The 57671-nt window shown below is 51.3% G+C and carries 52 protein-coding genes (1 of these 52 cut by a window edge); 27 read left to right on the forward strand and 25 right to left on the reverse strand.

Translation table 11 applies throughout. The annotated features are described in order from the left end of the window. From AC286M_RS17300 to AC286M_RS17335, 8 genes are all read right to left on the reverse strand, one after another. A protein-coding gene (locus tag AC286M_RS17300; RefSeq protein ID WP_488205576.1) for a DUF8508 domain-containing protein crosses the window boundary here: on the reverse strand, positions 1-1352 show its start. 1885 nt of this gene lie to the left of the window's left edge; the window shows 1352 of its 3237 coding nt (coding positions 1-1352); it begins with the start codon at positions 1350-1352; its stop codon lies beyond the left edge, outside the window. A gap of 283 nt (positions 1353-1635) precedes the next feature. Further along, the gene (locus AC286M_RS17305; protein ID WP_488205577.1) at positions 1636-5664 is read right to left on the reverse strand and encodes a choice-of-anchor I family protein; all 4029 of its coding nucleotides are present in this window, start codon (positions 5662-5664) and stop codon (positions 1636-1638) included. Between the two features lie 617 nt (positions 5665-6281). Beyond that, entirely contained in the window at positions 6282-7166 is an 885-nt protein-coding gene (locus tag AC286M_RS17310) for a universal stress protein (protein ID WP_488205578.1), read from the reverse strand. 196 nt (positions 7167-7362) lie between these two features. After that, the gene (gene tsaB, locus AC286M_RS17315) at positions 7363-8094 is read right to left on the reverse strand and encodes a tRNA (adenosine(37)-N6)-threonylcarbamoyltransferase complex dimerization subunit type 1 TsaB (protein WP_488205579.1); all 732 of its coding nucleotides are present in this window, start codon (positions 8092-8094) and stop codon (positions 7363-7365) included. Between the two features lie 100 nt (positions 8095-8194). Next, the gene (locus AC286M_RS17320) at positions 8195-8515 is read right to left on the reverse strand and encodes a hypothetical protein (protein ID WP_488205580.1); all 321 of its coding nucleotides are present in this window, start codon (positions 8513-8515) and stop codon (positions 8195-8197) included. Between the two features lie 231 nt (positions 8516-8746). Then, positions 8747-9745: a succinylglutamate desuccinylase/aspartoacylase family protein gene (locus AC286M_RS17325; RefSeq protein ID WP_488205581.1), complete on the reverse strand. Its 999-nt coding sequence runs from the start codon at positions 9743-9745 to the stop codon at positions 8747-8749. A gap of 85 nt (positions 9746-9830) precedes the next feature. Then, the gene (gene rimK / locus AC286M_RS17330; protein WP_488205582.1) at positions 9831-10736 is read right to left on the reverse strand and encodes a 30S ribosomal protein S6--L-glutamate ligase; all 906 of its coding nucleotides are present in this window, start codon (positions 10734-10736) and stop codon (positions 9831-9833) included. A 190-nt stretch (positions 10737-10926) separates the two neighbouring features. Next, positions 10927-11409 carry an ATP-dependent zinc protease family protein gene (locus tag AC286M_RS17335; protein WP_488205583.1) on the reverse strand — a complete coding sequence of 161 codons (483 nt, stop codon included), beginning with the start codon at positions 11407-11409 and terminating at the stop codon, positions 10927-10929. Positions 11410-11513: 104 nt separating this feature from the next. Between AC286M_RS17335 and AC286M_RS17340 the strand changes: the two genes are divergently transcribed. Beyond that, complete coding sequence (locus tag AC286M_RS17340; RefSeq protein ID WP_488205584.1) at positions 11514-13796, forward strand: Tex family protein; 2283 nt, start codon at positions 11514-11516, stop codon at positions 13794-13796. Positions 13797-13931: 135 nt separating this feature from the next. On the opposite strand, the gene psb28 is transcribed toward AC286M_RS17340, so the two are convergent. Then, positions 13932-14303, reverse strand: coding sequence for a photosystem II reaction center protein Psb28 (gene psb28, locus AC286M_RS17345; protein ID WP_488205585.1), 372 nt, complete (start codon positions 14301-14303; stop codon positions 13932-13934). Positions 14304-14483: 180 nt separating this feature from the next. Next, on the reverse strand, positions 14484-14762 hold the full coding sequence (locus tag AC286M_RS17350; RefSeq protein ID WP_488205586.1) for a CopG family ribbon-helix-helix protein: 279 nt from the start codon (positions 14760-14762) through the stop codon (positions 14484-14486). A 466-nt stretch (positions 14763-15228) separates the two neighbouring features. On the opposite strand from AC286M_RS17350, the gene rpaB reads away from it, so the two are divergent. The 3 genes from rpaB (at position 15229) to AC286M_RS17365 (ending at position 17952) form a co-directional block, all read left to right on the forward strand. After that, a complete protein-coding gene (gene rpaB / locus AC286M_RS17355; protein ID WP_488205587.1) occupies positions 15229-15966 on the forward strand; it encodes a response regulator transcription factor RpaB in 738 nt (245 codons plus the stop codon). Positions 15967-16297: 331 nt separating this feature from the next. Next, on the forward strand, positions 16298-16501 hold the full coding sequence (locus AC286M_RS17360; protein WP_488205588.1) for a hypothetical protein: 204 nt from the start codon (positions 16298-16300) through the stop codon (positions 16499-16501). Positions 16502-16653: 152 nt separating this feature from the next. Beyond that, on the forward strand, positions 16654-17952 hold the full coding sequence (locus AC286M_RS17365; protein ID WP_488205589.1) for an ABC transporter substrate-binding protein: 1299 nt from the start codon (positions 16654-16656) through the stop codon (positions 17950-17952). 39 nt (positions 17953-17991) lie between these two features. On the opposite strand, the gene AC286M_RS17370 is transcribed toward AC286M_RS17365, so the two are convergent. After that, positions 17992-19077, reverse strand: coding sequence for a serine/threonine protein kinase (locus AC286M_RS17370; protein ID WP_488205590.1), 1086 nt, complete (start codon positions 19075-19077; stop codon positions 17992-17994). Beyond that, on the reverse strand, positions 19074-20408 hold the full coding sequence (locus AC286M_RS17375) for an AAA family ATPase (RefSeq protein ID WP_488205591.1): 1335 nt from the start codon (positions 20406-20408) through the stop codon (positions 19074-19076). The genes AC286M_RS17370 and AC286M_RS17375 overlap by 4 nt, the downstream gene beginning before the upstream one ends. A 353-nt stretch (positions 20409-20761) precedes the next feature. Between AC286M_RS17375 and AC286M_RS17380 the strand changes: the two genes are divergently transcribed. The 7 genes from AC286M_RS17380 (at position 20762) to AC286M_RS17410 (ending at position 27190) form a co-directional block, all read left to right on the forward strand. Beyond that, positions 20762-21406, forward strand: coding sequence for a DUF2207 domain-containing protein (locus tag AC286M_RS17380; protein WP_488205592.1), 645 nt, complete (start codon positions 20762-20764; stop codon positions 21404-21406). Beyond that, positions 21399-21842: an IS200/IS605 family transposase gene (gene tnpA / locus AC286M_RS17385; protein WP_488202591.1), complete on the forward strand. Its 444-nt coding sequence runs from the start codon at positions 21399-21401 to the stop codon at positions 21840-21842. Before AC286M_RS17380 ends, tnpA (AC286M_RS17385) begins: the two co-directional genes overlap by 8 nt. A gap of 18 nt (positions 21843-21860) precedes the next feature. Beyond that, a complete protein-coding gene (locus AC286M_RS17390) occupies positions 21861-22472 on the forward strand; it encodes a hypothetical protein (protein ID WP_488205593.1) in 612 nt (203 codons plus the stop codon). A 420-nt stretch (positions 22473-22892) separates the two neighbouring features. After that, the gene (locus AC286M_RS17395) at positions 22893-23159 is read left to right on the forward strand and encodes an NfeD family protein (RefSeq protein ID WP_488205594.1); all 267 of its coding nucleotides are present in this window, start codon (positions 22893-22895) and stop codon (positions 23157-23159) included. Positions 23160-23287: 128 nt separating this feature from the next. After that, the gene (locus tag AC286M_RS17400) at positions 23288-24187 is read left to right on the forward strand and encodes an MBL fold metallo-hydrolase (protein ID WP_488205595.1); all 900 of its coding nucleotides are present in this window, start codon (positions 23288-23290) and stop codon (positions 24185-24187) included. A gap of 492 nt (positions 24188-24679) precedes the next feature. Next, entirely contained in the window at positions 24680-26680 is a 2001-nt protein-coding gene (htpG, locus tag AC286M_RS17405) for a molecular chaperone HtpG (RefSeq protein ID WP_488205596.1), read from the forward strand. Positions 26681-26941: 261 nt separating this feature from the next. Then, entirely contained in the window at positions 26942-27190 is a 249-nt protein-coding gene (locus AC286M_RS17410) for a Uma2 family endonuclease (protein ID WP_488205597.1), read from the forward strand. Here AC286M_RS17410 and tnpA (AC286M_RS17415) read toward each other — a convergent pair. After that, a complete protein-coding gene (gene tnpA / locus AC286M_RS17415) occupies positions 27172-27615 on the reverse strand; it encodes an IS200/IS605 family transposase (protein ID WP_488202591.1) in 444 nt (147 codons plus the stop codon). The two genes, AC286M_RS17410 and tnpA (AC286M_RS17415), sit on opposite strands and share 19 nt — an antisense overlap. A gap of 51 nt (positions 27616-27666) precedes the next feature. Between tnpA (AC286M_RS17415) and AC286M_RS17420 the strand changes: the two genes are divergently transcribed. The 5 genes from AC286M_RS17420 to AC286M_RS17440 all read left to right on the forward strand — a co-directional run bounded on the left by AC286M_RS17420 (position 27667) and on the right by AC286M_RS17440 (position 32629). Further along, positions 27667-28038 (forward strand): Uma2 family endonuclease, encoded by a 372-nt coding sequence (locus AC286M_RS17420; RefSeq protein ID WP_488208846.1) that lies wholly within the window; start codon positions 27667-27669, stop codon positions 28036-28038. A gap of 89 nt (positions 28039-28127) precedes the next feature. Further along, positions 28128-28334 carry a hypothetical protein gene (locus AC286M_RS17425; protein WP_488205598.1) on the forward strand — a complete coding sequence of 69 codons (207 nt, stop codon included), beginning with the start codon at positions 28128-28130 and terminating at the stop codon, positions 28332-28334. A gap of 228 nt (positions 28335-28562) precedes the next feature. Further along, positions 28563-30716 (forward strand): polyphosphate kinase 1, encoded by a 2154-nt coding sequence (gene ppk1, locus AC286M_RS17430; RefSeq protein WP_488205599.1) that lies wholly within the window; start codon positions 28563-28565, stop codon positions 30714-30716. A gap of 94 nt (positions 30717-30810) precedes the next feature. After that, entirely contained in the window at positions 30811-31632 is an 822-nt protein-coding gene (locus tag AC286M_RS17435; protein WP_488205600.1) for a DUF7847 domain-containing protein, read from the forward strand. A 796-nt stretch (positions 31633-32428) separates the two neighbouring features. Continuing rightward, positions 32429-32629 carry an NblA/ycf18 family protein gene (locus AC286M_RS17440; RefSeq protein ID WP_488205601.1) on the forward strand — a complete coding sequence of 67 codons (201 nt, stop codon included), beginning with the start codon at positions 32429-32431 and terminating at the stop codon, positions 32627-32629. 487 nt (positions 32630-33116) lie between these two features. Here AC286M_RS17440 and AC286M_RS17445 read toward each other — a convergent pair whose 3' ends face one another. Continuing rightward, positions 33117-34247, reverse strand: coding sequence for a tetratricopeptide repeat protein (locus AC286M_RS17445; protein ID WP_488205602.1), 1131 nt, complete (start codon positions 34245-34247; stop codon positions 33117-33119). Positions 34248-34388: 141 nt separating this feature from the next. Beyond that, positions 34389-35111, reverse strand: coding sequence for an RNA polymerase sigma factor (locus AC286M_RS17450; protein ID WP_488205603.1), 723 nt, complete (start codon positions 35109-35111; stop codon positions 34389-34391). 547 nt (positions 35112-35658) lie between these two features. Between AC286M_RS17450 and AC286M_RS17455 the strand changes: the two genes are divergently transcribed. Together AC286M_RS17455 and AC286M_RS17460 are read left to right on the forward strand one after the other, a co-directional pair. Next, positions 35659-36258 (forward strand): superoxide dismutase, encoded by a 600-nt coding sequence (locus AC286M_RS17455; protein ID WP_488205604.1) that lies wholly within the window; start codon positions 35659-35661, stop codon positions 36256-36258. 61 nt (positions 36259-36319) lie between these two features. Beyond that, a complete protein-coding gene (locus AC286M_RS17460; protein WP_488205605.1) occupies positions 36320-36574 on the forward strand; it encodes a hypothetical protein in 255 nt (84 codons plus the stop codon). Positions 36575-36774: 200 nt separating this feature from the next. Here AC286M_RS17460 and AC286M_RS17465 read toward each other — a convergent pair whose 3' ends face one another. The 5 genes from AC286M_RS17465 to AC286M_RS17485 all read right to left on the reverse strand — a co-directional run bounded on the left by AC286M_RS17465 (position 36775) and on the right by AC286M_RS17485 (position 43982). Continuing rightward, positions 36775-37845, reverse strand: a complete 1071-nt coding sequence (locus tag AC286M_RS17465) for a T6SS phospholipase effector Tle1-like catalytic domain-containing protein (protein ID WP_488205606.1) — start codon at positions 37843-37845, stop codon at positions 36775-36777. A 223-nt stretch (positions 37846-38068) separates the two neighbouring features. After that, positions 38069-38923: a hypothetical protein gene (locus tag AC286M_RS17470; RefSeq protein ID WP_488205607.1), complete on the reverse strand. Its 855-nt coding sequence runs from the start codon at positions 38921-38923 to the stop codon at positions 38069-38071. A 3-nt stretch (positions 38924-38926) separates the two neighbouring features. Beyond that, the gene (locus tag AC286M_RS17475) at positions 38927-40960 is read right to left on the reverse strand and encodes a DUF3685 domain-containing protein (protein ID WP_488205608.1); all 2034 of its coding nucleotides are present in this window, start codon (positions 40958-40960) and stop codon (positions 38927-38929) included. Positions 40961-41024: 64 nt separating this feature from the next. Further along, entirely contained in the window at positions 41025-43223 is a 2199-nt protein-coding gene (locus AC286M_RS17480; RefSeq protein WP_488205609.1) for an AAA family ATPase, read from the reverse strand. Positions 43224-43535: 312 nt separating this feature from the next. Beyond that, entirely contained in the window at positions 43536-43982 is a 447-nt protein-coding gene (locus AC286M_RS17485) for a Fur family transcriptional regulator (RefSeq protein ID WP_488205610.1), read from the reverse strand. Between the two features lie 802 nt (positions 43983-44784). Here AC286M_RS17485 and AC286M_RS17490 point away from each other — a divergent pair. The 3 genes from AC286M_RS17490 to thyD all read left to right on the forward strand — a co-directional run bounded on the left by AC286M_RS17490 (position 44785) and on the right by thyD (position 47133). Beyond that, complete coding sequence (locus AC286M_RS17490) at positions 44785-45264, forward strand: CRR6 family NdhI maturation factor (RefSeq protein ID WP_488205611.1); 480 nt, start codon at positions 44785-44787, stop codon at positions 45262-45264. A 203-nt stretch (positions 45265-45467) separates the two neighbouring features. Beyond that, entirely contained in the window at positions 45468-45932 is a 465-nt protein-coding gene (locus AC286M_RS17495) for a hypothetical protein (RefSeq protein WP_488205612.1), read from the forward strand. Between the two features lie 274 nt (positions 45933-46206). After that, positions 46207-47133, forward strand: coding sequence for a thylakoid membrane protein ThyD (gene thyD, locus AC286M_RS17500; RefSeq protein ID WP_488205613.1), 927 nt, complete (start codon positions 46207-46209; stop codon positions 47131-47133). Between the two features lie 76 nt (positions 47134-47209). On the opposite strand, the gene tpiA is transcribed toward thyD, so the two are convergent. Then, positions 47210-47935, reverse strand: coding sequence for a triose-phosphate isomerase (gene tpiA, locus AC286M_RS17505; protein WP_488205614.1), 726 nt, complete (start codon positions 47933-47935; stop codon positions 47210-47212). A 302-nt stretch (positions 47936-48237) separates the two neighbouring features. On the opposite strand from tpiA, the gene lepB reads away from it, so the two are divergent. Next, entirely contained in the window at positions 48238-48870 is a 633-nt protein-coding gene (gene lepB / locus AC286M_RS17510; RefSeq protein WP_488205615.1) for a signal peptidase I, read from the forward strand. A gap of 35 nt (positions 48871-48905) precedes the next feature. Next, positions 48906-49271, forward strand: coding sequence for a DUF1823 family protein (locus AC286M_RS17515; RefSeq protein WP_488205616.1), 366 nt, complete (start codon positions 48906-48908; stop codon positions 49269-49271). A gap of 48 nt (positions 49272-49319) precedes the next feature. Here AC286M_RS17515 and AC286M_RS17520 read toward each other — a convergent pair whose 3' ends face one another. The 3 genes from AC286M_RS17520 to AC286M_RS17530 form a co-directional block, all read right to left on the reverse strand. Beyond that, positions 49320-49736 (reverse strand): sensor histidine kinase, encoded by a 417-nt coding sequence (locus AC286M_RS17520; protein ID WP_488208847.1) that lies wholly within the window; start codon positions 49734-49736, stop codon positions 49320-49322. Further along, positions 49660-51204: a sensor histidine kinase gene (locus AC286M_RS17525; RefSeq protein WP_488205617.1), complete on the reverse strand. Its 1545-nt coding sequence runs from the start codon at positions 51202-51204 to the stop codon at positions 49660-49662. The genes AC286M_RS17520 and AC286M_RS17525 overlap by 77 nt, the downstream gene beginning before the upstream one ends. Positions 51205-51268: 64 nt before the next feature. Beyond that, positions 51269-52552, reverse strand: coding sequence for a glycoside hydrolase family 19 protein (locus AC286M_RS17530; RefSeq protein WP_488205618.1), 1284 nt, complete (start codon positions 52550-52552; stop codon positions 51269-51271). Between the two features lie 281 nt (positions 52553-52833). Here AC286M_RS17530 and AC286M_RS17535 point away from each other — a divergent pair, with 281 nt between their 5' ends. After that, entirely contained in the window at positions 52834-53403 is a 570-nt protein-coding gene (locus tag AC286M_RS17535; protein WP_488205619.1) for a TFIIB-type zinc ribbon-containing protein, read from the forward strand. Between the two features lie 54 nt (positions 53404-53457). Continuing rightward, entirely contained in the window at positions 53458-55131 is a 1674-nt protein-coding gene (locus AC286M_RS17540) for a dipeptide ABC transporter ATP-binding protein (protein WP_488205620.1), read from the forward strand. Between the two features lie 69 nt (positions 55132-55200). Here the strand turns inward: AC286M_RS17540 and AC286M_RS17545 are convergent, their stop codons facing one another. After that, a complete protein-coding gene (locus AC286M_RS17545) occupies positions 55201-55395 on the reverse strand; it encodes a replication restart DNA helicase PriA (protein WP_488205621.1) in 195 nt (64 codons plus the stop codon). A 908-nt stretch (positions 55396-56303) separates the two neighbouring features. Between AC286M_RS17545 and AC286M_RS17550 the strand changes: the two genes are divergently transcribed. Further along, the gene (locus AC286M_RS17550) at positions 56304-57218 is read left to right on the forward strand and encodes an ion transporter (protein WP_488205622.1); all 915 of its coding nucleotides are present in this window, start codon (positions 56304-56306) and stop codon (positions 57216-57218) included. Between the two features lie 121 nt (positions 57219-57339). After that, positions 57340-57633, forward strand: coding sequence for a hypothetical protein (locus tag AC286M_RS17555; protein WP_488205623.1), 294 nt, complete (start codon positions 57340-57342; stop codon positions 57631-57633). Positions 57634-57671 lie beyond the last annotated feature (38 nt).

Raw genomic sequence — 57671 nt, forward strand, 5'->3', positions numbered from 1 at the left:
CGGGTTGCAGCGCCGCCTGGCGTAAACTCCGAGACTGTCCCTTCGACCTGAAGCTCATCGCCAATGCTTACGCCCGGATTACCACCTGTAAACACAAAAATGGCATCGGACGTGGCAATATTCCCGTCTCCAGTTGGGTCTTGCAGATAGAATCCGTTAGAATCTACTGCCGTTACGATACCTGTGGTAGTGACGGTTTGACCCTCCAGCGGCGAGGTATGCGCTGCACCTTGAATCTCATAGATGGCAACTAACTCGCCGTCACCACCTCCATTGCCGCCGTCGCTGTCTCCGGCAGTGGGCGTGTAGGCAGAGGGATCAGAAAAACTGTGCTGAACAAAAGCGCCCGTGCCTTCTGGATTGCGAAAGCCACCAGGCGCTAAAAATGATCCATCGGGGCCAACGACATTTGAGTTGTAGATGATGGGATTGTCATCATCGATAAACGCCACATCATCGAGCAGTTCATCCCAGGGCAAAACGTCAATTGTGCCGTCATCGTCTAAATCGAGGTCATCACCGCTTGCGCCCGTGAAGTTTCGCACCAGCAGGTAGGTCTGCGACGCATTGGTAAAGGTGTTATTGGCAATGGATATGTCACCCGTTACACCGAGTACGGCTTCCGCTTCTGGACTAGTGGCCAGAAAATAACCGTTTGTGCCCAGCGACTGGCCTGAAAAATCAAGCACGGTATCAATTTCGCCACCCGACTCAACCTCAAGCAAGAACACGCCATCCAGCGATGCAGAGGGTAAGCCGAGCAGTTCAACAAACTCGCGATCGGTGCCAACAGTCGAGACGACCATTTCGTTGATCACCAGGCTAGAACTACCATCAGCCGCATACGAACCCAGTGGAAACGGCGTAGCTGCACCGTCATTTGTGGTTGAACCATCAAGCGCATTGGGACTAGTAAACGTCCACTCTGATGAGTTGAACGTTCCATCTGGTAAAGACCCAGGAACTCGGTAAGCCCAACCGTCCATGTAGTCCCAAGGCTGTCCCGTTCCGCTCAGGTTGATATCACCAAAGACATCAACAACCATGCCATTCATAAATAGTTCAATGGCATCATCGCCGTTGATTGACGCGGCGAAACTGGTGTCAGTTGGCGCAAAACCGAAGAAGCTGGTGAATCCGGTTGTTTCAGTCGCAATGTAAATGTAGTCTCCAGCAGCGGCAGAGCCGGAAAAGGTATATTCTTGCCCATCGCTGCCGCCGCCGTTGTTAGCCGAGCCAAAACCGTAAATGCTCAGGTCGGGAATGTCGGATAGGACATAGAACTCAATCGCTTTGGGAATTCCACCCGTTAACGGCCCATCGATAATCCCGGTGATCATCAAATCGCTCATGTTTCCTCGATTGCTCCAGGTCGTAAATTTTTCAGTACAAACACAGCACAAACAGGCTCACAAGCTGATATCGTTTCTCTCAACTCTGACTACACATCAATTGTCAGTATCGTGAGGCGAGAGGAGTGAGGAGTGAGGCGAATTGCACCTCAGCACTCAGCACCCAGTCCTCAGTACTGGACTCATCTGTAGCGCCAAATTGCAGAAATGATATGAGAGCTGGTGTAGCGGTTGAATTGAGATAACAAAGAGCCGAGGTATCTCGGCTCTTTGTGGATTGAAATTAGGCAATAAACACTTGATCCGCCATTGCTGTTAGCGTTTCAGCACTGACACCACGCAGATTAGCCAGCAGGTCTTCACCCAGCAGGATATCGATCCCGTTGCCTTTACCCATGATGGTGATATCGTCCACGCTGACCATCTGCGGGAGGCGAATCATGTCACCCTCGGCAAAGCTGAAGTCGCGAATTTGGTCAAATCCTTCGCCCACCGAGAGGAAGAAGGTATCCGCACCGTCGCCACCGAACACTTTGTCAACGCCGAGACCACCCTGAATCAGGTCGTCACCCGCATCGCCCCAGATTTGGTCATTGCCCGCATCGCCATAGAGGTCATCGTTGCCGCCTTTGCCGCCGATTCGGTCATTGCCGTCACCACCTCGGATGATGTCATTGTCACCCTTGTTGCCTTGAGCGCTTTGCTTATTCAAATCGCCCCGCAGGACATCGTTGCCGTCACCACCGAGGATGATGTCGCTACCCAGACCACCCGCAGCAGCATTGTTGCCGTCGCCAGCTTGAATTAGGTTGTCGGCATCATCGCCAACTGTGTCGTCGTTACCGGAGCCGGAAATCACCGTGCCGAAATCGTAGAGCGTCGTGCTGCCACTGACTTCATTGGTGACAACCAGCAGATTCCGACCCGTGGGGCTGTCTGCTGCGTTGATGAACTTGAGTCCTTCGGGCGCGATGTCGCCTTCGGTCTGGATATACTGAATGAATTCGGGGCTAGTGGGATTGGTGACGTTGTAGACCAGGACGCCGCCTGTCCGCTCTAGGCCGATGAAGGCATACACCTGACCGTCAACGATGCCCACTGTAACGCCTTCGGGTTCAGCCCCCTTATTGTCAGAGCGGGCGTCGAATTCAGCCGGATCACCATTTTCCGAATTAAACAGCTCAGGCACTAGCGCAGCGGTGATTTGGGCAATCTGATCGCCGCTGTCAAACACCAGGTTGCCGTTCTCATCCCAGATGGTGAAGGAGCGAGCACCGTAGGACTGGATTTGGTCGATATCGCCATCGCCATCCAGGTCACCATCGACCGAGGAGATCACCAACCGACCAAGTGCCTCATCTTCCAGCAGCGCCGGATCAAAGCTCTCATCTAGCGACAAGCCATTGCGACCAAAGGAAATCACATCACCCAAATCCTTGAGCCGGACAGCATCGCCACCGGGTGTCGCATCGGCATCACCCCGATCGTCGCCTTCGTTGGCCGTGATGTAGTAGGTGACGCCACCGACTTCGTAAGTTGCGATCGCATCTGGCATGTAGATGCCAAACACGGGCCAGTTTTGCAGATTAATACCACCATCGCGATCGCTGGCATCGAGCTTTGGCCCGCTGCTCCAGTCTTTTAGACCGAGGGGCTGAATCTCTTCAATTTCGTTGGTATCGAGGTTGACGACTGCGATCGCATTATTTTCTTGCAGTGTGACGAAGGCTTTGCTGCCGTCTGGCGATACTGAAATATACTCTGGCTCAGCATCTTGCGAGAAGGAACGACCAGGGAAGATGCGGACGCCGTCTGCCCGCAGGTCAGCTTCCATGCCGTCGAAGGCTGTGAAGTCAACGGTGGTGACATTCGCGTCAGTTAGATTCTCAACTCCACCGGAAATGTCAATGATGCTGATGCCACCCTGCGGATCGGCGATCACGTTGTCGTCATCGTCGTAAACAGGTTCGCCTTCGTTAGCGGTGAGTACCTTCGTGCCATCGGGCGTAAAAGTGATCATGTCGGGCAGTACGCCAACTGTAACTGCGCTGAGGAAGTTACCGTCAGCATCAAAGAAAACCGCTTGGCCCGCTTCAGATCCATCTTCAGCTTGAACTGCGATCGCAAGTACGCCATTCTTGACGGCGACGCTATTAGGCGCATCACCGTAAGCTGAGATATCGATTTCACCGACTTTGACGGGGCTACCGGGCGTAGACAGATCGAGAATATCAATGCCGCCGCTGCTGCCGTTGACGACGAACAAGCGCTGGGTTTCCGGATCGTAATCCGAGATTTCAGCCGCGCCTTCGTCGAAAATTCCCGTTTCATAGGTGCCAATGGCCGTCAGTTGAGGCACAGCATCGCTACCCGAACCGCCATCTCCAGGATCGACATCATCGACATTGGCCAGAACGGTATCTTCGCGGAAGTCAAGATTCTGAATGCGGGTGTCCTCTGCCGGAGCGGTATCGGCTCGATCAAAGGGCTGAGCGCTAAAGTTGTCGTCTAGATACTCAGCTAATGCATCCTGTTCAGTTCCGTCAGGCGCAAACGTAGCATCGCCCGTAAAGATTTGAGCGGCTGGATCGGTAGCGAAGAGATCGATGCGATCGCGATCCGGGAAGGGATAACCATCACCCCCATCTGCCAGAAAGCCCAGCGTTACAATCCGGAAGGTGCGGCTTGGATCGCCCACTAGCTCACCGTTCTGCACGACAACGTCCAGTACTTCGCCATTGGCATCGAGAACAGCCAAAGACTGAGTACGGTCGCCCACTGGTAGGTCATCATCAAAGCTGAAGTTAATACCTGCAATTTGAGGAAACTGCCCCGGAGTTGCTCCATCAGCACTGGCCGCAACACCATGTTCAACGATAGCCAACAGTTCCTCAGCCGTAGCGGTCAGCAACGTTAGGCCGTTGTTAAACCGCAGCGCATTGGTGATATCAAGCTGGGAAATGTCGCCTTCCTCTTTGCCTGCCAGCTCATTGGCTGGAGGAGGCACGCGCAAAAAGTCTTCTGGATTCGTCGCTCCCGGTGGCACAATCACGTCACCAATGTCATCCCGAATGCCGCCGCCGTTTTTAATCGAAATCGCGACGGTCGGATCGGTTTGCTGAGCATAGGCTAAGTTCGCATCCGCCGTCAGGTTGCCTAAGTTGGTTTCCTGAGTCCGCACGTCGTTGCGGGTACCGTTGAGGAACACGTTGGTGCTACCGAAAATATTGCCTTCCTGGGCCGCAATCACCTCGGCCAGAGCATCGACAATGGCGACAACTTCCGGATCGGGCGTACCGCCGACATCTGCAACCCCCTGATCATCGGTAGCGTAGGCTCCACTCACCGTCGGATCATAGCTTTCGGGAACGATGACGCCGTTTGTGTCGAAGTCAATCACCAAACGACCGACGTACTTGTAGTTGCCATCCGTGTTAACCACAGCGACTGGATTGCCGTCCAAATCGGTTTGGATGATGGGATAGGTACCTTGCGCCGTATCACCTGCCCGCAGCCGATCGGTTTCGTCCACTAACCGAGTATTGGAACCACCCGCAACGATAATATCGACGTTGCGTAACTGGGTGGCCAGAGCTTGCTCAATGCTGATTTGCTGCATGTGGGAGAGCAGCACCACTTTGTTGATATCTGGATTGGCCGCTAGTAGGGCATCGACATCGGCCTGAATCTCAGCCGCCAGTGCCGCAATATCAGCCGGATTCGACGCATCGAACGCAGTGGGAAATACGCCCACATCTCCAGGCGACGAAATGGTTGGCAGGGTCGGAGTCGTCGCGCCAACGATGCCAATTCGTTCACCATTAACAGTAATAACGGTGCTAGCTGCCAAACTGTTAGGAATGGTGCTGGCTTCTTGACCGTCAGCCGCGACGAGTCCGGCTAGATTCGCATCGTTGCTGAAGTCAAGGTTAGCGCTGAGATAGGGAAAAGCCGTGCCGGGATAGCTTGTCGCTGGATCGGGTGCAATTAAGCTAGCCACCACACCTGTGCCCAAGTCAAACTCGTGGTTGCCCAGCGCGATCGCTTGAAAGCCGAGTTCATTCTGAATCAGGATGTCGCCCTGACCAGCTCTGCCGAAGGCGGTTTCACTAGCTGAGAAAAATGGCCCTGGAATGTAGGCATCGCCAGAAGACAGGATCAGCGTGTTGGCATAATCAACAACTCCGTCGCCATCGGCATCTTCGTTTTTCAATGCATTCAGGACAGCAGAAAAATTGGGAGCATCTTCAATGGCAGGAACTCCAGCTTCTTGGTCAGCGGCGTGCAGGAGTTGCAGTGTAAATTCAGCCATGCGTACCTCAAATAATGGAAATGGACGACTGCAAATGAATCTGGAGTTAGCAGCGTCTGTCTCTGTCTGAGCGCAGGCATGATTGTTCGTTGTTATCGTGATCGGTCGCAGTGCATCTTCGCGATACACACAAGCAGCACCCCAAAAGCATTCATATCACTGAGCGACAAAATCCGTACATTTCCGGAATGCGATCGCACTAGCAGGATGTTCCCTTTATATAAAATCCGGTTGAAAACCCACGATTCTGTTTTTTGTGAAACGCTTGCGGAGCAAGCGTTTCACAAAAAAGGAATTGGGTTCTTACACGCGGACTCGATATTACATGCAGACTGTACAGAGCCTGCGCCCGCAAGGCGGACAAACACTCAGCTTCAACTTCAACTAACTCCCTGACGACTTTAGGGGGTTGACATCAAGAAGTTATGAATTTCAGGTAAAGGAACATTTAAGCGTCCGGAAAATCACGGATTCTTCAAGAAAGCTTTGCAACCTCAGCAGGCTGGTATAGACAAACTTCAAACTCGTCCGAAAACCCAAAGAGGGGATTTTGCCGCCGCATTGCGGCGGCAAAATCCCCTCTTTGAGGTTTGTTAGACTGCAACGGTCAAATACGTCTAATCGCGACCGGGCGGGAAATAAATCACTGGATGCCAGCTCTTGCGTAGAATTTCGCCCGTAAAGCTGGGCACCGACCACTCTAGGAGCTTACCGAGACTGTCAGACGAAGTTGCGATCGCACTGATGTCATACTCATTGGCCGCTTCCAAGGTTTTCGCAACCCGATCGCCCAGCACCACTTCTGCATTCACCTTGATATTTACAGCATTGGCAAACTGTTGCTGCACGTTGCGCAAGTGGTTTCTCGCGTCCTGCATGCGAGTTTCACCCCGTAGTTCGCGCCGTCCTCCTTCTTCAACCACCCAGTACAGCAAGCATTCTTGCAAAACTGGATTGGGGTGAGTAGCAAACTGGTCTTGCAGGCGTTTCACTAAATACTGAGCCGCTTTGCTGTCGTCATAGGGCACCAAAAAGAAGCGAAATAGGTGCCGACAGCGCAACTCTAGCTCCTCGGTCGTATAGGTTGAAACCAGTTGTGGACGCAGCGTCATCAGCGGAATACTGGTACGCTGAGCCAACCCCATCGTCGTACTGCCGAATAGCTTTTCATTGAGTAAGCTCCGGCTTGGCATCCCCAGCAGGATAATGTCGGCAGCGTGCTCATTGGCCAATTGCAGGATGTTATCAATCGGTCGCCCAGCTCTGACAATTACCTGTACCTCTAGTCCAGCGGGAGCTTTTTCAACTGCCACCATCAAGCGCTGACGCGCAATTTCTGCCGCTTCTTCATCCACACTGGGTATTTCGCGATCTTTAATAAACGAAGCATTGTGGAAAAAGATCACTTTTTTCAGCCCAGCCTCAGACAGACTGGGGACAACGTTGACTAAACGGTGTAAACCATCCGTAAAGTCCGTGCAGATGAGAGCACACTGAAACATAGACCGCTATGGCGAATATTCTGTAACTGTAGGTTAATAGGCTGTCTGCCTACCTCATTAACAGTAACATTGACTCCTGGAAAAAGCGGTTCAATATCCTGGAAAAACTGACTTAGTTGCCTTGAAAACAGCGCTATTGACTATCTGCTATTCAAACTAAAGTCTATCTGTAAAAAGTGACAAGTTTTGCCGATTTTTAAGCATTTTCTGACGTTGGCGACTGGACGGGATGCTGACCATAAAATGGCATCACTTCAGACCAGTGGGGCCGAATCCCAGCCCGATACTGATGCTGCGCGATCGCAAATATGCCCGTCACCGTATCACCCAACCCCGCAGCGGCTGGAATTTGATGCAAATAATAAGGATGAGGCCACTGTTCAAGCAACTGCTGCCAATCCGTCAGCTTCATCACCGCATCAGGCGATTGGGCCACTACAATTTGCCCCTCTTGCTCCCCTTGCCCCCTTGCCCCCTCTCCCAACTCCTCAGACTGATCACCAACACGAGTCCCCTCGCCGGACTGAATCCGATAGATCGCCGTAAACCACTCGCCCCGCTGAGCAGGCATTTGAATCGCAATATCCGGCGGTGACGGTTTGGCATCCATCTCCATCTGGTTAAAAATTTGCCAAGCCACAGCCGCCAGTGTTGAAACACCATACAGCGGTACGTCGAGCTGTTGCGCCAGTGTACGAGCCGTAACCACGCCAATCCGCGTTCCGGTAAATCCGCCAGGGCCTTTGGCTACTGCCACAAATCCCGCATCCTGAAACGAGTGGGGTTGCAGAAACTCAACTAAATACGAGTGCAACTGGCTCGACAGCTCCCGCGCCAGCGGCCAAACCTGCGATCGCACCTCTGTAGTACCATCACCCACGGCTAGTCCCAATTCCGGGCTAGCGGTATGTAAAGCAAGACCGAGCATAAGCAAACTGAAATCTGCGCTTCCCTATCCTGCCATCTTTAGGCTGACATTGCGTTGCGTTGTAGGGGCAAATGGCCATTCGCCCCCACATAAATGCCAACTAAGGACGGCGGCGGGGTTGCGATCGCACATCGGTCTTGGCTTCTAAATGAATCGGTTGGGGTGCCTGTCGATCCGGCAAGAAAAGCTGGGGTTTCGCTTTCGGCTGAATCGGTAGCTGGGGCTGGGACTTCTGACGCTGGGACTGGAGGAACCGCAGCAGTACAGTCACGCCGACTAAAGCTAAGCCAAAGGACATCAGCATGACGCGATTATTCAACCCGCCGATGGCGGCATCGGTGGCACCCATCGTAATCAGAATGCTGGTAACTGGCTCCCGACGGTAGAGAGAACGCACAAAGCGCGGCAAAATTTGGTTCATTGCAGCAACCACCGTTTTTGGTATATACGGCATTAGCCATTTATAGAGATGGCCGTAGTTCTACTTTAACGTGTTTATTCCGTTCCAAATTAAATCATGCGTGGAGGGCATGCATTTGGCCGATATGCTGCAATTTCAACGCAACCATTCATGTTCGGTACTCCTTAGGGGCGATGCATTTAGACAAATATTAGTATCGCGAGCGTAACATGTCGGCCAAATGCATCGCCCCTACAGATTGGCATTGAGGTCGCTGCGATGCGCGATCGCAAGATTGACGATGCCGTCACCTTGATTCACCAGTGGGTTGCGAGTGCAGCCGATCACAATACCATCGGTGGGGGCCAGCACCTCAAAGGTTTTGTCGCCAAAGGCATCGCTGATCAGCGCGATTTGCTGCCGTTTGCCCACCCAGTCGCCCAGATTCACCGTCAGGTGCAGAATGCCGCTGTGGGAAGCGCGTACCCACTGGCTTTTGTCCACTGCTACGGGGGGATTAGTGCTCAGTTCTACCTCAGACTCGTACATGTTCAGCGCTTTCATCACGCGCATAATGCCCGTGACGCCAACTGCGATCGCATCGTCATCAAACCGCAGCGCTTCCCCAGCTTCATACAGCAGGACGGGAATCTTGCGCTGGGCCGCTGCTTGCCGCAGTGAACCGTCGCGCGTGGCTGATTGCATAATCAGGGGGGCACCAAATGCGATCGCGCATTTTCGGGTCTGCTCCTCGCGCAGATCAGCCCGAATTTGCGGCAAATTGGTGCGGTGATAGGCCGCCGTGTGCAGGTCAATGCCGTGGGTACACTGGCTGACCACTTCTTTCATAAACAGATGAGCTAGTCGGGCTGCGAGTGATCCTCGTGGTGAGCCGGGAAAGGAACGATTTAGATCGCGGCGGTCAGGCAAATAGCGTGACTGCTCGATAAAGCCAAATACGTTGACGATGGGCGCGGCAATAACTGTGCCGTTTAGGTAGCCAGGAGCGATTTTGCCCAGCACCCGCCGGATAATATCTACTCCGTTCAGTTCGTCACCGTGAATGGCGGCACTCAGCCACAGTCGTGGGCCAGGTCGTAGCCCTGTAACCACCGTCACGGGTAGAGACAGCATGGTTTGGGTCGGCAGGCGAGCAATCGGAATTTCCAACCGCTGCTTTTTTCCGGGCAAAACGGTTGTGCCGCTGATGGTCAGAATCGGTTCTAAGTGAGTTGGAGCAATATCAGACATTATTTCCGGAACGATCATCTGTGAAAGGCTCGCATAGCAAGCTCTTCACAGATAATCAAAACAATCATTAACTGTCGAGGACAATTTAGTAAGGAACGCGATCCTTATTTGTCCCACTGGCCGCATTCTTCTCAAGAAATTCGATAATCTTACCAGCCACATCTACACTGGTGGCCTTTTCAATTCCCTCCAGTCCCGGTGAAGAGTTTACCTCCATCACGACGGGGCCATGATTGGAACGCAGAATATCGACCCCAGCAATCCGCAGTCCCATTGCTTTAGCGGCTCGAACAGCGGTGCTGCGCTCCTCCGGCGTCAGCTTGATCTTAGACGCTGACCCGCCCCGATGCAGATTAGAGCGAAACTCGCCCGGTGCCCCCTGCCGCTTCATGGAGGCAATTACTTTGTCGCCAATCACGAAGCAGCGGATATCCATGCCGCCCGCCTCCTTAATGTATTCCTGCACCAAAATATTGGCATCCATCCCGCGAAATGCCTCAATCACCGACGTAGCCGCCTGAGTCGTTTCTGCCAGCACTACGCCAATGCCCTGCGTCCCTTCCAGTAGCTTAATCACCATCGGCGCACCGCCCACGATGTCGATCAGGCCATCAATATCTTTGGTGGAATGGGCAAACCCCGTCACAGGTAGGCCGATGCCCTTACGCGCCAAAATTTGTAAACAGCGCAACTTATCCCGCGATCGCGAAATGGCCTGGGACTCATTCGTGGTAAAAACACCCATCACCTCAAACTGCCGCACTACTGCGGTGCCATAGAACGTCTTAGACGCCCCAATCCGAGGAATTACGGCATCAATGCCCTCCAGCGGCTTCCCCTGATAGATCACCAGCGGCTTATGAGAGGTGATGTTCATATAGCAGCGCAAATAATCAATCACCTGCACATCATGACCCCGTTCCTCGCCAGCTTCCTTGAGCCGCCGAGTTGAGTAGAGCTGGGCATCCTGAGATAAAATCGCAATTTTCATCTGTGAAATTGAATAAGTAAATTTAGATATATCTGTCAGCTAACAGCAAATCCGCTGAAGGAAACGTTTCCGTTCAGATCATTAAGCGTTGAGTGCGGTGCGTTTCGCTTTGCTCAACACACCCTACAGTATCGCCCTTTGCAGCCTTTACAGCTCTTTACAGCCACCCAGCCCTTCACACACCTATCCCTTACTCCAGGCTCCTCTGCTCCACCTTTGGTGCATGGCCCTGAAGATAGGACGCTCCCGCATCCACTAAAAAGCGATCGCGCACGGCTTGCCGGCCCAGCAGCATACGGAATCCCATGACATCGCGATTCGTCAAGGTGAGTTCGATGGGCCACTGCTGGTTGCGAGTTTGCACAGTGGTTGAGATGACGGGTCGCAGTTCGGCATGTCCACCGGAGTTCCGCACCTCGCGCTGATCCAGCAAAGGCGCTTCAGCTACGATGGTTTGCTGCGTGTTGCGCTGGAAGGGATGGATTTTGAACCGCAATATAGTTTGCCCATCTTGCTCAAACGAATGAATATCAAACGCATGTAGCGCAGAAGAACGAGCACCTGTGTCAATTTTGACCTTGATTGCAGCAATTCCAAGATCCGGCAGCGCCAACCATTCTCGCCAGCCAATAATCGGTAAGTGCGATCGCGCTTCTACTGTTTTGGGTTTCAAAACACTACCATCTAATAAAATGCTGGAGCTGAATTATCCTAGCAAACTCCTGTCAGCGTCTAAAATGATCCAGGCAACTCGATTTGGTTTAACCTGATTTGGCCATGTCCCAATCTGTGCAATTTGTCCAACAGCTCGCGACTGAACTGTCTCTGCGTCCCCAGCAGATAGAAAATGCCCTGGCTTTGTTTGCCGAAGGCGCAACCGTTCCCTTCATCGCTCGTTACCGGAAAGAGCGCACGGGGGAAATGGACGAGACCCAACTGCGAGACTTGGCCGATCGCTATGCGTATCTGACGGAGCTGGAAGATCGGCGGCAGACAATTCTCAAATCCATTGCCGAGCAGGGCAAGCTGACCGATGAGCTGAAGGCTCAGATTGAAGCCTGCCAGCAGAAAACCGAGCTAGAAGATCTGTACTTACCCTATAAGCCGAAGCGCCGCACCCGTGCCACGATCGCGAAAGAGCGGGGCTTGGAACCGCTAGCGGATTGGATCGAAGCACAGAATCAGCCCCAGGTTGCCCAGGTTAATCTTGAGGCAGAAGCGGCCAAGTATGTTGATCCCGAAAAAAACGTGCCGGATGCCGCCGCTGCCCTACAGGGTGCATCGGATATTTTGGCGGAAGCGGTGGCCGAACGAGCCGATTTGCGTGCCTACGTGCGCCACTATCTGCTGAATCAGGGCCAATTCGAGTCGCGCATCAAGGCCGACTATCCCGAGGGCACGACCAAGTATGAGATGTACCGCCAGTTCCAAAACCCCGTCAAAACGATTGCGCCCCATAACGTGCTGGCGCTGCTGCGGGGTGAGAAAGAAGGCGTGCTGAAGCTCGATCTGGCGTTTGATGAAGCCGAGGTGATGGATTACCTGGAATCGGAAACGATTCGCACCAGGGACAAAGCGCTGCGCGGTTTCTATCGAGCGATGGTGCAGGATGCCCTAAATCGCTTGATGAAAAACTCCCTCACCAGCGAAGTGACTGCCGAGAAGAAAGCCTGGGCTGACGACGAGTCAATTGAAACTTTTGAGGCGAATTTGCGCAATCTGCTGCTTGCGCCACCGGCAGGCATGAAGCCAACGCTGGGCATCGACCCCGGTTTCCGCACGGGCTGCAAAGTGGCCGCAGTGGACGAAACGGGCAAGTTTTTGGAATATCAGGCGATTTTTCCGCACGGTTCCAACGCGCAGAAAGAGCAGGCAGCCAAAACGCTGAAACAGTTTATTCAGACGCACAACATCGGCCTGATCGCCATCGGCAACGGCACGGCTGGCCGTGAAACCGATGCCTTTGTCAGTGAGTTACTGAAAACGCTCGACAATCCGCCCATCAAAGTGATGGTAAATGAGTCCGGCGCGTCGGTTTACTCCGCTAGTAAAGTTGCGATCGCAGAATTCCCTGATCTTGACATCACCGTGCGGGGTGCCATCAGCATTGCCCGCCGCTTGCAAGATCCCTTGGCGGAACTGGTCAAAATTGACCCCAAATCCATCGGCGTCGGCCAGTATCAGCACGACGTGGATCAAAAGCTGCTGAAGAAAAAGCTCGAAGAAACAGTCGAAAGCTGCGTCAACTATGTGGGGGTTGACCTCAACACCGCATCGAAGGAACTGCTCACGTCTGTGTCCGGCCTGTCGTCCACTGTGGCGAATAACATCGTCGCTTACCGTAACGAAAACGGCGCGTTTAAAAACCGCAAGCAGTTGCTGAAAGTAGCCAAGCTGGGGCCAAAAGCCTTCGAACAGTCTGCCGGATTCCTGCGGATTCGCGATGGCGAAAATCCCCTCGACAACACCGCTGTGCATCCTGAAAGCTACAACGTGGTGCAAGCGATCGCAACGGATCTGGCACTGCCACTGACTGAAATCTCCAAACACCGCGATCGTCTTCAGAAAATCAACCTGAAGCAATACGTCACCGACACCGTAGGCGAACCGACGCTGCGCGATATCCTGGCGGAACTGGAAAAGCCCGGACGCGATCCGCGTGAGCAGTTTACCTACGCCACGTTTGATGCCAATATCACCGAAATGTCTGACCTGAAGCCGGGTATGGAGCTAGAAGGCGTCGTGACCAACGTGGCTAACTTTGGCGCATTCGTGGACATCGGCGTTCACCAAGATGGCCTGGTGCATATTTCCCAACTCGCTGACCGCTTTGTTAAAGATCCCAATGACATCGTCAAAGTGGGTCAGGTGGTGAAAGTGCGCGTACTGGAAGTCAACGAAAAGCTGAGCCGGATTAGCCTGTCAATGCGATCGCAAGATGCAGGGCAGTCGTCCACTCCTCGACCGTCGGGGAAGAAGAAGTCGGGCGGAAAGCAGTCTAAGCAGCAGTCACAGACGAGCCTGCAAGACCTCCAAGCTAAATTTAATCGCAAACTCTAGACCAACTGGGCGAAACGCCCACCCTAGCAAAGCGATCGAACAACCCCCACCGATCACCTGATCCGTGGGGGCCTGAGGCGGCGGAACGTACCATCGGGAGAGCCTGAGGGGACTAGGCCACCCCAGCAACCTTCGTTACAAATCCTCTCCATAGGCCATCCCATTGGCCTCAGCATAGCGGTGCATAAACCGCATCAACCGCTCCCAGTGATCATCGCGGTCAATCTCGATTTTGCACTCAACTCGCTGAAGCTCATCACCCTCCGGCCCACCAAAAATAAACTGCATCCCCGAAGGCTCTACATTAATTTCCCCTTCTTCATCCGTCAGCCGCATCGTTTTCGAAAACCGCTTGGTAAAGCTGTTAAAGCGCTCCAACGAGGCCAACTGCTCAAACATCATCACAGCTACACGAACGCCAGTGCTTCGGTTTCGGCGCAGACTGATGCCACTGAGCTCTTCAGGCACATTGTCAAAAAATTCGATGGAAGGAGAAGAAGAGGCCATATGACTGCGGGGGCTGAAAATATGGTTACTGAGAACAAGACACCGTTAACGGGTGATTAACGAATGGTTACTCATGCTTCTCAGTATACTCCTTTGCTCCCCGCCTAACGGTCGATCGTCAATCTTCCACTGATTTGCTGAATCTCGAATCAGCAGCGATCGCAAAATAGGACTAAGAGCCTACGCATTGTGGTTTTCATTACCCTCTGGTTTATTCGGCGGCAGATGGGGTGGAGCTGAATGGGGGGATACAGAATGACCCAAACCCAACTCCAACTCAACAGCAGACAACCGTTCTTCCACGCTGTCTAACCGCGCTTGCTCTGGGGCTATGCCCAAATAGAGTCGGAGTGCTTCAATCACAATCTCAGAACGGGATTGCCCGGTTTCCTGTATGCGAGCTGCGATCGCATCGCTTAAGTCCTGGGGAATTCTGACACCGAGAAACGGGTTAGGCATCTCATTCGCTTACGTCAGGGATCGGTGAATGCAAAAAATTACTGCACAGCTTAGGTGAGATAATATCAGTCGAGCGATTACCCTACGAACTGTTTTGACATGATTCATCACATAATCAAGGTGAAATTTCATTAAAGCAACGCGATCGCACTCCTTTGAATCCCCGAATCTCTATAAAAATCAACCCTTCGCATATTTTTTACCAATCAATGCTTTAGTTAAGACTCTCGTAAAACTCTTTCAACTTCGGCATAAGTTCGTTATGATTGATAACAAGCTGATAACAATTGTTTTCAGATAAATATGCTTGAGGTATAATGCGTCGGCTTTGGTCAATCAGCTCGCCGCACCACGCGCGCAGGGCCGCCTTTAGGCAAGCCCTTAACCCGAATCAATTACATCAGCAGCACTAACAGATTGACCCATATTCCACATAGAGAACCGGCGATCGCAAAGAGGCAGCACTTTGGTAGATCAGACAGACAAAATTCTGGTGGTTGATGATGAGGCCGCAGTTCGTCGTATCCTCACGACCCGGCTCGGCATGGTTGGCTACGACGTTATCACCGCCGCCGACGGCCAAGAAGCACTCGAAAAGTTTGAGCAAGAAGCTCCGGATTTAGTTGTTCTAGATGTAATGATGCCGAAGGTGGACGGCTATCGGGTATGCCAGGAAATCCGGCAAGAGTCCGACGTTCCCATCATCATGCTGACGGCCCTAGGAGACGTTGGCGACCGAATCACAGGTTTAAAGATTGGTGCCGATGACTATTTGGCCAAACCCTTCTCCCCTAAAGAGTTAGAGGCACGTATCTACTCCATCTTGCGACGGTTCAAGAAAACCGACCGACTCGGCCCACCCAATCCCGGCGTCATCCGAGTCAGCAATATCGAAATTGATACCAATACGCAGCAGGTCTACAAAGCTCAGCAGCGTATTCGGCTAACTCAAACCGAGTACAACTTATTGGAGCTGCTGTTTCAACATTCTGGTGAACCTGTTTCCCGCACTCATATCTTGGAACAGGTTTGGGGATACGCATCCAAGCGGCGCTCTGATTTGCGCGTGGTGGATGTTTATATCACTCGCCTCCGCGCCAAACTAGAGGAAGACCCCAGTAATCCAGAACTCATTATTACAATTCGCGGCACGGGCTATCTTGCTCAGCGGCTTGCCAGTTCACCAACCGCTGAACGCGCGTAGCAGCCATCAATCTAGTTCATAAACACCAGTTTACAAACACCAGTTCACAAACACTGGCATACCCCTGTTTTTGTGTAATAGACAATAGAGCAGGTTTTTGGGTTGTTTCCTCTAGTGGTTGGTCAACGTTGTTTTAGCGGGTTTTGAGGCACTAACGCATTTGCCTAGAACGGGTCATGGCCGGATTTCTGTCATCGATTAAGATAAAAAAGGTTCATAATCATCAACTTGGCCAGCAATCAGATCGGTTTATCAAACCAGCGGATTGCACGAATTGAGTCGGGGGTGCCACCCTTGATCAAGCCAGGAATCTTAGCAGAGGAGAATCAGCATGGAGATTAACTGCGCAGAAGCCTGTGTGAATGGATGTGTTCTAGGCGACGAGTGCCCGAACCGCGAATACGTACCACAGGTATCACAATTTATTAAAGAAACCTCATTAGATGACATGATTGCCATGGCTGACGAAGCTGTTCGCCGCAAAGCCATGGAGCGCTTATCTCAACCCACCCAGTGGGTTCTACCAGAAGACTAACTAGTAGTCTGTCAACTTTGTTTTAATGGGTTTTGATGGTTGATGTGCCGCGCGGCACATCAACCATCAAAACTTAATCTACAGAGTACTAGCTTTGCGGGGTGATATTTTGTAGGGTGGGCGATGCCTACCTTAGCCCCACATTTCTATTCATGCGTCTTCAGTTTTCCAAAGTTCCAAGTCAGTTTGCGATCGCATTTCTAGGAGGATTACTCCTGGTGCAACTGCTGGGACTAGCGGTGTGGTGGATTCAGTGGCCCCAGATTAGCCCAACAGTACTCTCCTTTGTGGTGCCGCTGGATGAATCGGTGGCGTGGCGACCCCTGATTACAGAATTTGAAGCGCAAAATCCTGATATTCGGCTGCAGTTAGTCGAAGGCACCTACAGTACCGACCAAGTTAAAGCTATCTATACCGCCGATCTGAGTAGCGGCAATCCCCAGCATGATCTGGTGTATATGGATGTGGTGTGGCTGCCCTGGTTTGCCAGTGAAGGGTGGCTGCAAGAGCTATCAGGCGTACTGCCAACCGAGGAATTAGCAGCATTTCTGCCGAGCGAATTGGCCGCAGGGCGCTATCAAGGCGATTTGTACCGGATGCCGTTTCGGGCTGATTTGGGGCTACTGTTCTACAATCAAGCGCTGATGGCAGAACTAGACGTGGAGCCAGCCCAGACCTTTGCCGAGCTGATCGCCCAGTCCCAACAGGTACAGGTGCAGGGGGCAACCCCGTGGGGCTACCTCTGGCAGGGACGCGAGTATGAAGGACTGATCGCCAATTTTGTAGAAGTCTTGGCGGGACACGGCGGATTTTGGATTGACTCCGATACGAAGCAAGTGGGACTCGATCAGCCAGCCGCGATCGCAGCTGCCACTTTCCTAGCCGACACCATTCGCCAGGGCATTTCTCCCCAGCTTGTCACCAGCTATAGCGAAACAGAATCGTTTAATCAGTTTTTGGATGGCCAGAGTCTGTTGGTCCGAAACTGGCCTTATCTATGGAAACAAGCCAGTCAGAGTGATTCACCGCTCCAAGGGCAAGTCGGGTTAACCTCCGTCGTGGCTGCATCGAATCAAAGCCCACACGCCTGTCGCGGCGGCTGGGGATTTGGCATTGCCCAAAATGCAGCCCACCCAGAGGCCGCCAAACGTGCGATCGCATTTTTCACCAGTGCCGCCGCGCAGCGACAGTTTGTGCTCAATTCGGCCTATTTACCCAGTCGTTCTGCGCTTTACACCGATCCGGAGATTGTGGCGCAATATCCGTTCTTTCCTGAGGTGTTGGAGTTGCTGGAAAACCATTCCGTCTTTCGGCCCCAAATTCCCCAATATGACGAGGCATCCCGCATTTTGCAGACCCATCTTTGGCAGGTCTTGGTCGGAGAGGCTACCCCCGAAGACGCCATGCGAACGGCAGCGGCAGAAACCCAAATGTTATTGGCCACGCCGTAGGGGCGATGCATGGCGGCAGTACCGTATTTCTCAATTAGATCATGAACGCCATCTATCGTCCCTACAAACCTGAAAGTTTGCGACGTTGCTTTGTTCGGTTGGCAGGTGCGATCGCGCTTCTCGCTGCTGCACCCAGCGCACAAACAACACACCATGAACTAGCAACAGTGCAATATTGAGACTCATGAGCAGCCACATCCAGACCTGATCTGCACTCTGACCAGGCTTCACGGGTTTCGTATCCAGCCGTCGCAAAATTTCCTGAGCATTGAGCGGGCGCTGTCCCGGAAAAGGAGCCATCAAATCATCAACCAGCTCAGCAAACCAGCGATCGACCTGAGGGGCAGAATCGCGCCAGATCAAGGCTCCCGTTGCGTCGTCAGTTTCCAAATCTACCGGATGCTGCCCCGTCAGCAGATGCACCAGTGAACGGCCCAGCGCATAAAAGTCCGACTGGGGCACCGCTTTTCCGTTGATTTGCTCCAAGGGCGTATAACCCGGCGACACGATGCTAGTGACATCGCGCTGGCCGCCAATTTTGGCCAGATAAGTATTCGACATCTGGCGAACGGTGCCAAAGTCAATCAGAGCCAACTGTCCGTTGGGGCGCAGCATCAGGTTAGAGAGCTTAATATCTCGGTGAAACAGTTCCGTCTGATGCACCAGTCCTAAAATTTCGCACGCCTGCCGCAACCATACCTGAGCTTGCTGTGGGGCAACCGCACCATGCTTGGCCAGCCACTGCTCCAGCGTCAGCCCCTCGATCTTTTCCATCACTAAGCAGGTCAGCAATTGCCCATCGGATGTCGTAACCGTGAAATAGCCATCCGGCTCAACCTGGGGAATACCGGGATGATCGAGTCGCTGCAAGGTCTGCGCCTCGCGCTCAAACAGGGAGCGCAGCTTCGGCTGCTTTAGCACCTTCAGCACCTTCAGCGCATCCCCATCTGCCACCTCATCTGCTACCTCAAAAATGTCAGTCGGCAGCCAATCGTCCAGTTCCCGCAGCGGACGAATCAGACGATAGCGATCGCAGATCACTAACTCCGTTCCACAGGCCGCACACTGCGTTAACTCATCGGGCTGCTGCCGATCTGGGCATTTGGGATTGATGCAGAAGCTCATGATGATGCCTCACGAGACATGCGATCGCACACATATTCCATCACCACCGGGCGCAGCGTAAACCCCGCCGCGCTTTTTTCCACCAGCGATCGCCGCACCAGCGACCCCAGCGGCTGCAAAATATTCGGTGCCAGTTCCGCCTGCAATCGTCCTACATTGACGGGTTCCTGAATTTTCGCCAGCGCATAGAGCAGTTCCTGTTCCGCTGCCGAGAGCCGTCTAAACTGCTGCTCAATCAAAAAGCTGACATCGCTGGTGATCAGCGTGATCCGCTGTTTCAAAAAGTCGCTGACGCTGCCGCTAAACAATTCGCGAATGTTGGACGCGACAATTTTCAGTACCAGCGGATTACCGCGATAAATGCGAATCAGTTGTCCCCACTGCTTTTCGTCCGACAGATTCGCCTCTTGCAGAATGCCCTCTGCCGCATCTCCCAGTCCAGGCAGATCCAGCGATCGCACTGGCCGAGTCGGCCCATCCAGCATGACGATTTCTTTCGTTGATTCTCGGCTAGTGATTAGAACACAGCTCTGGTGCTGCTCCTCACCCAGCCGTCGCAGCAAGTCACCGTAGTTCTCGTAGCCTTCTCGGTAATGTCCCGCAAAGTCCCCTTCGCGCAAAATTGTGTCTAGGTTATCCAGCACAATCAGACAGCGGTGACTGCGTAGATACTCCGTCAGGTAGCAGAGCTGTGCGTGCAGATCGCCCTCAGCTCCATCGACTGCACCCGGAAGCTGGGTTAGCCACTGGTGCAGCATTGTCTCCAACGGCGGCGCGTGGCGCAGGGATTGCCAAATTAGACAATCAAACTGACTCTGGATTTGCTCCACCAGCTTTACCAGCAGACTGGTTTTGCCGATGCCCCCTGGCCCCAGCACGATCACCATTCGACAGGCTGCATCCGGTTCTGTCGTCCAGGTTTGTAGCTGGGACAACTCCACTTCCCGCCCGTAGAACACAGGCACATCCGGCACCTGTGACCAGTTAATTTCCAGCCGAGCCGACTCATAGCCCACTGCCGCCAGCCAATCCGCCACGTCACGCCAGCTCTCCAGTGTGTTCACGTCCCGCCGCGTCAACGTCTCCACGTAGCGGTAAATTGTGTTGCTCAGGCTGACTTCCACCGTTTTGGGTGCGGTAAACCGCTGCGCCGCAATTTCCGCCGGACTATAGCGACACAGTAAGCCCCGCAGTAGCTCCTGCTCCATCTGCGTGAGCGACGGCTGCTTATGAGGTGCCGTTTCCTGTTTTGCGATCGCAAGATCCGCGTATAGCCTCTCCAGATTCCATTGGGTCTGCGCTTCTTGAAAGAGTTCGTTGTCAGCGGCCATCGGGCTAGAGAACTAGAGTTTCGTTGACTCACATCTTGCACCAAAACCCAGAAGGGTTATTTTGCCTTTCAGCATAACAAGTTCTGGGATAGCAGTCTGCCCGGATCAATCCTGTCACATCACGCCATAGCGCATTCATAACCCGTTTCATAACGCGGCTTATGCTCTGCCTAACCTTTGTCTTGCCTACAGTTGAAGCTAATCGAGGGCATTCACCGACTCAACCCTCACGTCAACGAAGGTCTGTGAATCAAATAGCCTGTCAATCATTCCATCCGTAGGGACACGGCATTGCCGTGTCCCTACCCCAAAGATTTCACCTTATTAAATCCATGTTCCTAAACCGAATCATCATGATTAACTTCAAGCTTCACCAGCGCCCGTGGCGCTTTAAATTTAGCCGCTGGCTCATCGTCGGCCTCTGTACCTGTTTACTCAGTTTAGGAATTGGGGTTGCTCAAGCCGCCTCTCCCTTTTACTGGGACGCTATCAATGTCGATATTAATCTTCAATCCAACGGTGACATGGTGATCACCGAAACGCAAACATATACCTTCACAGCAGATCACACCAATCAGCGCTATCGCTATATCCCGCTCGATGATATTGACTGGATTACCGATGTTGCCGTCTACGAAGGCGAAGAACAGCTCCCTGCCCAGACTGGCATTCAGGATGATCAGTATTGGATTCGCTGGCGACACAACTTAGATGCTCCCGAATCCCATACCTTTAAAATTCAATATCGCGTCGTGGGTGGCATACAAACGCGGGGAGCCAACCACCAGATTTACTGGCGCGCCCTCTTCCCTGAACGCAACGCGGAGATTAAACAGGGCAAAGTGACTGTTCATTTACCCGATGAACTGGTGGGCAACGTCAACCAGTTTACGAGTACAGGCGTTGCGGCCACGAGTCGGCAAATTGATCCTCAAACGTTTGAATCTCTTGGGGTCCATTCCCCGCCGCTCTGCGGCGTAAGATCTAAGAATGAGTGAGTACATCCACAAGAGTCATAACGTAACAGTTTTGCTATACCACTTAGTGTTTCCAGCAAAGTATCGACGGGTTGTGTTTGATGAGCAAGTAGATGCGGTTCTGCGAGAGGTCTGCCTCGAAATCGAGAAACGCTACGAGGTGAAGTTTGTCGAAATTGGAGTGGACAAAGACCATGTCCATTTTCTAGTGCAGTCCGTGCCGACCTATAGTGTGACCAAACTGGTAACGATGCTGAAAAGTTTAACTGCACGAGAAGTCTTCAAACGATGCCCTCAAGTGAAGCAGAAACTTTGGGGAGGCGAGTTTTGGAGTGATGGATATTTTGCGAGTACAGTAGGCCGCCACGGGGATGAAGGAATGATCGCCAAATATGTTCAAGCCCAAGGCAAAGATTACCTCAAATTGCATCGGGATAATCAACTTGCTCTTTTTTGATTCTGATACCCCGTCCGCTTGCGGCGGGGTATTTCATTTACTGCCAATCAACCCCTTGCCCCCAGGGAATTTCTGGAAGTCAAAGTTCGCTTTCCTAGCAACATTCTTGATATCGCTGATGATGTTGCCGATACCGCTAGTTCGCAGGGACAAACTGCGATCGCAAACCGCACCAATCCCACCAATGAAACACCTCCCCTTATTCAAAACCCAGTTTTTACGCCGGAGAATCTGCTAACGCTAGCTCTGCAATGGTTGGGCATCATGGCCGTTGTCACCGCCGTCGCTTGTTTCTTCTTTTTTACTCAGCGTTCCTGCCCCAGATGCGGCAAGCGAGCACTCCGCCGCGTAAGTCGAGTAATCCGCTTTCCTACCACGGGCCAGAAAGGCGAAAAAGAAGTCGGCCACGCCTGTAGTTCCTGTAGTTATCGCTCAACTCATTACCAAGATATTCCGCAGCGGCCAACGATCTCTAGAAGTCGCTCTAGCAAAAGCTACAGTGGCGGCAGCTATGGTGGCGGCTTCGGCGGCGGATTTGGCGGCGGTGGCGGTAGCTGTGGCGGCGGCGGTGGTTCAGGCGGCGGTGGTGGTGGTGGTGGTGGTGCCAGCGGTGGCGGTGGCGGCGGCTAATCAATCATCTGCCCCACAGTCTGCCTCTTTCATCCTCCACTGCCTAGCCAGATCTCACCAGTCGTAACCAAACCAGGCAGTCTACTGCCGTAACATCAGCCAGATTGCTGACATATATCAAGTCTGTGTATGAGAACCCGATTTATTTTTTGTGAGACGTTTGCATAGCAAACGTCTCACAAAAAATAAATCATGGGTTTTAAGCAGATTTAACAATACTCACTATTACGCCCCCCACTACATCAGCAATCTGGCCAATCCTAATCGCAAACTTTACGCTCTATTTCTATCATGAGTCGCCAACTGCCCAGCAGTTACTAAGACTCAGATTATTGTGAAATGCTTGCTCAGCAAGCATTTCACAATAACAAACTATGAGTTTCTGACCAAACTTTCATAATTTCTTAGAGAGCATTGAAGATGCTAAATCTCCTGAAACGCACTCCAACCGTACAGCCCCTGCTGCCAGCCTATCCAGGCTTAGCCGCCCAAACGACTGGCTATGTTGAGCAACCCATCAGCCCCAATCATCCAGGCCGAGTCCGCTACCAGGCCACCTACTGGTTTGGAATTTGTAGTGGTAATGTGAGATCGCTACCGCGCGGCACCGAAGTCACCATCCTCGGTCGTCAAGGTAATACCCTGATCGTTGAGCCTGCGGTGCAGTCGTGTCCATTGATATCGTAATAAAGGATATCGTCATAAAAATTTGAGAGAGGTGCGATCGCACTTCCGCAATCTATTTCCTAATCCCGCGCCAAACCACAACTGCTGCTGAAACCATCGGGATTTCGCTAGCCTGGAGGGAGAACCCAATGGTGATCCTCATGGCTCATATTGATCAGCGACGATCGCAAAACGTCGCAGGCGATTTTTACGTCGATGCCACCTGTATTGACTGTGATACCTGCCGCTGGATGGCTCCTGACATCTTCCATCGCGCCGACAGTCAATCAGCGGTTTATCATCAACCCACCAACCCCACACAGCGGCAGGAAGCGCTCCAGGCATTACTCGCGTGCCCAACCGCTTCTATTGGCACCGTCGAGAAGCCCCACGATATCAAGGCCGCCCAAGAGAGCTTTCCCCTGTCCATCACGGAAAATGTTTATCACTGTGGCTACCATTCGGAAAAATCCTTTGGGGCCGCCAGCTATTTAATCACCCGTCCAGACGGCAACGTGATGGTCGATTCGCCCCGATTCGCCGCTCCGCTCGTCAAGCAAATTGAAAAACTAGGCGGCATCCGTTACCTCTACCTCACCCACCGCGACGATGTCGCCGATCACCAGAAGTTTCACGACCATTTCAAGTGCGATCGCATTTTGCACACCGATGAAATCACAGCCGGAACTCGCGATATCGAACATCCGATCAGCGGTCACGATCCCATCCAGCTAGCCGACGATCTGCTGATTATCCCTGTCCCCGGCCATACTAAAGGCCATACCGTCTTACTCTATGAACAGCGAGCCCTCTTCACAGGCGATCATCTTGCCTGGTCAGACTATCTGGGGCAGCTCTATGCCTTTCGTCGCCACTGCTGGTATTCCTGGCCGGAACTGGTTCGCTCTATGACCAAACTGGCTCAGTACGACTTTGAGTGGGTGCTGCCCGGTCACGGTCGCCGCTTCCATGCCGATGCGGAAACCATGCGCCAAGAAATGCAGCGCTGCCTCACCTGGATGGATGAAACCGCTTCTGTCCGCGCCTAAATTTGCGCCTCAAGGCTCCGCTGCTCCCTTGCTCCGATACCCACACTACCCAAAGCTCTACTCACATCTTGCACCTTGTAAACCAAGAACCCAGAAGGGGTATTTCGCCGCCGCATCGCGGCAGCGAAATACCCTCTTCGAGTTTTAGTGCAAGGTGTAAGTCCACCAACGAGAAACGAAATGAGTAGGGAGATCCGAACCCTATTAAACGGAGTATTCCGATCTACGATGCAAAACAAAGCAGCATACGATGACCATGATTGTGAATCACAGCCGGAGATCCTGTAGGGTGTGTTAGGCGTAGCCGTAACGCACCATTGCTATCGGGATTGAGACATTCGTAGATTTTTGGATGTGCGATCGCTTTTGCCATCTCTTTAGAAAATTGCAAGAGAAGAAAATTGCAAGAGAATCGCGAATTCATTCAGCCAAACTAACCGAGTTTCGTTTGGGTTTTGTACTAGATTTTGTAATTAAAAATCGTTGACTCCTATGACCACAGTTCTAGAGCAGGGCAACATCAGTATCCATACTGAGAATATTTTCCCGATTATTAAAAAGTGGCTCTATTCCGACCACGAAATTTTTCTGCGGGAACTCATTTCCAACGCCGTTGACGCCATCAGCAAGCTGAAGATGGTGTCCTACAGCGATGAATTTGAAGGCGAACTCGATGATCCGGAAATCGAAATTACCATCGATAAAGATGCCAAAACCCTAACCGTTACGGACAATGGGATTGGTATGACAGCGGATGAAGTCAAGCGCTACATTAACCAAGTTGCTTTCTCCAGCGCTGAAGAATTCATTCAAAAATATAAGGACAACAGCAACGAGAATATCATTGGTCACTTCGGCCTTGGCTTCTACTCCTCCTTCATGGTGGCTAGCAAAGTCGAAATCGATACCCGGTCTTACCGCAAAGATGCCCAAGCTGTTCACTGGTCATGCGACGGTTCGACAGAATTTACCTTGACCGATAGCGATCGCACTTCGCGCGGCACGTCTATTACTCTGACGCTGATGGATGACGAGGCAGAGTATCTGGAGCCTGCTCGTATTCGCCAGCTCATTACTACCTACTGCGACTTCATGCCCGTGCCCATCAAGCTCGATGGCGAAGTCGTCAACAAGCACGAAGCAATCTGGCGCAAGTCCCCCAGCGAACTCACCGATGAAGACTATCTAGAGTTCTATCGCTACCTCTATCCCTTCCAGGAAGATCCGCTGCTCTGGGTTCACCTCAACACCGACTATCCCTTCGTCGTAAACGGTATTCTCTACTTCCCCAAGCTGAAGCCAGATGTCGATATCACCCAAAGTCAGATCAAGCTGTTCTGCAATCAGGTTTTCGTCAGTGACAACTGCGAAGAAGTGGTGCCCCGCTTCCTGCTGCCCCTACGCGGCGTCATCGATAGCTCCGACATTCCGCTCAACGTTTCCCGTAGCTTCCTGCAAGCAGACCGTACCGTCCGCCGCATTGCTGACTACATTGCTAAGAAAGTGGGCGATCGGCTCAAGGAGCTATACAGAGATGATCGCGCCCAGTACATCCGCTGCTGGCAAGACTTGGGTACTTTCGTCAAGTTTGGCTCGATCAACGACGACAAGTTCAAGAAGCAGGTTGAAGATATCCTGATCTATCGCACCACTGCCGATCTGGGTACTAAAGCCGACGATCAGCCCAAGGTGGAAGTGCAAACCGCCGAAGGCGACGTTTGGGAAGATGCGTCTTCTGGCAGTAATGCCGCTAATGCCGTCACCGACAACAAGGGATTCTCCTATACCACTCTGCAAGAGTACCTGGAGCGCAATAAGGAACGGCACGAAAACCGAGTGTTCTACTGCAACGACCCCGTTGCTCAGTCAACCTACGTCGAGCTGCACAAGAGCCAAGGTTTAGAGGTTCTCTATCTCGATTCCTTCATCGATACTCACTTCATCTCGTTCTTGGAGCGCGAGTATTCGGATGTTCGATTCTCCCGCGTCGATGCCGAAATTGACGATACGCTAATCGATCAGGATCAAACCGACGAAATCGTCGATCCGTCAACCAACAAGACGCGGGGCGACCAGATCAAGGAATTATTTGAAAAGGCGCTCAATCGGCCTAAGCTCAACGTCAAGACTCAGGCGCTCAAAGCCGACGATGGAGCCAGCGCACCACCTGCAATGGTGCTGTTGCCGGAAGCCCTGCGCCGTCTACGGGATATGACTGCTCTCTACAGCCAGGAAGCGGCTGAGTTCCCCGACGAGCACATCCTGATGGTCAACACCTCTCACCCGCTGATCCAAAATCTGCTCAAGATCAGCCAGGGTAGCATCATCACGGGCAGCGGTGACTCACCATCCAGCGAAATGGCTAACCTGATCTGCCAGCACGTTTACGATTTGGCCCTGATGGCTCAGAAAGGCTTTGACGCCGACGGCATGAAGTCCTTTGTTGAGCGTTCTAACAAGGTTCTGACGGCACTTACTGAGAAATCTGTGTAATCCACAGAAAAGATCTGAAAAAAGGAGCCTCTTGCCGAATTCGGCAAGAGGCTCCTTTTTTGCTGACTAAATAAACGAAAGCTAAAAAATTCATCCAAAGTTTGGTTAAAACCCAATGATTTTTTGTGGACGGCTGGCCAAGCCAGCCGTCCACAAAAAATCATTGGGTTTTTATATACGGATTGGATATCCCTTGCAGGATAGACATAGTGCAATATATTGCACAGCTAGAATAGATCTGTTGAGTAGGTAAGGTGCGCCGTGGCGATCGCAACACCCATGACCCTGCAAGATTATCTTAACTTTGACGATGGTACTGATACCCGCTACGAACTAGTTGAGGGAGAGCTAATTGCCATGCCGCCCGAGAGCGACCTTCACGATCGCATCGCCTCTTTCCTGTATGCCTATTTCCTTCAACTTGGCGTTTCCTACACGCATTTGAGCATGAAAAATGAAATACCCCGCCGCAAGCGGACGGGGTATCAGAATCAAAAAAGAGCAAGTTGATTATCCCGATGCAATTTGAGGTAATCTTTGCCTTGGGCTTGAACATATTTGGCGATCATTCCTTCATCCCCGTGGCGGCCTACTGTACTCGCAAAATATCCATCACTCCAAAACTCGCCTCCCCAAAGTTTCTGCTTCACTTGAGGGCATCGTTTGAAGACTTCTCGTGCAGTTAAACTTTTCAGCATCGTTACCAGTTTGGTCACACTATAGGTCGGCACGGACTGCACTAGAAAATGGACATGGTCTTTGTCCACTCCAATTTCGACAAACTTCACCTCGTAGCGTTTCTCGATTTCGAGGCAGACCTCTCGCAGAACCGCATCTACTTGCTCATCAAACACAACCCGTCGATACTTTGCTGGAAACACTAAGTGGTATAGCAAAACTGTTACGTTATGACTCTTGTGGATGTACTCACTCATTCTTAGATCTTACGCCGCAGAGCGGCGGGGAATGGACCCCAAGAGATTCAAATCGCGGTTAGCGGTAAGCTAGCGACAGCTCGGCAACCTGATTTGACCGTGCTTTCTGACGAATCAGCAGAGGCACTAAAAGATGCAACGCAACGGCTAATCACTCACGATATGCCGCCCCCAGCGCTTGTTGTCGAAGTCGTTAGCCCTAAACAGGAAAACCGTGACTATCGCTACAAGCGGACAGAATATGCGGGTCGTCATATTAGCGAATACTGGATTGTCGATCCAAAGGCTCAAAAAGTAACGGGTTTGAACTGGATTGATGGCCTTTACGAGGAGAAAATTTACCAGGGTGATCAAGTTGTAGAATCGCTGTTATTTTCGAACTTTGCGCTAACTGCCGCTCAAATTCTGGCAGCGGAATACTAAGGGTTGAGCTATTTTGAGCGCGATCGCATCACAAACATCCTTCTATCTTATCCAAATAATCGTTTACCTTTTCTTTTTACCTTATCTAAATGAATAGCGAAGAACTCAGCCACTACATTCAGACCACCGATGGCATTAGCAAGCCTTGGTTACTGGCCCAACTGCGAATCCAAAAATTACAGGAACAGCGTGCAGAACTCACTGCCGACGAATATGCTAAAGCCTTAGCCGATATCCACCAGGACGTGATGAATTTGGGTGAATGGTGGGTCGGTATCGAAGATGAGGTCTTTTAACATTCCTGGGATAGATGTGCTAAATCCAGCATTTGTTAATCTGCTCTTTGACAACATCTGATATGGTCATATGCGCGTAGCGTTAATATCAAGTCTGGGTATTAAGAACCCAGTTTATTTCTGTGAAACGTTTGCTCCGCAAACGCTTCACAGAAATAAATTACAGGTTTCCAACCAGACTTATATGAAGGACTGCGCAGAGGGATTTCTTAAGGTCAGTGATACACCATGACAAAAACGAAAGATCCGGTTGCTGAAGTTCAACAGTTGCGCCAGCCTGAATACTATTTCAATCGCGAACTGAGCTGGATTGAGTTCAATGCTCGAGTTCTGCATGAGGGTTGCGACGATCGCACACCGTTGATTGAACGACTTAAGTTCATGGCCATCTTCAGTTCCAACCTAGACGAGTTTTTCATGGTGCGGGTCGCTGGCCTCAAACAGCAGGTTGACGCCGCCGTTTCCAAACTCACGCCCGATGGTCGCACCCCGCAACAGCAATTGGATGATATTTGCGATCGCTTACGTCCCCTCGTTACCACCCAGCACCAGCATTTCCATCAGGTACTGCGTCCCCTACTGGCCGAGCACGGTATTCACCTGATCGAATACGTTGACCTCAACCAGGAACAGCGCATTTATTTACAGCAGTACTTCGAAGAACAAATCTTTCCGGTTCTGACCCCGCTGGCCGTCGATCCGGGCCACCCGTTTCCTTACATTTCAAATCTCAGCCTCAACCTAGCCGTTGTCGTCAAGGATGAAGAAACTGAAGAAGAGCATTTCGCCCGCGTCAAAGTCCCCAAAGTTCTGCCCCGCTTTATCGCCCTGCCTGAACATCTACGGCTCCACGAAGATGACGGACAGCCTTCCTGCTGGACAGGAGTACCCCTAGAGCAGGTAATTGCCCATAACTTAGGGTTTCTCTTCCCTGGCATGAACATCCAGGAATACTACCCATTTCGGATTACCCGCAACGCTGATTTAGAAGTCGAGGAAGACGAAGCTGATGACTTGATGCTAGCCATTGAAAAAGAGCTGCGCAAGCGGCGACTCGGTGGTTCCAGCGTCCGTATGGAAATCCAAACGGTAACGCCCCCGGATATTCGCCAAACCCTAATGCGTGAAATGGGGCTAGAGGAAAACGATGTCTACGATGTCGATGGGCTGCTGGGACTCGGCGATCTGATGTCTTTTATGGGATTGCCCCTGCCCCAGCTCAAAGATCCAGACTATTCCCCCGTTGTCCCGCTTCGTCTGCGGCGGTTAGCCAATGGTGGCGACAGTGACAGTGAAGACGGTCAAGACTTGTTTGCCATTTTGCGGAAGCGCGATTTGCTGGTTCATCATCCCTATGATTCGTTTACGGCATCGGTGGAGCGCTTTATTACCACTGCTGCCCACGATCCGAATGTGCTGGCGATCAAGATGACGTTGTATCGGACATCTGGAGACTCGCCCATTGTGAAAGCTCTCGTATCAGCAGCCGAAAACGGCAAGCAGGTCGCAGTACTCGTGGAGCTAAAGGCCCGCTTTGACGAAGAGAACAATATTCTCTGGGCCAGAACCCTAGAAAAATCAGGCGTACACGTCGTTTACGGTCTGGTTGGCCTCAAAACTCACACCAAAACCGCGCTGGTCGTGCGCCGAGAGGGTAAAACCATGCGTCGCTATATCCACATTGGTACGGGGAATTACAACCCCAAAACAGCCCGCCTCTATACCGACTTGGGCTTGCTGAGCTGCCGCGATGAACTCGGCGCAGACCTGACCGATCTATTTAATTACCTAACCGGATATTCTCGTCAGCAGTCCTATCGCAAGTTGCTGATTGCGCCCGTTAACCTGCGCCAGCAAATGCTGGGGCTGATCCGGCGGGAGATCGAACAGGCCAAAGCCGGACATCATGGCCGTATCGTCGCCAAGATGAATGCCTTGGTTGATCCGGAAATGATTGCCACCCTGTATGAAGCTTCCCAAGCTGGCGTCCAGATTGACCTAATCGTGCGCGGTATTTGCTGCCTGCGGCCCGGTTTAGAAGGCATTAGCGACAATATTCGCGTGATTAGCATTGTGGGGCGCTACTTAGAGCACTCCCGGATTTTCTACTTCCATAACAACGGTGAGGAGCAGGTGTTTATCGGGAGCGCCGACTGGATGCCGCGCAATCTCGATCGGCGAGTGGAAGCCATCGTTCCGATTGAAGACCCAGACATCGCCAAAGATCTCCAGGAAATTCTGGGCATTCTACTGGCCGATAATCGTCAAGCCTGGGATTTACAGCCCGATGGTCGCTATGTGCAGCGTCAGCCCAATAAAAGCTGCCCGGAGCAAAGTGCTCACACGATTTTGATGGCAATGGCCCAAGAACGAGGAAGCTAACGACAGAACTAACTAATTTTTGTGGCAAACATTTTCCGTCAGGCTCTGTTTGCCACAAAATGCCTGTATAGCGATCGCACATAATGTGAAAGAGATGTTGTCAGCTAGCCTATTGCGCATTGGAAACATCGCCAGTGCGGGATTCCGCCTCTATGGAGCGCATTGGAAAACCTACCTCAGCCTGTCAGCTCAGGCCTATCTCTGGCTGCTGGTGCCCATTTATGGCTGGGCAAAATATTTTGCTCATGCGGCCCTAATTTCCCGGCTGGCCTATCAGGAGCTGATTTATCAGCCGGAAAGCTTATCTACGGCTCGTCGCTATATTAATCAGCGGCTCTGGTCGTTTTTGGGGCTAGCGCTCTTAGTCGGACTGATCTTACTGGCGGCTTATATTGCATTTGCGATCGCAGCCACGATCGTTATGTTCTTATTTATCTTCAGCATTTCGTTCATCTTGGCCGCCTTCGGGAATGAACAAACCGTTGGTTTGATCATTGGCATACTGGCTGGCGTATTAATCATCGCAGGATTTCTGTTTGGCTTTGTCTGGTTGCTCTCGCGGCTGTTTTTACCCGAGTTACCCTTAGCGCTAGAAGATCAAATCAGCGCCGATAAAAGTATTAGCCGCAGTTGGCAGTTAACGGCGGGCTCTGTCTTGCGGGTTCAGGGATTAGTGATTGTGGCCTTCATCATGACGCTGCCGATTTTGATGTTGACTAACTACATTCCTTCCATTTTCTTAACCCAAATTGAGCAAAACACACCGACTTACTGGTCGATATACAGCCTGAGCTTAATTTTGAGTATTGGGGGAAGCATTTTGGTTATGCCGTTTTGGCAGTCGCTGAAAGCGGTACTGTATTACGACCTGCGCAGTCGGCGGGAAGGATTTGACTTGAACTTAAAAGCACGTTGAGAAACCGTATTCTTGGTATCAATCTTGATATAAAAATCCGTATTTCTATTGTGTTTCTCCTCAGTTTTCCAGCCAATCTATTAGCTTTTTTGTTTGGTAGATTAAGTTTTATTAATCAATTTGTTGAGCTGCTCTCTGCCCATTCTTTGACTTTAGCAAAACTGTCTTACTGGCTCAAAATGCTTTCCCTACAAGGATCGAAGTCAACGCCTTATCGGCAACTCGTTGAGATACATCACTTTACTTGAGCCATAAGTAAATACCAATTTGGGCACAAGTAGCACCACAAGCCCATCATTCAAGCCTTCAAACTAACAGACTGATCCGGCTGAATGCCACCTCAAATACGACTGATTAGCTTTTTTGAAGTTCATCAAAGTTTTAGACGAAAAACCTAAATATGTTCGAATTGAGCATTTTTGTAAATTACAGATTGCTAAAACTTCTGTAATTCAATACGGAATCATCCACTTCCGCGTTGAATTCTCCATATAGGTGGAAACCTTATCCCCCGGTTGTTACGTCTTGAGATGTACAGGGAAAGCTCAGAATGTTGTTATCTTTTATGAACTCATTCTCGATTTATCCCTTAAATCAGGGAATGTTCTACCTATCTTGCTTGAACGTGTAGTTTCCATTTTTGGGAAGTTTACACGTCGTTCTGTCCCAGATAGTTCGACTTTAAGGCTACCGCTGGTTCGATCCACCCAGCACCCTAGACTTAAAGCCAATATGAATTTAGCTTGGGCAGATAATCTCCCTAGTGCAGAATTAGCTCTTTTAAGGAGTGTGCTTTATGTTTGAATCTGGCAAATTAACGTTGGAGCAGCAATTTAACCTCCAATCGTTTGAAACCCAAGTCAACCGTATGAGTCGAGAGCAAGCTCAAGACTTCTTAGTTAAGCTCTACGAACAAATGATGCTCAAAGAAACGATGTATAAGCATTTCCTAAAGCATCAATGGGGACTCGAATCAGGCCCAAGCTTTGAATCATAGTCTCCCGCTCAATTGACCGATGGACGACCTCCCTCTCTCGTTTTGTTTAGCTCCAGTAGCCTAAAAGAAACTGGGGATGCCGGGGCGTCAGCAACGGTCACCAACTGGTTAATATCTAGGTTTAACGTTAAACCCGCTTACAGACAGATTTATATTGAGACCAGCCGCGGTTTGTTTATTTCTAACTTGTTTTTCTGACTTATTTGCTTTTCGTAATCAGTTACTTTTGCAGTTACTTCGCAATCGCTAAGTTTATCTAATTTAGAGCCATCCAATTTGCAGCCCAATCAGTAAATTTGCCTACACAATACAGATTAGGCTAGAACCTTCTGCAAAAAAGATTATGTTGGTTCTTGGAAAGCTTGAATAGTAAAGTTCTCACGTCACTTGATCAAACCATAGGATACTGCAGCCCCTGATCAACGCTACACGAGCGGCGGCTGTCATCCCTTGAAGTAATTTTTAGTGTAAGCGTAAGTGACTCTCGTTAGCGGGTAGGATTGCCTGATGCCAAGCTGAGAATTCGATACTGTAACTCAGCCATCATCTGCCGATTACCGAGCTGTTCTGCGATCGCAAGTCCGCGCCGATAGAGAACTTGAGCGGTACTCAAATCACCCTGATACTCGTAGAACTCACCGACGAGCCGCAAAGTTTCCAGCGTTTGGGCTAAGTCAACGCCGTCCTGCGTCAGTTCTGCCCGTGCAGCCAGGAATTGGGGGACAGCCTGGGGTTGATATGCTTGGTAAGTAGCGATCAGACCGTCCAAGGCCCGAATTTGCACATTGCGATCGCGATATTGCTGACCCAGGTTCCAAGCGGCTCGATAGGCAGTCGCGGCCCGGAAATAGTTCGTCGTCGCGTAGGCTGCATCTCCGAGATTGTTATGAGTATTGGCTGCGCCAACCCAGTCGCGGCCCCGATGCCGCAGGTCAACGGCCTGCTCGTAAAGACGAATTGCCTGATCATAGTTGCTCTGTGCGGCTGCCACTAAGCCCAAATTGCTCAGTGACAAGCCAATCCCGTCTGGATCGCGAACATTCCGCGCGATCTCAAGGGCCTGTTCGAATGACGCTTGGGCACCCCGCAGATCATTTTTCTGGAGCAGGACACCGCCGACGTTGTTCAAACCGTAGATTTGTCCAGTGGAATCGTGATTATCATTTGCGATCGCAAGTCGTCTGCGCAGCAGTTCTTCAGCCACACGATACTGCCCCAGACGACCGTAGGCTCGACCCAAATGGTCATAGGTCTTGCCCATTGCCGCTATATCATCAATTGCCCGATAAAGCTCCAGCGCTTGATTCCAAAAACCAATCGCCTGCTGATAGTTACCCTGATCGGCCTGCTGCTCTCCTAGCCAAACCAACTGATCGGCAGCATCCCGATACTGTCTGATACCCTCGCGGGCCGTGCCGTTGAAGGGCTGAATATCAAGCTGCTGCTCCAGTTGCTCAGCCTGAGCTGGGTTAGGTAATACCGAAGCAACTCCAAATCCCAATATGCCCAGGGACAATCCTAAAGGAATAAAGGATGCGATCGCAGATCCACGCCAACCTTTACGAATACCGCGACCCAAACTGCCATATTCTGCCCGAGCGCCTAATAACCGATTCATCTCACACCTCCCCCAGTAACGCGTTGCGATTTTGGATTTTAGATTTTGGATTTACGATTGCATGTAGTTTTTGACTTATGGCTGAGTTCGCAATCAATCAAGTACGTTCTAATCCAAAATCCCGAATCCAAAATCCAAAATCTAAAGTCCGTCCAGACTCGAATCCACCATTGCCATCAGCGAATCGGCTGGATCAGATTCCGATAGTTCCGATTCAACCGTGCCCGACAGATTGGACTGTAGATTCTGTAAATAGATTTCCCGAATATCGTCCGGTAACACACGTTCGAGTTCCTGATAGCCAATTTGCAGGTGCGATCGCACTTCGGCAGGGGAAATCCGTTCCCCTTCGGCTTGCAGATAGGCCGCAATTCGCGTTTCGCTCCAGTGGAACGTCTGCGCCATCACCACGATTAGGCGCTGCATGGGTTCTAACCGATCCAGAGCCTGCTCTACATAGCACCACAGAGGCGGCGAAGCTTGGTCGATGGAGTAGTGAATCGACTCCACTTCCGGCAGCGTCACCTGGTTAATGCAGGCGGCTGTGACATTGATCAGCCAGTTTTGCAGCGTAATCACGGGTTCCGTCGCGCCGGGAGGGGCACCTTCAAACAGGTCGAGACCACCCAACTCCCGCTGAATATGCCGCCAGGTGAGGGCAAACAAATAATCAGCCTGCACGGGCGATCGAGCCGAATGGTGAATCAGGGTATATACCATCGGGCTGTAGCGACAGAAAATTGCTACAAAATACTTGCCGCTGTCGGGATGTTGCTGAAATTTTTGCAGCAGTTCGTAATCGCTGGAGTGGAACAGCGACTTAACAATGGGATGCTGGCATTCAGGAAATTGGGGAATCTGCACGGTGCTACTGAAGGTCAATCAGGGCGAATGGTGCGGTCATTATGGCACGACGTGCGTAGGTTAGAACAAGTTCTGGGTGAAAGCGCCGTTTTACAATGCGTTCACGCCCAAAATGGCTTCCATTGAAGTCCGTAGCGCCATAAAACGTATTCAATATATCGACTCTTCAGCAGAATGGACAGGTTTTGTGGAGGAAGTTCACAGTTTGTCGAGATAAAACCCAATTGGTTGGGTAAGTTGCCGCGAGCCAAACGCTCAATTCGTTGCTGAGACTACCCAGTCAGCATCGCGACTAAGCATCAAATGCCCCCAGGGAGCATCTTTCATGCCCCCCAGGTGCATAGCATTATTAGAATACGTACGATATTCTCCCAACTACAGGCGGAGAAAGGTACTGCAATACTTACGACTTCATATCAGACCTGCGGCAAGAGCAATTCATCCGCAGACAGTTTCTGATGACTATTTGAGGCTGAGTAAAACTTGCGATCGCAGTCTTCGTCTAACCGATCTACTGAGAAATCCTAAAAAGGAGACACAAATCAAGATGGCATACGAACTTCCTGCTTTGCCGTATGACTACACAGCGCTCGAACCTCATATCTCAAAAAGTACGCTAGAGTTCCACCACGATAAGCACCATGCCGCCTATGTCAGCAAGTTCAACAGTGCCGTTGAGGAGACAGACTTAGACAAGCAACCCATCGAAGCTGTGATCAAAACGGTCGCTGGCGATCCGGAGAAAAGCGGCATCTTCAACAACGCGGCGCAAGCGTGGAATCATACTTTTTACTGGAACAGCATGAAGCCGGGCGGCGGCGGCATGCCAACCGGAGAACTGGCCAAAAAGATCGATGCTGATTTTGGTAGCTATGAGAAATTTGCAGACGCATTTAAGACCGCAGGTGCAACTCAGTTTGGCAGCGGTTGGGCCTGGTTGGTGCTGGATGGCGATACGCTCAAGGTGACAAAAACTCTCAATGCTGATAATCCGCTGACGAGTAACCAAGTCCCGCTGCTGACAATGGATGTCTGGGAACATGCTTATTATCTGGATTATCAGAATAAGCGCCCAGACTACATCAGCTCATTTTTGAACAGCGTGGTGAACTGGGATTTTGCTGAGAAGAATCTGGCAGCCGCTTGAGTTTTGCTTCTCTGGCTCTGTCGATTGAGGCAGAGCAGTCCTTCATTGTGTGGTTCACCGTATGGTTTTTGCTGATCCTGATTTTCCCCGTGTTGTTTGGTCATTTGGCTATCGGGGATGGCAGCTTGAAATTGATCAAACCGAGCTTGATGGTTACACGGTGTATTCGGTATGGGCAAATCATGCAACTGGCTGTGCGGTTGCTGTGCCTGCTGCACCCACGCAAAAAGCAGCGATTCAACAGGCCAAACACTATGTTGATAATCGGCTTCATCACGAGGCGATGAAAACCACCGATCCAAAATCGGAGCATTAACCTTTCTTGCACCAGACTCAAAGAGGTAATTGTACTGCCACATCGCGGCAGTACAATTACCTCTTTGAGTTCGTGATTAGCAGTACGAAGTCCAGTTAAAACCCGATAACTTATCTTTTGTGAGAGCTTGGCCTAGCCAAGCTCTCACAAAAGTAAATTGGGTTCTCTCATATACGGACTTGATACAAAAACGCCGATTTCTAAGCTTGTACTACCGTTGAACAGGACGGAGAACAGAACTGGTTGTTTAATAACGTTCCAAAAGCGTGCAGCAGATTATGCGGACGATAATTATTTAGTTCTTGCCAGCGTTGAATCGTAATCGGGTGCAGGTGATCGCCACGCTCTGGGTTGAGCTGCCGAGGCTTATATCCGCCCAGCAGCATCCAGGGCAAGGGTGAGTGGGGCGTAAACGCGATCGCATGATCGGGCTGAATACCATCGGCGATGTATTCCGGTTTGAGAGCCAAACCCAGTTCACTGGCCTGCTGCATCATCCACTCTAAAGCCGCATCGGAGAATCCCCGATATTCGGGCGTCCCGCCACCGACGCAGCCGTGATCGCCAGGGAACCAGACCTGCTTCAGCGTTTGCGTCTGCTTTACCGCTTCGCCCTGCTCCATCGGTGTGACGCTGAGCGACTGACGCGGTTCATCAATTGCGATCGCATGTCGGGCATGTTCAATAATATGGCTCAGCTTATGGTCATGAAACGCATAGCGCTGATTGAATGACTCACGAATTGGCAAAAACGGCAGTAGATTAGGCAGACCGAGTGAACCAACGGTATCCCAGCAGCCGAGGAACTTAACGGGCACTCGTTCACCGTTATCGCTGCGGAACTTGACTAGCTTAGGGGATTGATCGGGATGTAAAGTGCGATCGCGATAATTTTCGTACGCCTTGGTGATTTGATTAATCCGTTCTCGCTTCAAAAGCCCAGAATTGTAGATGAATCCGGCTAAGCTCCGCACGGTATAGGCACCCCGGCTAAATCCCAGCAGATAAATTTCATCGCCCGGATTGTAGTTCAGGGCCAGAAAGCCATAGGCTTCTTGAATGTGATAGTCAATGCCGCGACCAAAGGCACCACCGCTCAGAATATTGCTGGTCAGTTCTGTGCCAATACCTTCGTCGTAGAAGACAATCTGAGGAGTACCATCTTGGCCAATCGATGCGATCGCTTGAGCAAATTTAGCGACGTTGGTGAGGGTGGAGTTACCGAGATCTTGCCAGGTGCCATCGCAGCAGACAATTAAACGCTTTTTCATGATCATCCTTGGGGGCTAAGGTTTGACCAAATCCGCTTGTAAAACTCGCTTTGTTGTTGAGAAAACGCACTTCATGTGTTTTTTCTCAAATCATTGTTTGGGGTTTGTCAGCCGGATTTGGCTTACATGGACGTGACTGTTGTGATGATCTACAGATAGGAATAGAGTGATTCCCCATCAAAATCAGCCCGATTTCTTACCCTCATAGGTGATTTGTTGATTATCAATTGCGGATTTCAAAACTCTGTGTGACCAACTGCAGTTCTTCACGATATGCCGGAAACTGCGATCGCAATGTCCAGCTCAATAACTGATAGTAGGCAAAAGGCGTCGCCACCGTTGTGTGTAAAAACGTGATCGGCACACCGTCTAGTTCTGCCTCCAGTTGGTACTGAACGGCCTGATAGCCAGCAATTTGTTGCACATTGGTTCGCCGTGCCGTTTCAGTGCGCGACAGACTATCAATAAACTGCTGCAAATAGCGAGCAGCACGGCTGTCTAGCGTCGTAACAGCCGAATTAAAGCTGGTATCCGACAGAGCGGCAAAATAAAGCTGATCCAGTGGCGCAGCGGCCTGTAGCTCAGCAGTGGGATGTAGCGTGTACTCTTGCTGCCAATCATTTGGAACCGCAATTTGGCTCCGGTTGTCCTCACTCACGATGATGTTCCGCAGGATGAGCTGGTCATTGGGCTGGGCTAAATTAGGGTTCGTGGCAGGCGGTTCAGACGGGGGTGGGGTACGCGGTGCAGTAAAGGGCTCATTCTGAGCGGGGGCATCGGGCTGATTCAGCGAATCGTTATCGGTTTGGTCAAACGGGCGCGACCGTCCAATCGGCTCCACCACATTGTCATCTTCAATATCCAACTCTGGCTCAGTATCCGTTGCCACATCTGGATCAACGTCCACCTCATCATCAGCGGTGTCCGCTGGTTGATTTAGCCCTAGCCGATCGGTAAGCTGCTCACAGCCACTCATTCCCGCCGATAGACTCACTAGACACAGCAGCACGAGCAAAACTCGCATGACGAACTGCCGAGCGGTTCGACTCCATCCTGGCAGTCTTCCGATCCGCTTCATACCTCAGCCATCCTGACGCTGGCGTTTATCATTGCGGCCAAAGCGAACATCTTGCCAAGCGCTACCAATACCTTGTAAAACCCCCCGAATAACGAGGCCAATGCTGCGACCAATCACATCGGTCAGCACATAGATCAAGCCACTGCCGACAAACGATATGAGCGATCGCAATCGGGGCGCAACCGCATCCCGGAATTCCAGCGATAGCGTTACGACGTATGGAATTCCTTCGAGCTGCTCCAGTTCGGCCCGACGTGGCGCATACATCGATGCCGGACGAATGCCTTCCGGTGCTAGGGACAGCAGCCGATAGCGACTTTCGAAGATAGCGGTCGGCTCTTTAATATAGCGCTGCTGCCGATACCGCCACGAGAGGTCATTACGAAAGCGCTCAATTTCACGGGTCGAAAGCAGTCGCACGTCATAAAAATCGCGCTTCACGGCTTCCACATCGGCAAAGCGATTTAACAGCGGCTGCACTACGGCATTCGCCATCTGCAAAAGCAAGTTGTCCAACAGTAACTGCGCCTGCTGTTGAGCCTGTGGTGAGGCGCTGCCACTGGGCACACCGTCTACCATCAGCGGCGTCTGAAATAATAAATATGACAGCAGTTCTCCCACCAGGGGAATTTGCTCCAGAATATCCCGCTGCACGACGGCTTCATCTTGCAGAATCACCTGCACCAGCGCCTGCTCCACCGTGCTGACCTGCACCATGTAGTAGCGACCATAAAATTCATTAACCGCTTTTGCCCACACTTCTTTCAGATAGGCTAATTGGTTCTCGGCCAGTTGTCCGGTCGTAATCTGCGCCTGCTGCAAATCGTCCAATACCTGAATCAAGCTGCGCAAGATGATATAGAGTAACTCTCGTTTGCGATCGCGCCTGAGAATATCAATTTCCAGCGGTGACCGAGTTAAGTTCCGCAGGCTGCCCTGCAGCCGATTAAAGGCGGCATCAACAGTGAATGAGGGAATTGTGCGTAAGCTGGTGGCAGGTTGCGAGATTAGTGCTGCATCTGGTTCCGCTGCCGCAGAGTCGGAGGTATTGGGTAGATTATTGGCCGGATTATTGGCAGAGTTGATGGTTGATGGGTTTGGGGATGAGCGATCGGCAATTTGGCGGCGGCTGAATCGATTCGGTCGGCCTAAGCGCTGTGTGGGTGTGGCACTGGGCTCCTCCAGCAATACGGCGGAGGCTCTAGGGGTGGCTAATAGGCGAGTAACGATCCAGCGGGCTGTGCGCAACTCGCGTAGGCGGCCTTCGATGACCAAAACTGCGAGTCGATCGGGATCAATATCTAGCAGCAGCGCCCGCTGAAGCTGAGCCTGGAGCCGATTGATTTCCGCATCGATTTCTCGCAGTCCCGACTGCCGAGCCGACTGGCGCACCTGCTGCCACCAAGATCGTCGGACTGGAACCCTACCTGTCCGACCGGCTGCTCCAGATTGAGCGGTTACAGTGGGAGATTGCTCCAGTTCAGCATCCGGTGACACCTGCGGCCAGACCGCTTCCCCCTGAGCCACTTGGCGAATGATGGAGGCTAATTCACTGACAGGCTGCTGTCGCCAGCAGTAGCCATCAGCCTGCACACGTCGCGCCGCTGCTTCAATCACTGGCTCATTGCGATCGCTGAGGATCAACACTTTGATGTTCGGAAACAATTGCTTAATCCGCTGGCACAGCACCAGCCCCGGCACCTCACGCGGATAGCTCTCGTTCGCCACCAGATCCGTGATCACCAAATCAATTCCAGCCGCATCAGCCGTCAATCGATCCGACTCAGAGCTATCGGCTGTACGTCCCGATATCTCTTCCAGAGCATCAACTATTGGCTCCGAAGCAGACGCCCTAGCCCCGTCAGCCTCTCTAGCTCCTTCAGCCTGTACTTCCGCCAGCAACTGCAGCACCTCGCTCCCCGTTTGGCACTCCGCCACCATCCGCAGGTCGGCATACTGCTCCAGCCAAATGCGTAATCCCAATCGAAAAACGGGATCATGATCAAGCAAAACAATATTAGCTGGGCGATTGCTCATAGTGATGTCTCAGGCAAGGCTCTGACGGACTTATTTTAGCGACAAACGGGTGGTAAAACGGGCTTTACTCAGCATAGCCATCATCGTAATAGTCATCACTGTAGCCGTCATCGTACCCACTGTCATAGCTGTCTTCAGCATAGCCATTGCTCTGAGTATCTTCGGTAGCCCAGGTTTCCCAAATCGCCGCCCGCTCTTTCTTCCAGATGGCAATCGAGCTTTGCGCTTCACGATACAGTGCCCGCCCAGCGCCAATTTGAGAGGCCGTTTCAATCGCTGCCGAGAGGCTACCCTTCGCGGCTAAATTTTCTGCCCGCGTCAGGATCGGTCGGTCTTCCTTAATCTGAATTTGGGCTGTCCAGTTGCCGATTTGCTCGCGGGCATCATCATAGAGCGCTCGACCCGATTCAATTTTGCGAGCCACTTCAATCGCTTCAGTCAGCTTGTTCTGATTGGCCAGCTCTAGCGCCTCATCCAGAATCGGCTGGTCTTCAATGATTTCGATTTCAATCTGCCAATCAGCAATGTAGGTTTGGGCTTCAACCCGCAGCGCTCGACCCAGTTCAATCTTGGATGCTTCTGCGATCGCAGCTTTCAAATTCGGCACAGCGCGAACGCTAGCCAAGACAGTCGCTCGATCCAGATAGGGCTGATCTTCGATCCGCTCAATTTCCTGCCGCCAGTGGGCAATCAGCGTTTGGGCCTGAGTGCGCCGGGGTCGCTCAGTCTGGATCGTTTGCGCCTGCTGAATGGCGATCTGATAGGTAAACTTTTGCTGGAATCCGGCCAGCAGATTGGCGTACTGGAGCTGGATTAAATCGTCTTGTTCAGCCTGCCACTCCTGTAAATGAGACTGCGCCTCTTCGTAAAAGGGGCTGAGCGGCGACATGGTGCGAACGGCTGCGATCGCTTCTTGCAGTGCGTAGATCTGGTAAAACGACGGTATCCAGGTCTGTACCTCGTCGCTTGCGGCCTTTTCGGCGTAGCTAATCTGGATCAGGTCTCTGGCTTCACGGGTCAGCGTCGGGTCGGCAGGCACTTTCTGCACGGCTGCGATCGCACCATCTAAATCACCTTCTTCCCAGCGCTTAAAGCCAATGCGGAGAAGCTTGCGGCTCCAGCCATCCAGCTTTGGTTTCGCCTCATCCCAAGCCCGTGCCTGCACCGGAATTGACTGGGCCAGTGCGATCGCCTCTGCCAGCTCATCGGGATCATCGGAATCCGCTAGCTCTGTTGCCGCCGTCAGCGTAGCAAAGGCTGACTCTTCCCGCTTAATCAACTGCCGCAGTTCACCGCCCTGCTGCCGCACCCAATAGTCCTCATCGAGCTGAAGCAGCTTCTTCAGTTTTTCCTGCGCGGTAGGCCACTTCTGCTGTTCAACGGCAGTTTCGATTTCTGATTTCAACTGCTTGCCCTGCTGCCACTCCGCTTGCCAATCTTTAATTTTGGCCTGCGCGTCGGCATAAACGGGACTCTGCTGAGGAATTAGCCCCGCCATCTCGACGGCTTTACCGAAATTGCCCTGGGCCAGTTGATCCTGAGCCAGCAACAGCAGCGAACCTGACCACTGACTCAGCAGCGTTTGCGCCTCGGTATAGAGCAGATGATCGGTCTGCCAGTCCTTCACTAAATTAATGCCCGCCAGCAAATCATCAACTTTGCCCGTTTGAGCCGCTTGTCCGGCACAGTAGAGCTGATCCACATCGGCAGCAAAAGCTGACAGCTTCTTACAATCCGGTGCGGGGGGCAAACGAGTCAACCAAATCAGCGATCCCAAGCTTGCGATCGCTAAACTACTTAGCACCCCCATCCAGATCGTCGGCAAGGTAACCGCAGCGAACCATCCCCGTTTAGCGGGCCGGGCAGGCCGCTGCGCTAAGCGGGGCACGATCATCTGGGCCGTTTGGTGAGCTGCCTGCTGGGCCGTCTGCGGATCGGGAATGAGGGCTTTAGCCTGTTGCAGCATCCATGCGGGATTCAACTTTGATGATGTCCGCAACTTGGAGTGCGATCGCAGAAATTTGCGAACGGCTTGGGGCACCTGCTGCGAGGCCGATGGCGTAGAAAACTGTGAAGGTGTCGAATCAGCAGTATCTAAACCATCTGCGCCTGATGCATTGTCCTCTAATCCTAAATCTCGTAGGAGTTCTTCCTCATCTACGGCATCCGCAGTAGTAGGCGCTGTGCCATCAGCTTCAAAGCCATGCAGGAACGGAACAGGGGGCTGGGACTGATAGTGCAAATGAGAAGATGATTGGGACATATCAACCAAAAATTAAACCCTGATGGGCAAACGATTTTAATTAAAAACGCTATATCTAGCGAAACTCAAAGCTTATGTTAAGTAGATTTAGAGTTAATCTAACTGCGGCCTGATCTCTGCTTGGAGCGCAATCTCCCCGAGTTAGGCAAAGATGCTGACAATTGTAGAAGTTTTTAATCACAATGCAAGCACCTGAACCGAGTTGCATAAATTCTTTAGATCAGCTTTTTAGATCAGCCATCAAAAAAGAGAGAGGCATTCTGGGTGAATGCCTCTCTCTTTTTGATCTCGATGTTCAAGCTGCCAAGGAGCCTAGCCGTTTTTCTTGGCGAAAAAGTCAATGCGGTAATCGTGGATCTTAACCCCAGTGCGAGCTTCAACCGCTTGGATCACCTCGTCAGGCAGCTCGACGTGAATATCAATGATTTGTTGGGTGTCCACACAGTTGACGTGACTGTGGGAGTCGCTAATGTTTCCGTACAGCCGACCATCCGAACGCTCCATGCACTCAATAATGCCCTGCTCTGAAAGCGCTTCTAGGTTTTGGTAAACCGACGTATGGCCGATCTCTTTGCCTTGCTGATTAAGACGATCGTAAATATCACGGGCAGACAGGTGCTCTTGTTCATTCCACAGCAATTCCAAGATGTAGCGACGTTGGCGACTCAGACGCATCCCCAATTCCTGACACCGTTCAATAGCGTCGTCTAAAGAACGAATGGGTTTCGCAACTGTTGTCGTATCGCTGCTGCTAGTCATCTTGCTTTAGCCCTCGTTGATCAATCAAATGAATAGAGTAAGAATCAAAACTGTCCTGCAACCCACCTGGTTCTATTCTAGCGAGGTTGCGATCGCGGCTGATGGGGTTCCAGTTTTAGCGCGAATATTTTAGCGTGGATAGGCAAAAACGCTGCGAGCCGCTCAGATCAGCAAACTGCGCATTACGGATTTGAATTGGTTAGCTAGTCAACTTGTGTTTGACTTGTGTTTGATTTGTGATGGATTTACGGTGCTATCTATTCACTACACAGTATCCACTACACAAACTTAACCCGCTGCTCAGGATCGATTTGCCTGTATTCTACATAAGCTCTGAAAATAAGCTCTGAAAAATCTATCGCCTTACCGACTTTAAGGGGGTAGGAGTTACATAGGCACAATCTGCAACCGTAGTCATTTCCACTTTAACTTAGAAATCAAGGAATAGTCTAATCCCAACCCATGCCCCTAAGGAACTCGGATTTAATAAGGTGAAATTTTTGGGGTAGGGACACGGCATTGCCGTGTCCCTACAAATGGAACGGTTTACAGGCTATTTAATCCATAGTCCTAAACTGTTCGAACTAATCTTTAACTAAGGGAATATAGCTTTACTAAATAGCTAGTGAACTGAGTTGATTATGAACAGGCCGCTCCAGCGGGGCGGCCTGTTCATAATCAACTTAAAATTGCTGTATTACTTTGCTTTTTGTTGGCCTATCGCTAACAATCAAAATTGGCCAAGTTGGTTTTCATCAGCCGATTTGGTATCACTCAGCCGTTTAGCCCATCTGCTACCTGCATGACTTCAATTACTCTGACTGAAACTCAGATTCAAACCCTCGACCTGACTGTGGCTGAAGCCACGATTCAAGCCGTCCTCAAGCAGATTGAAACCGACACGGCCCTATCAGATATCAACTTGCATTTTGATATTCAGTATTCCCGTGATGCAAACGATCCGCGTGAACTGTCCGAAATTCCTGAAGTGCGTTTGTGGTTCGTCCGGCTAGACACACGCTATCCCTGGCTACCTTTGGTTCTAGACTGGGAAGCGGGCGAACTGGGTCGCTATGCCGCTATGCTGATTCCGCATCAGTTCAGCCCCACCGAAGGCATCCGCTACAATCCCGAAGCATTGGAAATCTTCGTCATGTCAAAAGTCTTCATCAGCCTGGACTGGATGAAACAAAACGGAATTTTGAACCGAACCCGTCTCAAGTTTATGACGCAGATGCTGGGTTACGAACTCGATGATAGCTTTTTTGAACTGTTTGCCTAAGCGAAAATAAACCCAAAACCCAGTACCTAACACCTAGTTACCCTTGATACCCATTCACCTTTCTTCCCCTATATAACAAACTGTATCGTTTCCTAAATCTCAGCCGCGTTTCCGAAACAGTTCGCAAGATCGAAGAATGCAGCACGATACAATGCTTTGGAATCTTAGCGGCATCGTCTCGCTAACCACGATGAGATTAAATTATGACCACGGCCATCGAATTGCCCAATGCTTCCGATCTAACCACTGATGCTTATATCGTCATTGGTTTGGCAACCTGCTATCTGAAAGAAGATGGCGAAATTGAAGAAGTCCAGATGGTTGAACCCATTCCCTCTGCCGCATTGGAAGCCCTATTCAAGAATATTCCGACCTCCTACAGCCAAGCGATCGCAACTACGCTGGGTGCGGTTGTAGACGCCACCACAATGAAAATTCCCGATAGCTTTCCTTCAGAAGCCCAGTTCTGCCCCGATTTTGTAGAACGGGCACTGGCAGCCGCCCGCACCTATCAAACTCGTCCGGAAGCCCAGACGTTGATCCCGCTTGGCACAACCCACACCCACTTCAACTACTCAACCGAGAAAAAGCGCGTCCTCAATGCCGATCACGTTGTCAAAACCGAAGACAACGTCAAGCAGCATGCCTATACGCATCAAGTTCTCTAAAGTTCGCGCTTTAATTGCGTTTTCGATAGTAACGAGGAACCCAGAGAGAAACCCAGAAAAGATATTTGCTGCTGTGTTGCAGCGGAATATCTTCTTTGGGTTTTAGTGCAAGATGCGAGTAAACCTTGTAGATATATAGGTAGACAGCTAGACATAAGCAAAATCGGACTTGCTGATTTCAAGTATGAATTGGGATGTGGGGGTATTTCTACATCCCAATTCATGCCCGATAGGCAGTGCCGGAAAAAACGTTAGTAAGCAAATTGGTAGAACGATGAAAGTTGCGATCGCGGGTGCGACAGGTTTTGTAGGCAGTCGCCTAGTCGAAAAGCTCCAGGCGGAGGGACATCAGATCGTGGTGCTGACCCGTAGCCATAGTCATGGTCAGAAGGTGTTTCCCTCACAGGCATTTCCAGCCGTGGAAATTGTCGAATATCAGCCGAACCAGTCCGGTGAGTGGCAAAATGCGATCGCAGGTTGCGATGGAGTTGTCAACTTGGCAGGCTATCCCATTGCCGAAACCCGCTGGACAGAGCCAGTCAAACAGAAAATCCTCACCAGTCGCGAAAATGTGACCCAGAATTTGGTGGATGCGATCGCCAAGGCCGATTCCAAGCCTGCGGTGCTGGTTAACGCCTCTGCCATTGGCTACTACGGCACCAGCGAAACCGCCACGTTTGACGAAACCAGTGCCTCCGGTGATGACTTTTTGGCCACGGTTTGTCAAAAGTGGGAAGCGGCAGCACAGCAGGTCAAAGCAACCGGAACGCGACTGGTAATCTTGCGCTTTGGGATTGTGCTCGGTAACGGAGGTGCGATCGCAAAAATGCTGACGCCGTTTCGCATGTTTGCCGGTGGCCCCATTGGTTCGGGCAAGCAATGGTTTTCCTGGATTCACCGTGAGGATCTCGTTAACCTGATCCTGAAAGCGCTGCTCGATAGCTCAATGCAGGGTACCTACAACGCCACCGCTCCTCATCCAGTGCGGATGAGTGAACTCAGCCATGCCCTTGGCGAAGTGATGAATCGTCCATCCTGGCTACCCGTCCCTGGCATCGCGCTGGAACTGCTGCTGGGAGATGGCGCAAAGGTTGTTTTGGAAGGGCAGCAGGTTTTGCCCAAGCGGACGATGGCAACCGATTTTGACTATCAGTACGCAACGATTAAACCCGCACTGGCCGAAGTTGTGCGGCAAAGCTAAAGTAATTTCAGACATTCCTAAAAGCAGGGTGGGCATTGCCCACCCACAGTACTGCTCATTGTGGATTTAGCCCAATCTATTGGTGATTTACAATTCGAGCAAAGCTTTCTGGCTCTAAGCTCGCACCGCCGACTAGGGCACCGTCAATTTCAGGCTGGGCCATGATTTCATCTACATTGCCAGGTTTTACCGACCCCCCGTACTGAATGGAGACGTCTTTATTGGTTAACTGGCTGCGAATGAGGCCAATTACTCGGTTCGCTTCACCAGATTCGCAGGTGTCACCTGTACCGATGGCCCAAATTGGTTCATAGGCAATCACCAAATTAGCCTGATCAACATCCACTAGATCTTTTTCGAGCTGCTGGCTAATAATTTTTTCTGTCTCGCATGCATCCCGCTGCGCTTTTGATTCGCCGACGCAGAGAATTGGGGTCAGACCGTGACTTTGAGCTGCTTTGAGACGTAAATTGACCGTTTCGTCTGTTTCTCCAAAATATTGGCGACGTTCGCTGTGGCCGATCACGACATACCGCACACCTATTTCTGTCAGCATGGGAGCCGAAACTTCACCCGTAAATGCGCCGGTCTCCTCCCAGTGAACGTTTTGCGCTCCGACTTTAATCCGGCTGCCGTGGAGGTTGCGCGACAGCGTACCCAAATCGGTAAAAGGCGCACAGAGGACGACTTCCCGCTCTTCCGGGGTTTCGGAGAGCAACGGCATAAACCCTTGCAGAAACTCCTGGGTTTCTACTTGGGTTTTGAACATTTTCCAGTTTCCGGCAATGACAATCTTACGCACAGACAATTCTCAATGGGTCATACAACGGTACGAATTGCATCGTACAGTTAAACGTTGATCCGGATCAAAGCCCTAGCCAAATCCAGTCCAAAATCTGGCCTAAATTTATCGAGTTTTATAGAGTGCAATCAAGTTCAATTGCCGATTTCTTCGGGTCGAACCCTGCCGCGTTACAATCCCATAAGCGATGATGGTTGTTTTCAAACGCTCACGAATATGCGGACTGCACCCCCACAATCATGAGCTGAACCCCCCACCGCGATATTTATATTGATAACTATTGACAACAGCGCAGAACGCCAATGACCGTTGACGAAAAAGACCAGCCGACTTCCTCAACCAACTCTCCAACGCCGGCAACCCAGGATGCTGAGCCATCATTGTCCTGGCTACAAAAACTGTGGCAGAGTCAGGGCGAAAACGTGCGGCTACTTGCGATCGCACTTGGCTTAGCGCTGCTGATTCGGTTGTTTGTGGCAGAACCGCGATTTATCCCGTCTGATTCCATGCTGCCGACGCTGAAAATTGGCGATCGGTTAGTGGTTGAAAAGGTATCTTATCGATTCCATCAGCCAGAACAGGGCGATATCATTGTTTTTGAGCCACCGCAAGCGCTACAGGAGCGAGGCTATTTACCGGATCAAGCCTTTATCAAGCGGGTGATTGGTCAGCCGGGACAGCAGATCGAGGTGCATAACGGTCAGGTTTACGCAGATGGGCAACAACTGAGAGAACCCTATATTCTTCAGCCACCCAACTATGAATGGGGGCCAGCACTTGTGCCCAATGACCAATACTTTGTCATGGGCGACAATCGCAATAACAGCAACGACTCCCACGTTTGGGGCTTCTTGCCGCGCCAGAACATCATTGGCCGCGCCTTCTTCCGCTTCTGGCCGTTTGATCGATTTGGTTTCGTTAAAACACAGGATTAGTTGCTGATTGATAATTTCTGAAATTGCTAATTGATATGTCAGATCTACCGCCACTCACGACTGAAACCATCTGGGCGATCCTCAACGAAGAATTAGATGATGCCACGGTGAATCAACTGGTGTGGCACTACTTGGGCTATCGCTATGACGAATCGACCCAGCAGTGGGACATCACTCAAGTTGAGGAAACCTGGCGCGAGAAGTATCCTGAACCGCCCAATTTTATCGAAAGCCGTCCGGCGACAGTGCAACTGACCCGCTCAATTCCAAAGACCAATAAGCAGCTGTTGAAAGAAGAGTTGGGCTTTAAGGGCTATTCAGTTGATCAATTGATTCCTCGCTTGACGCGTCGGGCAACGATGGCCAATTGGTTGTTGAGCTACCGTAAGCAGCATCCGTAATTCGAGCTACTCGGAATCGGTAGCGGTCTGGAGCAGTGAGGTGAGGGATTAAACGGCTGTGGGTTGGGGGGCCGATGCGGCGATCGCACTGGGTGACATCTTCGGTTGGCGGACGGGGATGCGGATGATAAATGCTGCACCTCGACCCGGTGTGGACTCGCAGTCGAGCTGGCCGCGATGCATATCAACAATGATTTGGTGGCTGATGGAGAGGCCGAGTCCTGTGCCTTTGCCGACTGGTTTCGTCGTGAAGAACGGATCAAATAATTTGGTTCGGATATTGGCTGGAATACCAGAGCCAGTATCCGAAATCTGAATTTCAACCCAGGCTTGCTCGATCGGGATAGTAGCGAACTGACTGGCCTCAGGGTTGGGCGCGAATTTCTCATCAGAGGAACGACCGTTTGCACTGCAAATAGAGGTGGAAATTGTGATGGTATTCGCTTGCTGATCGTATATAGTCAGTCAAGGGAGTGCGATCGCAACTTTCCAGTGCATCAACGGCATTCATCAAGATATTCATAAACACCTGATTGAGCTGACTGGGGAAGCACTCGACTAGCGGCAGTGAACCGTAGTGTTTTTCGACTTGAATCGGTGGCTGATGGGCTTTCAGGCGATTGCGCAAAATCATCAGCGTGCTGTCAATCCCTTCGTGAATATCGACAGTTTTCCGTTCAGCTTCATCCAAACGGGCAAAGGTGCGGAGGGACGCGATGATCTTACGAATGCGATCGGTGCCAACCTGCATGGAGGTGAACAGCTTGGGTAAATCACTGCGGATGAACTCAAAGTCAACATCGGCCAGTTTTTCTGCGATCGCATCTGCGGGTTGAGGGTAATGCTGTTGATAAAGCTCAATGATGTCGAGCAAATCGGCAGCGTAGGCTCCAGCATGGTTGAGGTTGCCGTGAATAAAGTTGACTGGATTATTCACCTCATGGGCAACGCCTCCCACCAGTTGCCCCAAGCTGGACATTTTCTCGCTATGTACTAGTTGCGCTTCTGCTGCCCTCTGTTCGGCCAGTAAGACTTTGACCCGCTCGATTAGCTGATTCAGAGACTGCGCCAGGGTTCCCACTTCGTCTTGGGTGTAAACATCGGCCCGCAGATCAAAATTGGACTCTTTGGCGGCCTGTTGGGCCACGCTCGTCACCTGCTGCAGCGGCTGCGTGATAATTCGACTGGTACGCAAAGCCAGTACAAATGCGATCGCACTCGATATCACTAAGCTCAGGATAATAATCTGCATGCGCAGCGTTTCAGCTCGCAGCAGGTTTGTTTCGGCGGCTCGCTCTAGCGTGGTGGCGCGATTGTTGTACTCGACGAGCTGGTCGGGAAACTCAATGAAGGCCACAAACTCTGGACTTCTGACCAAATTCAGCAGCGTCTGCTCAGCCTGAACTCGCTGGGCTGGATCAGCCGTCATCGGTAATAATTGTGCGATCGCAGTCTCCAGTTTGCCGGAAAAGACCTGAACGCTCTGCTCGTATTCGGTGAGGAGCGACTGTAAACCTGGAAGCTGTAGCGGCTCCTCTGACTGATTTTGCTGCCGCAGCAGTTGCTGAATCCCATCAATTCGCTCGATCATGGCGCGGCTCTCTTGCCGAAAGCGCTGTGGCTCCTGCAAGTAAGGAGAAAGCTGCTTGGCCGGACGGTTATAGAGAATATCAACCTGGAGCTGATTGACCAGTTGGCGCTCGCGAGCAGCGGCATTCCGGGCCGCCAGTGCTCGCTGCTGGAGCTGATTGCCGATGATTAATCCGGTTGTGGTACCGAACACTGCAATGCCCAATGCCAATATGTAGCCACGCATGATCTTGGTGCGGAGGCTACCTTTTTGCTCCAGAGAAACTGCCAATTGAAGGGGCGATTGCACCCACTGTTGTGCGATCGCAGATTGCCTAGAGGACTGAGACTCAGAATTTGGCATAGGGGTGGGAGTGAGCGATACCTTACTCTGGCAGTATTCCCGATTCTGTCCAAAAAATAGACGCCTAGATTCCGAGCAATCGCTTTGCCCGACTCAATCGCAGCGCCCGATCCTCAATGTTGGTCAACCCACCATTGATGGCACGGGTAACGGCATTGAGATCATCGCGATCGGCGAAGCGATTGATACCGCGAGAATTCCAGTACCAGCCTGCGCTGCGAGCCGCCAAATCACTGCGCTCCAGCAAGTCCGGCTGATTGATCAGCGCATTGTTTAAGCCTAACCCTAAGCTACAGGCGGTGTAGTTGCTGCGTCCGGTAATTTGGATTAGCCCCCGGCCTTTGAAGCGGCGACCATCGCCCGGTTGCGTATTGCCCAAGTCGAGCCGTCCTTCATACTGATCGCCGCTAGCCAGTTCTTCCACAAAGCGAAAACCACCGGATTCGTGGGCAATCTGAGCTAAAAAATGCGCCTGACGGAGGGGAGTATTGATATCAAACTCTGCAATTGTGACGTTAATTGGCGCGATGAACTTCTCGACATCGGCGGGTGCCTCGGGCGCAATCTGTCGCAGTTGAGCAGCGGTAATGCCTGTCGCGGCGGGAAATAAACCTTCGTAGGGGAGACGGTTAATCGGACGACTGGGCAGTGGATTGGGCGTTACTTTGCGAATTACATCGTCAATTACCGCATCCTTGGAACCGAGTTTAGGTTCATCAATGCTATCGATGTAGATTTTCAATGCATCTGCGGCTCGTAGACGATATTCCCGAAACGGCGTGCTTTCGGGCAGCAAAATTAATCCCCGATACGGATCGCGATCAGCCGGCCGGGCGGGTTGGCTACTCAAGGCGCGCAGCAGCGAATCGGCCAAGAAGTCGGTTTCCACCGGAGTTGAACTGGCAATATCGGCAATCAGCGACTGGAGGCGATTAGCGGCCTGGCGTCGCCACAGCTCAATTTGGGACTCGCTGATGTTGGTATCGGTATAGCCAAACAGGGATTCATAGGGCAGTACGCCAGTAGGACGCTCAGTGGGAAAATTCCTCAGTTCCCGAATCAGCCGATCTGCTTCCTCATCAGCCTTGACCAAATTTGGCGCATCGAGCTGTTCTAGATAAACGCGCACTCCACTGGCGGCGCGGCTGCGGAGATTAGCCACTGACCCAGCACCGAACAGGCCCACGTATGGGTCACGATTCAACGGACGGGGTGGCTGTCCAGCTAGAATACGCAGCAGGTTATCAACCAGGCCATCTTCGACCGTAAAGGTTGAGCTATTAATGCGGCGAATCAGAGAATCGAGGGTGCCAGCCGCCAAATTACGCCAGGTGTCGAGTTGCGTCATAATTCACAGGGGGGATTACGGGGGAATTAATTTAAATTAATCCCAGGCTACTGGATCTGCGATCGCAACGGCATGACCCACTTAGGCCATGTTGCAGTTGCCGCCAGGTTCATTGAATCGATCCATGATCATCAGTCATGATCAGATACCGAATATACAGCTATCCAATGGTTTAATAGAACAGATCAAGAACAATCAAATCGGTGTCAACCAGTACAAGAATCCAGACAACCTGGTGGCAGTCTGAGCATATTGAGCGCAAATGAAGGGAGAACGCACGATTGGTACAGTGTCCCAAAGATAAAAACGTCATCCTCGAATCCCAAACGATCGCGGGTGACCTATCGGTGATGTGTTGTCCAGACTGCAAAGGCACCTGGATTCCTGCCGAACAGTATCAAAGCTGGCAGGCTAAGCAAGCACCCATCGATACGTCTGCTGAAGCCCTGCTGCCCAAAATTCTGGAAGTTGAGTTCAAACAGCCGCCCCAAGATACCCGTGCAGCTCTCTGTCCCGACTGCAGCCGCTATCTGTCTCGGGCGAAGGTGAGCTTAAAAAATCCGTTCTATGTCGAGCGCTGCATGGCCTGCGGCGGTATCTGGTGCGATCGCGGCGAGTGGGAGGTGCTAGAAGCCTTGGGACTGCATACCTCGATTGAAAAGCTGTTTTCCAATACTTGGCAGGAGCGGGTCAAGGAGCTGACCTACAGCCACCGTGAACGACAGGCCACAATTGATAAACTGGGTGACGACTTGGCCGCCAAGGTATTTGAACTGGCTGAACTGCTGGAAAAGCATCCCAATGGGGATTTTGGTGTGGCCTATCTCATGCGCCGCTTCGACTCAGACTAATTTGACTAGCCAATTTGACTAGCGCAGATCAGCAGAAAACCAATGGATAAGCCGATGAGCGACGACCTATTCTGTATTGAGCATTTGCGGGTCGCCTACCCCAGCCGTTCGGGCAGTCGCACCCAGGAGACGGCGATCGAATGGGCGGTTAATGATGTCTCGTTTACGCTGCATCCGGGCGAGAAGCTGGGCTTAGTGGGGGAATCCGGCTGCGGTAAGTCCACGCTGGGTCGCGCTGTCATGCGCCTGCTGCCGCCATCCAGCCAAGTTGAAGGTCGCGTCACATTTGAGGGGAAGTCAGTCCTAGATCTGAACGATGCCGAACTGCGCCACTTTCGTGGTGAAGCCGTGGCGCTGGTTTTTCAAGACCCAATGACCCGGCTCGATCCGCTGATGACAATTGGCGAACACTGTATTGAAACCCTGCGAGCCCATCAGCCGAAACTATCGCGATCGCAAGCCAAGGAAGTGGCCATTGCCACGCTGGCAGCGGTGAATATTCCGGCGGATCGCTGGAATCAATATCCCCACGAATTCAGTGGCGGCATGCGGCAGCGAGTTGCCATTGCCCTAGCACTGTTGCTTAATCCCAAGCTGATCGTGGCCGATGAGCCAACGACCAGTTTAGATGTCACCGTTTCGGCCCAAATTCTGCAAGAGCTGACCCGCCTATGCGAAGAACGGGGCATGGCGCTGATGCTGATTTCTCACGACCTAGCGCTGGTGGGGGAATATTGCGATCGCATTGCGGTCATGTACAAGGGCAAGCTGGTGGAACTGCGCGATACAGCCGACATCTTGGCCAATCCGCAGCATGAGTATACGAAATCCCTACTCAATGCGGCTTTTCATCTGCAGGCCTCCGCCGAAAATCGTCAGACACCGCTTGATTCGATTCCCAATAAGGCACCGCTACTCAAGCTGAATGACTTACAGAAGCACTACACCATTGAGTCAAACGTTCTGGCCCGCTGGTTCTCAAAGCAACCTGCTCAAACAATTCCAGCTGTGGATGGCGTGACGCTGGAGCTGTATGCGGGTGAGATTCTAGGATTAGTGGGCGAATCCGGCTGCGGCAAATCCACTCTGTCCCGCACGATTCTGCGCCTGATTGAACCGACGGGCGGCAGCGTTAAGTTTCTGGGCGAAGATCTGACCCGTTTGCCCAAGTCGCAGGTGCGCAAACAGCGCCGCCACATGCAGATGGTGTTTCAAGATCCCCACGCCTGCCTCAATCCGACGATGACCGTTGGCCAGAGCATTGCCGATCCGCTGCTGATTCACGGTTTGGCCGATTCCTCGAAAGCGCGTCAGCAGGTGCTGGATATGCTAGAGCGCGTCGGTCTCACTCCGGCAGAGCAGTATTACGATTACTTCCCCAGCGATCTCTCTGGCGGTCAGCAGCAGCGAGTTGCGATCGCACGCGCCCTAATCACCCGTCCGAAACTGCTAATTTGCGATGAACCCGTCAGTATGCTGGATGCCAGCGTGCAGGCTCAAGTATTGGATCTAATGCTGGAACTGAAGCGGGAACTGGATTTGACCTATTTATTTATCACCCATGATTTGTGGGTGGCCCGCTTTTTGTGCGATCGCATTGCGGTGATGAATCAGGGCAAAATCGTCGAAATTGGCCCCACCCAGCGGCTCTTCACTCAGCCCCAGCATCCCTATACTAAAGTGCTGCTCCAGGCGGCTCCGCTGCTGGTCAAACAGCAGCAGGCTTAAGCTTGGTACAAACTCTGAGGGAGCTACCGCATCACAGTAGCTCCCTCACGGTTTTGAGTCATCACAACACTAGCGGAACATGGCTGGAATGCCGGGTGCGTAAGCTTCCACAACCTGAGCGGTCTCAGCATGGATCACCATGAGATAGTCACAAGAGGGACACTCAGTCCGAATAACATTGCGCTCAGTGACATGTTCGCGCTCAGCATGACTGCCACAGTTGGGGCAGTGAATGACCTGGACTAAATCCGTCTGCTGAATCATTTTCATAACCTAAAAGCCTTTTTTATCGTGCAAGCCACTGAAGTTTTAAGATCGCTGCTTAAACAAATACAAACATGAAGTAGAGATAAAGCTTTCTCACTGAATACGGTTGTCTCCAATCAACATTCACCTGAAAGCCACTCTAGAGCCACTCCTCCGAACCACAAATTGGCAGCAATTCACTTGAGATTCAAATGAGATTCAACTGGTAGCGATCGCAACAACAGGGCAATTGTTAAATAGTTGTTACACAAAACTAAACTTTTTATGTGTTGAATTGCGATCGCTGAATCAGCCAATGAAGTAAACAACAGTTAAGAAGAATTGAACTCGTTTGAGTTTATAAAACTTGAGTAACTAGGAACTCTCCTTATTATGTCAAGGCCATCCCTAGATTGCAATAATACTCCAGATATAAAACTGGGGATCGCCCACCAAGAAATGATCCCCGAAATCCCTGTGATACAGCATAGTTATGATTTAGCCACTCAGGTGGGCGTTTAAATTCAGACAAAAAATATATTCTCTTTAGTTTTTCTTACAAAGATTTTATGCATTTGAACAATAAATCAAGCCAGTGTTTAGCTGATCCCGGATGAAATCAATGTTCTCACTCTTTTGGAGCGAATCGCGCAGATCTGGGTAAAGCAACTGTATTAAAAAACACAAAAATAGCTAAAAAAAGATTAAGTATATGACATCCATAGACTTCAGTAGGAATCGCTCGTTCAATATCTATCGTCACTGTCCAAGCTAAATTCGCTCGTCAAGTTAAGATGCAGCTATTGCAGATCAATTCAACTCCCACAACCCAAGTCTGGCGTTAGAGCGATATCTTACAGAAATCTATCTTTAGTCATAAAGTTGGCAGCTAACGGCTCACGATCAATCTGTCGTTTGACAGATTATTGACGGCAGATCCTTATCCTGAAATTCGTATGGAAGGTAACGACAACACGGGCTTCTCGCAGATCTCTGCCTCCCAACCGAAAGCCTCTAGTTCCGTAGAACCTGGATCAGCGGCAGTTCTGCGCGAGCGGATTGCCCGCTATCTCGACGATCCACGAACGCCAGCGGGAGTAGCCTTTAATGGCGCGATCGCAGTTTTAATTCTGGTTTCTGCCAGCATTTTTGTCGCGGAAACTTATGACATTCCGCCGGCGGTGCAAACGGCCCTAGCCCTTCTAGACGATGCAATCCTGGCAGTTTTTATCCTGGAGTACGGCCTGCGACTGTGGTGTGCGCCGCGTAAGTGGTCGTTTGTGTTCAGCCTCTACTCCATCTTGGATTTGCTGGCGATTGTGCCGTTTCTGTTCGGCTTTATTGACATTCGCTTTTTGCGGCTGTTTCGTTGGTTCCGGGTGCTGCGACTGGTTCGCTTTCTCAATCAGCAAACCTGGCTGGGACTGGTGCGTACCGACGATGGCATTGTCCTAGCTCGGATTGTATTCACGCTGTTTTCCATCACCTTTATCTACTCAGGACTGATTTATCAAGTAGAGCACCCGATCAATCCGGAGCAGTTTGCCAATTTTATTGATGCGTTCTACTTCTCAGTTGTGACGATGACCACGGTAGGCTTTGGGGATGTCACTCCCATTTCGTCGGCAGGCCGAGGGCTAACCGTACTGATGATCCTGACGGGGGTGGCGCTGATTCCCTGGCAACTGGGTGAATTGATCAAGCGGGTGATTAAAACGGTTGACCAAATTCGGCTGAACTGCCTCACCTGTGGCCTGTCGCTCCATGATCACGATGCGCTGTTCTGCAAGCGCTGCGGCACCGCTCTGCCGCGATCTCAGAATCCTTCGAATAAAAGTTAGCCACTCCATACAGCCGGTGCTGATTTTTCTCTTCTTACAAGTTTCTTATTCGGACGTTACTAAAGCGTTTATACAATGGTGTTGCTCGGTTCATCTTAGCTAGGATGCCAAGAAGCTCATCATGACCCGATTTCAGATTATTTCAGGCTCAGATATTTCTGAATTCAAGTTCTTTGCCGATGGGGCAATTTACAAAGGAGCCATTATTCACAACGGCATTTACAAGCTGATTGCCCAGTACCCATCAGATGAGCGGGTGAAAGCTTGTGCATTGGCCTGTGCAATTGAACATCAGGGACACTACGCCGTCATTTCAACTGAATCAGACGGTACGCGCAAAGTTTGGGCTGAAATTCGCTCACTGGTTAAACCCATGCCTCTGGTTCAGCTATATGAATGTCTTTCATCTATGTAATTGATGCCATCGTTTGATTGTGCTGAGGCATTTTCATA

The sequence above is a fragment of the Thainema salinarum CENA647 genome (assembly GCF_057732415.1).

Excerpts from the sequence above, each read along its gene's own strand:
- lepB (WP_488205615.1), top strand. The coding sequence starts at position 48,238 with ATGACCGTTGACGAAAAAGACCAGCCGACTTCCTCAACCAACTCTCCA.
- AC286M_RS17440 (WP_488205601.1), top strand. The coding sequence starts at position 32,429 with ATGTTTGAATCTGGCAAATTAACGTTGGAGCAGCAATTTAACCTCCAA.
- AC286M_RS17545 (WP_488205621.1), bottom strand. The coding sequence starts at position 55,395 with ATGATTCAGCAGACGGATTTAGTCCAGGTCATTCACTGCCCCAACTGT.
- AC286M_RS17380 (WP_488205592.1), top strand. The coding sequence starts at position 20,762 with ATGATTAACTTCAAGCTTCACCAGCGCCCGTGGCGCTTTAAATTTAGC.
- AC286M_RS17445 (WP_488205602.1), bottom strand. The coding sequence starts at position 34,247 with ATGAATCGGTTATTAGGCGCTCGGGCAGAATATGGCAGTTTGGGTCGC.
- psb28 (WP_488205585.1), bottom strand. The coding sequence starts at position 14,303 with ATGGCCTCTTCTTCTCCTTCCATCGAATTTTTTGACAATGTGCCTGAA.
- AC286M_RS17435 (WP_488205600.1), top strand. The coding sequence starts at position 30,811 with ATGTTGTCAGCTAGCCTATTGCGCATTGGAAACATCGCCAGTGCGGGA.
- AC286M_RS17460 (WP_488205605.1), top strand. The coding sequence starts at position 36,320 with ATGGTTTTTGCTGATCCTGATTTTCCCCGTGTTGTTTGGTCATTTGGC.
- AC286M_RS17365 (WP_488205589.1), top strand. The coding sequence starts at position 16,654 with ATGCGTCTTCAGTTTTCCAAAGTTCCAAGTCAGTTTGCGATCGCATTT.
- thyD (WP_488205613.1), top strand. The coding sequence starts at position 46,207 with ATGAAAGTTGCGATCGCGGGTGCGACAGGTTTTGTAGGCAGTCGCCTA.
- rimK (WP_488205582.1), bottom strand. The coding sequence starts at position 10,736 with ATGAAAATTGCGATTTTATCTCAGGATGCCCAGCTCTACTCAACTCGG.
- AC286M_RS17515 (WP_488205616.1), top strand. The coding sequence starts at position 48,906 with ATGTCAGATCTACCGCCACTCACGACTGAAACCATCTGGGCGATCCTC.
- AC286M_RS17495 (WP_488205612.1), top strand. The coding sequence starts at position 45,468 with ATGACCACGGCCATCGAATTGCCCAATGCTTCCGATCTAACCACTGAT.
- tnpA (WP_488202591.1), top strand. The coding sequence starts at position 21,399 with ATGAGTGAGTACATCCACAAGAGTCATAACGTAACAGTTTTGCTATAC.
- AC286M_RS17525 (WP_488205617.1), bottom strand. The coding sequence starts at position 51,204 with ATGCCAAATTCTGAGTCTCAGTCCTCTAGGCAATCTGCGATCGCACAA.
- AC286M_RS17540 (WP_488205620.1), top strand. The coding sequence starts at position 53,458 with ATGAGCGACGACCTATTCTGTATTGAGCATTTGCGGGTCGCCTACCCC.
- AC286M_RS17480 (WP_488205609.1), bottom strand. The coding sequence starts at position 43,223 with ATGTCCCAATCATCTTCTCATTTGCACTATCAGTCCCAGCCCCCTGTT.
- AC286M_RS17530 (WP_488205618.1), bottom strand. The coding sequence starts at position 52,552 with ATGACGCAACTCGACACCTGGCGTAATTTGGCGGCTGGCACCCTCGAT.
- AC286M_RS17340 (WP_488205584.1), top strand. The coding sequence starts at position 11,514 with ATGTCCCAATCTGTGCAATTTGTCCAACAGCTCGCGACTGAACTGTCT.
- AC286M_RS17370 (WP_488205590.1), bottom strand. The coding sequence starts at position 19,077 with ATGAGCTTCTGCATCAATCCCAAATGCCCAGATCGGCAGCAGCCCGAT.
- AC286M_RS17425 (WP_488205598.1), top strand. The coding sequence starts at position 28,128 with ATGAATAGCGAAGAACTCAGCCACTACATTCAGACCACCGATGGCATT.
- AC286M_RS17375 (WP_488205591.1), bottom strand. The coding sequence starts at position 20,408 with ATGGCCGCTGACAACGAACTCTTTCAAGAAGCGCAGACCCAATGGAAT.
- ppk1 (WP_488205599.1), top strand. The coding sequence starts at position 28,563 with ATGACAAAAACGAAAGATCCGGTTGCTGAAGTTCAACAGTTGCGCCAG.
- AC286M_RS17325 (WP_488205581.1), bottom strand. The coding sequence starts at position 9,745 with ATGTCTGATATTGCTCCAACTCACTTAGAACCGATTCTGACCATCAGC.
- AC286M_RS17360 (WP_488205588.1), top strand. The coding sequence starts at position 16,298 with ATGGAGATTAACTGCGCAGAAGCCTGTGTGAATGGATGTGTTCTAGGC.
- AC286M_RS17305 (WP_488205577.1), bottom strand. The coding sequence starts at position 5,664 with ATGGCTGAATTTACACTGCAACTCCTGCACGCCGCTGACCAAGAAGCT.
- AC286M_RS17395 (WP_488205594.1), top strand. The coding sequence starts at position 22,893 with ATGCTAAATCTCCTGAAACGCACTCCAACCGTACAGCCCCTGCTGCCA.
- AC286M_RS17310 (WP_488205578.1), bottom strand. The coding sequence starts at position 7,166 with ATGTTTCAGTGTGCTCTCATCTGCACGGACTTTACGGATGGTTTACAC.
- AC286M_RS17485 (WP_488205610.1), bottom strand. The coding sequence starts at position 43,982 with ATGACTAGCAGCAGCGATACGACAACAGTTGCGAAACCCATTCGTTCT.
- tsaB (WP_488205579.1), bottom strand. The coding sequence starts at position 8,094 with ATGCTCGGTCTTGCTTTACATACCGCTAGCCCGGAATTGGGACTAGCC.
- tnpA (WP_488202591.1), bottom strand. The coding sequence starts at position 27,615 with ATGAGTGAGTACATCCACAAGAGTCATAACGTAACAGTTTTGCTATAC.
- htpG (WP_488205596.1), top strand. The coding sequence starts at position 24,680 with ATGACCACAGTTCTAGAGCAGGGCAACATCAGTATCCATACTGAGAAT.
- AC286M_RS17400 (WP_488205595.1), top strand. The coding sequence starts at position 23,288 with ATGGTGATCCTCATGGCTCATATTGATCAGCGACGATCGCAAAACGTC.
- AC286M_RS17475 (WP_488205608.1), bottom strand. The coding sequence starts at position 40,960 with ATGAGCAATCGCCCAGCTAATATTGTTTTGCTTGATCATGATCCCGTT.
- AC286M_RS17465 (WP_488205606.1), bottom strand. The coding sequence starts at position 37,845 with ATGAAAAAGCGTTTAATTGTCTGCTGCGATGGCACCTGGCAAGATCTC.
- AC286M_RS17490 (WP_488205611.1), top strand. The coding sequence starts at position 44,785 with ATGACTTCAATTACTCTGACTGAAACTCAGATTCAAACCCTCGACCTG.
- AC286M_RS17455 (WP_488205604.1), top strand. The coding sequence starts at position 35,659 with ATGGCATACGAACTTCCTGCTTTGCCGTATGACTACACAGCGCTCGAA.
- AC286M_RS17320 (WP_488205580.1), bottom strand. The coding sequence starts at position 8,515 with ATGAACCAAATTTTGCCGCGCTTTGTGCGTTCTCTCTACCGTCGGGAG.
- AC286M_RS17555 (WP_488205623.1), top strand. The coding sequence starts at position 57,340 with ATGACCCGATTTCAGATTATTTCAGGCTCAGATATTTCTGAATTCAAG.
- AC286M_RS17350 (WP_488205586.1), bottom strand. The coding sequence starts at position 14,762 with ATGCCTAACCCGTTTCTCGGTGTCAGAATTCCCCAGGACTTAAGCGAT.
- AC286M_RS17470 (WP_488205607.1), bottom strand. The coding sequence starts at position 38,923 with ATGAAGCGGATCGGAAGACTGCCAGGATGGAGTCGAACCGCTCGGCAG.